Below are 56,776 nucleotides of genomic sequence, written 5' to 3' on the forward strand. Positions count from 1 at the left end.
CGGCCGATTCCGTCTTCCAGATCGCGGCGCATGAAACCCATTTCGGGCTGGAGCGGCTTTACGAGCTCTGCCTGACCGTCCGCAAACTCGTGGACCCCTACAATATCGGCCGCGTGATCGCGCGGCCGTTCGTGGGAGAGACGGCCGCCGACTTCGAGCGCACCGCCAATCGCCGCGACTATGCCGTGCCGCCGCCCGAACCAACCCTGCTCGACCGGCTGACCGCACGCGGCAGCCGCGTGATCGGCATAGGCAAGATCGGCGACATCTTCGCCCATCAGGGCGTCAGCGAAGTGCGCAAGGCGGCTGGCAACATGGCGCTGTTCGACGAAACGCTGAAGGCGATGGACGACGCCTGCGACGGCGAACTGGTCTTCGCCAACTTCATCGATTTCGACACGCTTTACGGCCACCGCCGCGACGTTGCCGGCTATGCCGCCGCACTTGAAGCCTTCGATGCCCGCCTGCCCGAAGCGCTGGCGCGGCTGCGGCAAGGCGACCTCCTGCTGCTCACCGCGGACCATGGCTGCGATCCTTCCTGGTCCGGCAGCGACCACACGCGCGAGCGCGTGCCCGCGTTCGGGCTGGCACCGGGCCTGCGGGGCGGCGATGCCGGCCTGCGCGACAGCTACGCCGACATCGGCGAGACGGTGGCGGAACATCTCGGCCTTGCGCCCGGCCGCCACGGCACATCCTTCCTCCAGACGATAGCTGACCATGCCTGAACTGCCCGAAGTGGAAACCGTCCGGCGCGGTCTGCAGCCGGTGATGGAAGGCGCGCGCATCCTGCGCGTCGAGACGCGCCGGCCCGACCTGCGCTTTCCCTTTCCGGAACATTTCGCGCAACGCCTTGCGGGGCACCGGATCGTCTCGCTCGGGCGCCGCGCCAAATATCTCACCGCTCATATAGAAGACGCGCCGGTCCTGATCTGCCATCTGGGCATGTCCGGCTCCTTCCGGGTCGAGGCGGACGATGACGCGCACGCGCCGGGAAACTTCCACCACGAGCGGCCGAAAGCGGCCGCGCATGACCACGTCGTCTTCCATCTCCAACAGGCGCAGGGCGGGGAGGCGCGCGTCATCTTCAACGATCCGCGGCGGTTCGGCTTCATGCTCTTTGCCGAAAACGGGATCGACGAGCATCCGATGCTGTCCGGCCTCGGTGTGGAGCCGACCGGCAATGCGCTCGACGGCAAGCTGCTTGCCGAACTGCTGCGCGACCGCAAGTCTCCCTTGAAGGCCGCGCTGCTCGACCAGCGGCTGATCGCCGGGCTCGGCAATATCTACGTATCAGAGGCACTCTGGCGCGCGGGGCTGTTGCCGACCCGGCCGGCCGGCACGATCGCCCGGCGCAGCAGCAAGGCGGCACAATCCAGCGAAAGGCTGGCGACCGCCATACGCTCCGTCATCGCCGACGCCATCGAAGCGGGCGGATCGTCTCTGCGCGACTATGTACAGGCAGACGGGTCGCTCGGCTATTTTCAGCATTCCTTCTCTGTCTACGACCGCGAGGGCGCGCCCTGCCGCACACCCGGCTGCACCGGCCACATCAAGCGCATCGCGCAGAGCGGCCGCTCCACCTTCTATTGCCCTGTCTGTCAGCATTAGCTATCGCGTAGGCAATACCGATGACCCAATTCCGGGAAGGAGATCTCGTCCGATGGCTTATGAAACAATCCTCGTCGAAACCCGCGGCAAGGTGGGGCTCATCACGCTCAATCGACCGAAGGCACTCAATGCGCTGAATTCGCAGGTGCTGGCCGAACTTCTGGCCGCGACCCAGGCCTTCGACGCCAATCCGCAGATCGGCGCCATGGTGCTGACCGGTTCTGACAAGGCTTTCGCTGCCGGCGCCGATATCAAGGAGATGCAGTCGAAAACCTATGTCGACATGTATCTGGAAGACTTCTTTTCGGGCTGGGAGACTTTTGCGCGCACCCGCAAGCCGATCATCGCGGCGGTGGCCGGCTATGCATTGGGCGGCGGCTGCGAACTTGCCATGATGTGCGATTTCATCATCGCCGCCGATACCGCCAGGTTCGGCCAGCCGGAGATCACGCTCGGCGTCATGCCCGGCATGGGCGGCTCGCAGCGGCTGACGCGTTTCGTGGGCAAGTCCAAGGCCATGGACATGTGCCTGACGGGACGCATGATGGATGCCGCCGAGGCGGAACGCAGCGGCCTGGTCTCCCGTGTGGTGCCGGCAACGGAACTGGTCGAAGAAGCGCTCAAATCCGCGGCCAAGATCGCCGATTTCTCGCTGCCGGCCGTCATGATGGTCAAGGAAGCCGTCGACCGCTCCTACGAAACCACGCTTGCCGAGGGGCTGCGCTTCGAGCGACGCCTGTTCCACTCGACCTTCGCGCTGGAGGACCAGAAGGAAGGCATGGCCGCGTTCTCGCAGAAGCGCACCGCCAATTTCAGAAACCGCTGACGGCGGGTTCGGCAAGACTTCCGCAGATTGGCCGGAATCGCCGTTGACGGACGCAAAAAGCTGAACTATAAGCCGCACCAACCGAGGCGGCCTCTGGCTGCCCATTTGTTTTTGCGCTCAGCAGCATACCGACCGGGCGCCATCACTGAAACGCAAAGAGAGGCATCATGGCCAATACAGCTTCGGCCAAAAAAGCAACGCGCAAGATCGCCCGCCGCACTGCGATCAACAAGAACCGTCGCTCGCGCATGCGCACCTATGTCCGCAAGGTTGAAGAGGCGCTGGCCGCCGGCGACCAGGCTGCCGCACAGGCCGCCTTCCAGGCCGCCCAGCCCGAACTGATGCGCGCCGCAACCAAGGGCGTGCTGCACAAGAACACCGCATCGCGCAAGGTTTCGCGCCTTGCCCAGCGTCTGAAGGCCCTGTCGGCCTGATAGCGTTATATTTTAATTATTTGACTTACGAAAAGCCCGGCGTTTGCGCCGGGCTTTTTTTCGTTTGCCGAAGAAGTTCACGAGCAGAACATTCTTATATACTAAAGTATTAAAAGAACATCGTTTGCCGGCATAGGCGCGATTCCTCTGCCCCGCAATCTTTGCGCGCAGCGCCGCGCACAGCCCACCACCTCAGATTATCCATATATTTCATGTGGTTACAGAACTTTATCCACAGCTTGTTCCAGCCGACGGTCGCGGCTCGACAGGGGTCATATGTCAAGGACATTTTTTAATTTTATTTCCTTCGGCGCCCGCGATTTCGAAGCTGTGATCAAAGGGATTGAATCGAAACGATTTTGTCGATTCTGCCTCGCGCGCAAAGGGCAGAGTCAAGGCTTGGAGCGGCCGGATTCATTAAAAAAGGGTTAGGTGCGGCCTTGCCCTGTCCACAGCGTTTTTTGTAGTGTCCTTTTCATCGAGGGACGGGCCGACGGCCTGACAACCTAGCAGGAAATCATAAGGATTTTTGGACGCGAAGTCACTTCGCGTGCCAGCAGGACATTGTCACGTCGAACAGGCTTGCGAGTGGGGTAAAACGAAAGCGTAAGGAGACAAGGCTCTGGCGAGAAACGCTGGAGGAGTAGCCTGTCGTGTTCTTGGCAGGCGCGCGCCGGTCGGCGCGGACTGGAGGATTATTTGGTGTCCGCTGTCGTGCGGCGACAGCGGTGTTTGAGAGTAGAAGGATCGCCTGCGAGGCGGGTGCTGATTGTGCGCCCAGTGGCGATCCGGTGCAGGTACAAAAAGACGAGGATTGCGACTATGCATAGTGGCATCGACAGGGAAGCCAAATCCAACTTTCCTTTTCCAGTGAATCCGATCGAGGGGAACGACATGACGGCTTCGAGCGAAGCTGAGAAGGCTTTTGACCGAGTGAAGGCCCAGCTCAAGGCCCGCCTCGGCAGCGAAGTTTACTCAAGCTGGTTCGGCCGCATGAAGCTGGCGGAGACGTCCAAGGGGCTGGTGAGGATGTCGGTTCCGACCGCATTCCTGCGCTCTTGGATCAACAGCCACTATCTCGACCTCATTTCCGAGTTGTGGAAGCAGGAGGACCCGGAGGTCCTGAAGATCGACATCGTCGTGCGCACGGCCACAAGGCTCGTGCCGGTCGTCGAAGACAGCGACAAGGGCCAGCAGCGCCGCAAGACCACCCGTCATGCGCACACCACGCTTTCCACCGGCACCACGGCCGGCAGCAATGCCAGCGCCGAGCGCGCCACCCCTGCCCCGCAGGGTGCTGCCACCGACTTCCGCCAGAGCGTGCTGGGCTCGCCGCTCGATGCCCGCTACACGTTCCAGTCCTTCATCGAAGGCCCGTCGAACCGGGTCGCGTTCGCTGCCGCGCGCGCCATCGCGGAATCGGCGCAGAGCGCGGTGCGCTTCAACCCGCTGTTCATCCACGCCACCGTCGGCCTTGGCAAAACGCACCTGCTGCAGGCCATCGCCGCGGAATCGCTGAAGCAGAACCCGCAATCACGCGTCGTCTACCTCACCGCGGAATATTTCATGTGGCGCTTCGCGACCGCCATCCGCGACAACAACGCGCTGACGCTGAAGGAACAGCTTCGCGACATCGACCTTCTGATCATCGACGACATGCAGTTCCTGCAGGGCAAGTCGATCCAGCATGAGTTCTGCCATCTCATCAACATGCTGCTCGACAGCGCCAAGCAGGTGGTGGTCGCGGCAGACCGCCCGCCCGCGGAGCTGGAATCGCTGGAGCCGCGCGTGCGCTCGCGCCTGCATGGCGGCGTTGCACTGGAAATCCAGTCGCCCGACTACGGCATGCGGCTCAACATGCTCCAGATGCGTCTGGCGGCGGCGAAGACCGAAGACCCGAACCTGCATATCGACGAGGAAATCCTGTCCCACGTCGCGCGCACGGTGACCGGCAGCGGCCGCGAACTGGAAGGCGCCTTCAACCAGCTCCTGTTCCGCCAGTCGTTCGAGCCGCAGCTCAATATCGAGCGCATCGACGAAATCCTCGGCCATATCTACCGCTCGGGCGAGCCCAAGCGCGTGCGCATCGAGGACATCCAGCGCATCGTGGCGCGCCACTACAATGTGTCGAAGACGGAGCTGCTCTCCAACCGGCGCACCCGCACGATCGTCAAGCCGCGTCAGATCGCCATGTATCTGGCCAAGGTGATGACGCCGCGCTCGCTGCCCGAGATCGGCCGGCGTTTCGGCGGGCGTGACCACACCACGGTGCTGCACGCCGTGCGCAAGATCGAGGATCTTTCCGGCGGCGACAACACGCTGGCGCAGGAACTCGAACTGCTGCGCCGCCTGATCACCGACCAGGCCTGACCGACCAGGACGCGATAACGGGCGCGCGACAGCAGATCGTGACCGGTTATCCCCAAAGCAGCCCGCGGAACTGCCTTTCAACGGCACCGCGGGCTTGCCTTTTGTTCCCTTTTTCTGTCAGTTTGCCCTATAAATCCAACCTTGTTGGACGCCACGCGGGGAACCGGTCCCGGAACCCCGCTTCTTCATTCAAGTGAGCTTGTCTCGTCATGCGTGTTATCCTGGAACGGTCGAACCTTCTGAAGTCCCTGAACCACGTCCACCGCGTGGTGGAGCGGCGCAACACGATACCGATCCTGTCCAACGTGCTTTTGCATGCCGACGGCGCAAGCCTGGAGATGAAAGCCACCGATCTCGACCTCGAGGTGACGGAGGCGACCGCCGCCACCGTCGAGCAGGGTGGCGCGACCACCGTCCCGGCGCATCTGCTCTACGACATCGTGCGCAAGCTGCCGGAAGGCGCGGAAGTGATGCTGAAGACCGACGAGGACGGCAACGCCATGTCGGTTATTTCCGGCCGCTCCAGCTTCCGCCTGCAGTGCCTGCCGCAGTCGGATTTCCCGGAGCTTTCGGCGGGCTCCTTCTCCCACATCTTCCGGCTGGAATCGGCGTCGCTGAAGACGCTGATCGAAAAGACCCAGTTCGCGATCTCCACCGAGGAGACACGCTATTATCTCAACGGCATCTTCCTGCACACGCTGGAAGTCGGCGGCAAGCTGAAGCTGCGCTCGGTGGCCACCGACGGCCACCGCCTCGCCCGCGCCGAAATGGACGCGCCGGCCGGCTCCGAAGGCATGCCGGGCATCATCATTCCGCGCAAGACGGTGAGCGAATTGCAGAAGCTGGTGGACGACCCGGACGTGGCCGTCACCACCGAGCTTTCCGACACCAAGATCCGCTTCACCATCGGCAGCGTGGTGCTGACATCCAAGCTGATCGACGGCACCTTCCCCGACTACCAACGGGTCATCCCGACCGGCAACGACAAACAGCTCATCATCGACCGCGAGAGTTTTGCGCGCGCCGTCGATCGCGTGTCGACCATCTCCTCCGAGCGCGGCCGCGCGGTGAAGCTGTCGATCGCCGACGGCCAGGTGACGCTTGCCGTCAACAACCCGGATTCGGGCAGTGCCATCGAAGAGATCGCGGCGGATTATTCGGCCGATCCGATGGAAATCGGCTTCAACGCCAAATATCTGCTCGATGTCGCCGCACAGCTTTCCGGTAGCGAGGCCAAGTTCATGCTGGCGGACGCCGGTTCGCCAACACTGATCCACGACACCGCCGACGAGCATGCGCTCTACGTGCTCATGCCGATGCGTGTTTAGGCTGCGCAGACGGCACTTCAATCCGGTCGATGAACGGTAGGAAGACGTGGCGTCGACCCATATCAACAGGCTTACGCTGACGAATTTCCGCAACTATGCGGCGCTGTCGCTTGAGTTGAGGCCCGGCACCGTCGTCTTCACCGGCGACAATGGCGCAGGCAAGACCAATCTGCTTGAAGCCATATCCTTCCTGACGCCAGGGCGGGGCCTGCGCCGCGCGCCCTATGCCGACGTCGCCCGCGAAGGCAGTGGCGGCAGCTTCAGCATCCATGCGGTGATCGGAGGCGAGTTCGGCGATGCCGAAATCGGCACCGGCACCTCCGGCATCGAAGGCGAAGCCGGAAGGCGCGTGCGCATCAACGGAGCCAACGCCAAATCCGCCGACGACATGCTGGAATGGCTGCGCGTGCTGTGGCTGACGCCAGCTATGGATGCGCTGTTCACTGGCCCGGCCGGCGACCGCCGCCGCTTCCTCGACCGTCTGGTGCTGGCGATCGACCCCAGCCACGGCCAGCGCGCCCTGGACTATGAAAAGGCCATGCGCGGCCGCAACCGGCTGCTCGGCGAAGACCGCTACGACCGCCAATGGTTCGAGGCAATCGAAACACAGATGGCCGAGACCGGCGTGGCAATCGCTGCCGCGCGCGCCGAAATGGTGCGGCTGCTCGCCGCCATGATTGAGAAACTGCCGGCTTCCAGCCCCTTTCCCCAGGCCGATATTTCCCTTTCCGGTACGCTGGAAAACCGGATCGGCCAGGAACCGGCGGTCGAAATCGAGGAAAGGTTTCGCCGCGCGCTGGCGGAAGGCCGCGACCGCGACCGCGCCGCCGGCCGCACGCTGGAAGGCCCGCACCGCAGCGACCTGATCGTGACCCACAGACCGAAAGCCATGCCGGCGGAACTCTGCTCCACCGGCGAGCAGAAGGCGCTTCTGGTCGGCATCATCGTCTCGCATGCGCGGCTTTGCGGCGAGATGTCGGGCACCGTGCCGATCCTGCTGCTGGACGAGATCGCTGCCCATCTCGATGCCGGGCGGCGTGCAGCCCTTTTCGCAATTCTTGAGGAACTCGGCTGCCAGGCCTTCATGACCGGAACCGAGCCGGCGCTGTTTTCCAGCTTGCGTGGGAAGGCTCAGTTCCTCACCGTAGATCATGGCTCGGTGCGCCCTACCGAAGACCACTGACAAGCACAAGCCGGGCCGATATGATTGCATCATGAATATCAGTCAGCCCGCCTCCCCTCTCTCGCCCGACGAACTCGAACGCTATGCGCGCCATATCGTGCTGCCGGAAATCGGCGGCGCCGGCCAGCAGAAACTGAAACGCGCGCGCGTGCTGGTGATCGGCGCGGGCGGGCTCGGTGCGCCGGTGCTGCAATATCTTGCCGCCGCAGGCGTCGGCACGCTCGGCATTATCGATGACGACACCGTTTCGCTTTCCAACCTGCAGCGGCAGGTCATCCACGACACCCCCTCGGTCGGCCTCTCCAAGCTCGAAAGCGCCAAGGCAGCGCTGTTGCGGATCAATCCCCACACGCGGATCGAACCGCATGGATGGCGGCTTACCGCCGAAAATGCCGAAGCACTGGTGGCGCAATACGACCTCGTGGTAGATGGCTCCGACAATTTCGCGACCCGCTACGCCGTGGCGGACGCCTGCGCGGCCGCCGGGCGGCCGCTTGTGCATGCCGCGGTCGGCCGTTTCGACGGATCGATCACCGTGCTGAAGCCGTTCGAGACCGGCGCGGACGGCACCCCGAACCCGAGCTATCGCGATCTGTTTCCCGAGCCGCCACCGGCGGGGCTCGTGCCCTCCTGCGCGGAAGCCGGCATCGTCGGCGCGCTGACGGGGGTCATCGGCACGCTGCAAGCGATGGAGGCGATCAAGCTGATTACCGGCATCGGCGAGCCGCTGGTGGGCCGCATCCTGCTCTATGACGCGCTTGCTGCCCGATTCGACACGATGCGCTACAAGAGGCGGACATGACGGCGGCCAACAAAGCCGTTTCCATCGAGCGGCTGCCCACGGGCTTCGACCGCTGGGACGAACTGCTCGCGCTGATCCTCAACGCCTTCGCCTATATGAACGGCGTCATCGACCCGCCCTCCTCCGCGCTCACGCTAACATCGGAGAATCTGGCTGAAAGGACGCGCGCGGAAACGGTCTTTCTGGCTACCGCCGGCAAAGAGTTGCTGGGCTGCGTCTTTGTCGCGGAGAAGGCGGATTATTTCTATGTCGGCAAGCTTGCGGTCGCGCCAACCGCGCAAGGAGCCGGAATCGGCAAGGGTCTGCTGGCGGCAGTGGAGCGCTTCGCGCGCGAAAGCGGCAGGTCCATTCTCGAATTGCAGACTCGCATAGAACTGACAGGCAACCAGCGGGCCTTTGGTCGTCTGGGCTTTGTGGAGACGGCGCGGACCGCCCATCCGGGCTTTGATCGACCCACCGCCGTCACCATGCGCAAGGTGCTTGCGTGAGCCTCGAACTCTCGGCCGGGGAACGCGCTGTCGCGGCTGGCAGCGACAGCAGGGCCATGGCCATGCGCATCGTGGCCGACAGCGCTCGCCTGCTCGGCGCGCCGGGCCTGATCCCGATCGCCTCGGCGCATATCGACGGCGCGCTCTATCACGGCGATTCGGGTACGCTGTTTGCAGAAAGGCTGGTGGCAGGCGGCGCCCGCGTGGCGGTGCGCGCCACGCTGAATGTCGGCGCGCTCGATCTGACCGGCTGCGCGCGCGTGCGGCTGGAAGAGCCGGCACGCAGCATGGCGCGCCGCATGATGGAGGCCTATCGCAAGCTCGGCTGCGAACAGAGCTGGACCTGCGCGCCCTACCAGGCGGGACACAGGCCCGCATTCGGCACCGATGTGGCCTGGGGCGAATCGAACGCTGTCGTCTTCTGCAATTCGGTGCTCGGCGCGCGCACCAATCGTTACGGCGATTTCCTCGACATTGCCTGCGCGATCAGCGGCCGCGCGCCCGACTATGGCCTGCACCGGCCCGAGAACCGCCGGCCGACGCTGACATTCGACGTGTCGGGCCTGCCGGCCGCCTTCCTCGCTGACGAAACGGCGTGGCCGGTGCTGGGCAGCCTTTACGGCCGCGAGGTGGGCAACGCCATCGGCATCGTCACCGGTGTTAAAAAGCATCCGGGCGAGGATGCGCTGAAAGCATTTGGCGCCGCGGCGGCATCCTCCGGCGCGGTCGGGCTGTTTCACATCGCTGGGGTAACGCCCGAGGCCGGAACCTTCGGCAAGATCGAGGCGGAAACGACCATCCACGTCACGCCTGAAATGGCAGCCGATGCGCGCAAGCGTCTTTCAACCGCACAGACCGTCGATCGGCTGGATGCCGTCGCCATCGGCAGCCCACACCTGTCGCTGGACGAGTTCGGCGCACTGGAGCGATTGCTGGCCGGTCGAAAGCTCTCGGTGCCGCTCTATGCCTGCACCGGGCGGCACATTCTGACCGAACTGGACAAGGCCGGGCGTCGCAAGGCGCTGGAAAGCTGCGGCGTGACCATCGTGGCGGATACCTGCGTGGTGGTGACGCCGATCCTGGCTGACAGGCGGGATGGCGTGCTGATGACCAATTCGGGCAAGTTCGCGCAATATGCGCCCGGCAACACCGGCTATGGCGTGCTCTACGGCTCCCTTGCCGATTGCGTGGAAAGTGCTGTCGCCGGCAGGCCGTCGTTCGCGGAGATCGACCGATGAGCGCCCGCGCCGGTGAAATTCTGGTGCCGGGCGCGGCAGGCGCGGGCAAGGCGCTGGTGCTGACGGCGCCAATTTCCTTCTGGGGCGGCGTCGATCCGAAAAGCGGACGCATCGCCGATGTGCGCCACCCGCAGCATGGCGAGATCATTGCCGGACGCGTGCTGTTCCTGCCCGGAACGATCGGCTCTTCCTCGGCGTCCGCCGTGCTGATGGAGCTCGTTCACAGCAGCAATGCGCCGGCCGCGATGGTGTTGCACGAACCGGATGCGATCCTGCTGCTCGGCCTGATCGTGGCGCGCGAAATGGGCTGGCAAACGCCCGTGGCGATGAAGCTCGACCGCCAACATTTTTCCGCTTTCGACGGTCATCGCGTGGAAGTCACCGCAGGGGGAATGATCAGAGCGGTGGCGGCCGCCTAAACCGCCACCGGAGATGTGGGTCACAGACGCCAGTGGTCGCCCTGCTCGGGCACGATGAACTTTACCTTGAGATCGTTGGCCTCCTCCAGCTCGCGCAATATCTGCACCTGCGGCTGCTCGCCCTTCTTCAGCGAATATTTGATGTGGCTGACGATGACCGGCAGACCGTCGAGCGCCTCGTTACCCGTCCTGGCCGCAAGGTCGTGCAGCGATTTCGTCAGCCAATTCGGCGTCAGATGGCCGAACAGCATCTCGTCGGGTTGCGCGTTCGTGTAGGAGGTCTCGATGATGATGCCCTTGAGGTGTCCCGCCTTGACCTTCTCCCCAACAGCCGCCCAGACGTCTGCGATGCGCGTGGTCTTTTCCACCGCGTCCGGCCCGGTGTCGCCGAAACACAGCAGCGCGTCATCGCCGCTTTCAATGAGGAAGGCGGTCGATTCCACGCCACCATGGCTCAATGGAAACGCAGTAACCTCCATGGCCGTATCGGTCAGTGGCACCTTTTGCCCGGCCTGCAGATCGCGGTATTCGTATTTCTTGAGTTGAGGCGCCTTGCCCCTGTCGCCGAAATTCGGCCAGGCCTCCCAATTGAAATAGTTACGTTCGATGCGCTCATTGACCGAGGGCAGCCCGTAGATCGGCTTCTTGCTGTCGTCCGGCGAGGCAGCGATCAGCCCGGCGATATGGTCCATATGCGCATGGCTGATCAGGTAGCCCTTGATGCCTTCGGTCAGCACATGGCCGATACGTCCATTGGCAGCTCCCTCGGGCACCTTGATGTCATCGAAAACGCCCTTCTCGTCGGCAGCCTTGAGGCCGTTCACCAGTGCGCCCGCGTCGCACGTCACCGCGCGCTCGTCTCCGGCCGGGCGGATCAGGTAAGCGCTGAGATTGCCGTCCTGGATGCCACCGCGCGCGCCGAGCGCCACGACCTCGAAACCTTCGCCCGCCACGGCACATGCCGGCCACAGCAGCGCGGTCAGCACCAGACCACCAAGAAGCTTTTTCATCCTGTTCCCCCATCCTTCGCTCGACAATGCGGGCAGCGTAGAACCACAGGCCAGGCTGCGTAAATGACATGGAAATGTCGGGGAGCAGTTTCGTGCCGGTGCCCCGGCTCGGGCTCAGAGACGCAGCGGCAGCACGCGGTCCGGCGGACGATGCCCGTCGATGAAGGTGCGGATGTTGATAATGACCTTCTCGCCCATGTCGATGCGGCCTTCCATGGTGGCCGATCCCATATGCGGCAGGATGACCACCTTGCCCTTGGAGGCGAGTTTGACCAGCTTGGGATTGACCACGGGCTCGTTCTCGAACACGTCGAGTCCGGCACCGGCGATCTTGCCCTCCTGCAGCAGCTTGACCAGCGCATCCTCGTCGATGATGTCACCGCGCGCGGTGTTGACCAGATAGGCTTGCGGCTGCATCAGCGCCAGCCGGCGCGCGGAAAGCAGGTGGAAGGTGGCCGGCGTGGACGGGCAGTTGACCGAGATGATGTCCATGCGGGCCAGCATCTGGTCGAGGCTTTCCCAATAGGTCGCCTCCAGCTCATCCTCGACCTCGCGCAGGACGCGATTGCGGTTGTGGTAGTGGATGGAGAGGCCGAAGGCCTTGGCGCGACGGGCAACCGCCGTGCCGATCCGGCCCATGCCGACAATGCCCAGACGCTTGCCCCAGATTCGCCGGCCAAGCATCCAGGTCGGCGCCCAGCCCGCCCATTTGCCGCCGCTTTCCAGGAGGCTTGCGCCCTCGGTCAGCCGGCGCGGCACCGCCAGCAGCAGCGCCATGGTCATGTCGGCGGTATCCTCGGTCAGCACGTTGGGCGTGTTGGTGACGGTGATCCCCCGCTTGGCGGCCGCCGACACGTCGATCTTGTCGACGCCATTGCCGAAATTGGCGATCAGCTTCAGGTTTTCTCCGGCCTGCTCGATCAGGGCCGCGTCGATACGGTCGGTCACGGTCGGCACCAGCACGTCCGCTTCCTTTACCGCCGCCACCAGTTCCGGCTGGCTCATCGGCCGGTCCTCGAGGTTCAGCCGCGCATCGAAAAGCTCGCGCATACGGGTCTCGACCTGATCCGGGAGCTTGCGCGTAATCACCACGAGGGGCTTCTTTTTGCCGGACATTGCTTCCTCAAATCCAGATCCCGTTGAGACCTCTTTAACCAAGACGAGCGAAACTGCAAACCAGCCTTGGCGCGACTGCCTGTGTAACAAGCGGTGGTGCCGAAGACAAAGAAAAAGGGTGCGCACCGTCCCCCACGGCAGCGCGTTGCATACAGAGGAATGAAGGTGTCTGGTTTCGTGTCGCTTCGTGCCGCGGCCGCCATCGTGGCTGGCCTTGCATTCATTTCGACGAGCGCCTCGATCACGGTCAGCGAGGCTGCCGCCGTCCAGCAGGCGACGCTGGGCCCGAGCGGCCTGCCGCTGCCGCGTTTCGTCAGCCTCAAATCGGCGAAGGTCAATTCCCGCATCGGTCCGGGACTGAACTATCCCGTCGACTGGCTCTATCTGAAGTCCGGCCTGCCGATGGAAATCATCCAGGAATATGACAACTGGCGGCGCGTGCGCGATGCCGAAGGCGCGGAAGGCTGGGTCAACCAGACACTGCTTTCGGGCAAGCGCACGGCAATCGCAGCCCCCTGGCAACGCGGCAAGGACGCCAAGATCAACCTGCTTGCCAAGCCCGAAGCCGAAGCGCGTACCGTGGCCATCCTCGATCCCGGCGTGATCGGCAGGATCAAGTCCTGCAACGGCGACTGGTGCGAAATGACCTTCGACGGCGTGACCGGCTGGATCAGGCAGACGATGGTGTGGGGCGCCTATCCGGGCGAGCAGGTCAAGGACTGATCTTCAGCCGCGGTAACGGCTTGCGGACCGTTCGAGCCAGTCAGTTCAAACCTGATAAATGGGATCGGCCGGCGCGACCGGCCGCAACCGCTTTTCAGCGCACGCGCTTGGGGCGCAGCCTCACCACGATATCGACATTGGCGATTTCGAGACCTTCCGGGGGTTCGGGCAGGTTGAGCACCTTGACCGCGCCGGGATCGATGTCGAACACCTTGTTCTCGCCTTCGATGAAGAAGTGATGGTGGTCGGACGTATTCGTATCGAAATAGGTCTTCGACCCTTCAACCGCGAGAATGCGGAGCAGCCCCGCCTCGGTGAACTGATGCAGCGAATTGTAGACCGTTGCCAGCGAAACCGGCACACCGGCGGCCACAGCCTCTTCATGCAATTCCTCAGCGGAGAGATGCCGGTCGCCCTTGGCGAACAGCAGGCTGGCCAACGCGATGCGTTGACGCGTCGGGCGCAGGCCCGCTTCACGCACACGCTTTTCGATCGCCCCGTTCACATCCATCAGACTGCGGTATCCGTTTCTTCCTCGAGAAGGTCTTGCAACGATGCAATATATGCCGAAAACCTTTATATCCACTGACATATATTCTGTCAGGAGCATGCGATCAATAGGCGCAATTGACCCAGGCAAACCGGCAGGTTAATCGCAAACGTCGGTTTCCGTGCGGAAACAGACTGTGTTACTGAACGTGGCTGCGCGATTGGCGCGCGAAGGCCAGACAGGGAAAAGAATTCATGGCGGTTTCGAAATCCAGCTACGAGTATGAGGAGCTGCTTGCCTGCGCCCGCGGCGAACTGTTCGGCCCGGGCAATGCCCAGCTTCCTTATCCGCCGATGCTGATGTTCAACCGGATCACCGAAATCAGCGAAAGCGGCGGCGAGTTCGACAAGGGTTTCGTGCGCGCCGAACTCGACATCACCCGCGATCTCTGGTTCTTCCCCTGCCATTTCATCAACGATCCGGTCATGCCCGGCTGTCTCGGCCTCGATGCGCTGTGGCAGCTTTCGGGCTTCTTCCTCGGATGGCTCGGCGAGCCCGGCAAGGGCCGCGCGCTTTCCACCGGCGAGGTGAAGTTCACCGGCATGGTCACTCCCGCCAACAAGAAGGTCGAGTACGGCGTCGATTTCAAGCGCGTGATGCGTGGACGCCTGGTGCTCGGTATCGGCGACGGCTGGCTGAAGGCCGACGGCGAAACCATCTATAAGGCCACCGACCTGCGCGTCGGCCTGTTCAAGGAAGCGGCCGCCTGATCCCGCAGGGAGCACGGCGGGCCATCAAGGAGCATTCATGAGACGTGTTGTTGTTACCGGCCTCGGCATCGTATCATCCATCGGGAACAACGCGGACGAGGTAACCGCCTCGCTGCGTGACGCGAAATCGGGCATCACGTTCTCCGATTCCTTTGCCGAACACGGCTTCCGCTCGCAGGTCTGGGGAGCGCCGACGCTCGACCCGACCGAGTTGGTCGACCGCCGCGCCATGCGCTTCCTGTCGCGCGGCGGTGCGTGGAACCATGTCGCCATGGAGCAGGCCATCGCCGACGCCGGCCTGGAGCAGGGCGACATCACCAATGAGCGCACCGGCATCGTCATGGGTTCGGGCGGTCCTTCCACCCGCACCATCGTGGAAGCGGCCGAAACCACGCTGAAGAACGGCAGCCCGAAGCGAATCGGGCCGTTTGCCGTGCCGAAGGCGATGTCGTCCACCGCCTCCGCCACGCTCGCCACCTGGTTCAAGATCCACGGCGTGAACTATTCGATCTCGTCGGCATGTTCGACCTCGGCGCATTGCATCGGCAACGCCGCCGAGCTCATCCAGTGGGGCAAGCAGGACGTGATGTTCGCGGGCGGCCACGAAGATCTCGACTGGACGATGTCGGACCTGTTCGACGCCATGGGCGCGATGTCTTCCAAGCACAACGATACGCCTTCGAGCGCCTCGCGCGCCTATGACGTGACCCGTGACGGCTTCGTCATCGCCGGCGGCGCCGGCGTGCTGGTGCTTGAGGAACTGGAGCACGCCAAGGCGCGCGGCGCCAAGATTTACTGCGAACTCGTCGGCTACGGCGCGACCTCCGACGGCTACGACATGGTGGCGCTGTCGGGCGAAGGCGCGGTGCGCTGCATGAAGCAGGCCATGGCGACCGTTTCGGGCAAGATCGACTATATCAATACCCACGGCACTTCGACGCCGGTGGGCGATTCCGGCGAGATGAAGGCGGTGCGCGAGGTGTTCGGCAACGACATTCCGCCGATCCAGTCCACGAAGTCGCTGACGGGCCATTCCCTGGGCGCGGCAGGCGTACAGGAATCGATCTATTCGATCCTGATGATGCAGGCCGGCTTTATCGGCGAAAGCGCCCATATCACCGAGCTGGACCCGGAATTCGAGGGCATGCCGATCGTGCGCAAGCGCATCGACAACGCAAAGATCGACACTGTGCTGTCGAACTCCTTCGGCTTCGGCGGCACCAATGCCACGCTGGTCTTCCAGCGCTTCAACGGCTGAGGGTATTCTTCCGATGGAAGGTTTGATGAAAGGCAAGCGCGGCCTCGTCATGGGCGTCGCGAACGACCACTCGATCGCCTGGGGCATCGCCCGCCGGCTGCACGAACACGGCGCGGAGATGGCCTTCACCTATCAGGGCGAGGCGTTCGGCCGCCGCGTGAAACCACTGGCCGATCAGGTCAACGCTTCGCTGGTGTTGCCCTGTGACGTGGAGGACAGCGCCTCTGTGGCCTCCGTGTTCGAGACGCTGGGCGACAAATGGGGCGGGCTGGACTTCATCGTCCACGCCATCGGCTTCTCCGACAAGAACGAGCTGAAGGGCCTCTACGCCAACACCACGCGCGAGAATTTCATCCGCACGATGGTGATCTCCTGCTATTCCTTCACCGAAGTCGCGCGCCATGCCGCCGGCCTGATGAAGCAAGGCGGCTCAATGCTGACGCTCACCTATGCCGGCTCCACGCGCGTCATGCCCAACTATAACGTCATGGGCGTGGCCAAGGCCGGGCTGGAAGCCAGCGTCCGCTACCTCGCCGACGACTATGGCCCCAACGGCATCCGCGTCAACGCCATTTCGGCCGGCCCGGTGCGCACGCTGGCGGGCGCGGGCATTGCCGACGCGCGCCACATGTTCTCCTACCAGCAGCGCAATTCGCCGCTGCGCCGCACCGTCACGCTCGACGAGGTCGGCGGCTCGGCGCTCTATCTCTTGTCCGACCTGTCCTCCGGCGTGACCGGCGAAATCCATTATGTGGATTCCGGCTATCACATCGTCTCCATGCCGACGCTGGACGAGCTGAAGCAGAGCGACCACGGCGAATAAGCCGGGCGGAAAATACTCAGTACGACAAACGGCCGGTCAAACCGGCCGTTTTCTTTTACGGCCTGCGCAAATTCCCGCCTGGGAAGCATCAAGCACGCCGCCGAGCGCGACCATGCCAAACGAAAACGGGCGTCACCTTGCGGTGACGCCCGTTCGATTGTCAGGATGTCGTCGCTATCAGGCGACGGTTTCCTCGTCCTCGGACTTCTTTTCCTTGACGATTTCCTTGCCGGTCTCCTGATCGACGACCTTCATCGACAGGCGAACCTTGCCGCGCTCGTCGAAGCCCATGAGCTTGACGTAGACCTTGTCGCCTTCCTTGACGACATCGGTGGTCTTGGCGACGCGCTCGCCGGAGAGCTGCGAGATGTGAACCAGACCGTCACGCGGGCCGAAGAAGTTGACGAAGGCGCCGAAGTCGGCGGTCTTGACGACCGTGCCCTCGTAGATTTCGCCGACTTCCGGCTCGGCCACGATGGTGTGGATCCACTTCTTGGCCGCCTCGATCTCCTTGGCGCTGGCCGAAGCGATCTTGACGGTGCCGTCGTCCTCGATGTTGATCTTGGCGCCGGTCTTTTCCACGATCTCGCGGATGACCTTGCCGCCCGAGCCGATCACGTCGCGGATCTTGTCGGTCGGGATATGCATGACCTCGATGCGCGGCGCGAATTCGCCGAGTTCCTTGCGGCCCTCGGTGATGGCCTTCGACATTTCACCCAGGATATGGATGCGGCCATCCTTGGCCTGGTCGAGGGCGATCTTCATGATCTCCTCGGTGATGCCGCTGATCTTGATGTCCATCTGCAGCGAGGTGATGCCACCGGCAGTGCCGGCCACCTTGAAGTCCATGTCGCCGAGATGGTCCTCGTCGCCGAGGATGTCGGAGAGAACCGCAAAGCGCTCTTCTTCCTTGATCAGGCCCATGGCGATGCCGGCAACCGGCTTGGCCAGCGGCACGCCGGCATCCATCAGCGCCAGCGAGGTGCCGCACACGGTCGCCATCGAGGACGAACCGTTGGACTCGGTGATCTCCGAGACGGCGCGCAGCGTGTAGGGGAACTGCTCCGCGCTCGGCAGCATCGGGTGGATGGCGCGCCAGGCCAGCTTGCCATGGCCGATTTCGCGGCGGCCGGGCGAGCCCATGCGGCCCGTCTCACCCACCGAATAGGGCGGGAAGTTGTAGTGGAGCAGGAAGGTTTCCTTGCGGGTGCCGGTCAGCTCGTCCACAAACTGCTCGTCCTCGCCGGTCCCGAGCGTGGCGACCACGATCGCCTGCGTCTCACCACGGGTGAACAGCGCCGAGCCGTGGGTGCGCGGCAGAAGGCCGACTTCCGCAACGATCGGGCGAACCGTCTTGAGATCGCGACCATCGATGCGCGAGCCGGTGTCGAGGATGTTCCAGCGCACGATCTTGGCCTGGAGTTCCTTGAACACGGTGGCGACCTGCTCGGAAGCCCATTTCGGAGCTTCTTCGCCCTCGGCGGCGAAGGCGGCCTTGACCTTGGCCTTGGCAGCGTCGACGGCGGCGTAGCGGGCCTGCTTGTCGGTGATCTTGTAGGCTTCGCGCAGATCGCTCTCGGCGATCGCCAGCATTTCCTTCTCGAGTTCCGAGAGGTCTTCGGCGGCGTGCTCGCGCGGCTCCTTGGCGGCAGCCTCGGCCAGCTTGATGATGGCGTCGATCACCGGCTGGAAGCCCTTGTGGCCGAACATGACGGCGCCGAGCATGACGTCTTCGTCAAGCTCCCGGGCTTCCGACTCGACCATCAGCACGGCATCGCCGGTGCCGGCCACGACGAGATCGAGCTTGGACTCGGGCATCTCGTCGATGTAGGGGTTGAGCACATATTCGCCATTGATGTAGCCGACGCGCGCACCGCCGATCGGGCCCATGAAGGGCACGCCCGAAAGCGTCAGCGCCGCCGAGGCCGCAACCATCGACACGATGTCCGGATTGTTCTCCAGATCGTGCTGCATGACGGTGATGATGACCTGCGTGTCGTTCTTGTAGCCGTCGGCGAAAAGCGGACGGATCGGGCGGTCGATGAGGCGCGAAACCAGCGTTTCGTTCTCGCTCGGACGGCCTTCACGCTTGAAATAGCCGCCCGGGATCTTGCCGGCGGCATAGGTCTTTTCCTGATAGTTGACGGTCAGCGGGAAGAAATCCTGGCCCGGCTTCGGCTCCTTGGCCGAAACGATGGTGGCCAGCACGACGGTCTCGCCATAGGTGGCAAGCACGGCGCCGTCGGCCTGACGGGCGATCTTGCCGGTTTCGAGCTTGAGCGGCCGACCCGCCCACTCGATTTCAACGGAGTGATGATTGAACATGTCCTGTCCTTCAAATACGGGAGGACGCGCGCGGGGCGCGCATCCCTCCCTGGCTTGTTCCGGACGAGCCACGGGCAAGACAACGGGAGGTCTGGACTTCAAGCGCCAGTGAAAGGCGCGCCAGGCATCCTGCAATCCTGCCCCATGACCAGTCCCATGGTCGGTCTCGGCCGGCCCTCGCCTCGCCGAAACTGATGGCGCCTGATTTGCCGGAAGAAATTCATGCATTTCCGGCATCTGGACGCTCGCGAACCCGGCGCGAAGCCGGACCCGGATGGCAGACCGGCGGACCTTCGAAGGTCCGCCGGTCAAGATATTAACGACGCAGGCCGAGCTTCTCGATCAGCGTCTGGTAACGGGCCTCATCCTTGCGCTTGAGATAGTCAAGCAGGCTGCGGCGCTGCGAAACCAGAGCCAGAAGACCACGGCGGGAATGGTTGTCCTTCTTGTGGTCCTTGAAGTGCTCGGTCAGGTTCTTGATGCGCTCCGAGAGAACGGCAACCTGAACCTCGGGCGAACCCGTATCACCCTTGGCGGTGGCGAACTCGGCAAGCAATTCCTTCTTGCGTTCGGCAGTGATCGACATCGTGTTTTTCCTTTCGATCTGGAGGAAACGAGATGCCCGCAGCCGGGATGTCGTCCAGCAGGGGCCGATGCACATTGCGCCCCGTTGGCACAATGCTGCGGGGCGTATAGTCCAAAACGCGCGAAAAGACCAGCGTTATTGCAAAATGGCTGCCAAAGCCCGCTCAAACGCTGAAAACGCGCCGCGGCTTGAACATGCCAGCCTCGATCGCGCCGATGGCCACCAGCTTGCCGCGCGCGGTGACGCAGGCCTCCTCGGCCTCCACCGGCGCATCGCGGCCGCGGATGATGACGGGATTGCCGAGCCGCACCTTCGTGGCGGCATCGTCGCTCAGCGCCACCTGCGGCAGACAATCGAGCGCCGCGCCGGTGTCGATCAGGAAATCGTCGAGAGCGTGAAAATCGAGGGCAACGCCCGCATTCCTGTCCTCGGCGGAAGGGGCGGCAGCCTCCATGTCCGGCAGCGTGACGAAATCCTCTTCTGTGAAGGGATCGACCTCGACACGGCGCAATGCCGCGATATGGCCATAGCAGCCGAGATCGCGGCCCATGTCGCGCGCCAGCGAGCGGACATAGGTGCCCTTGCCGCATTCGATTTCGAACACGGTATGTCCTTCAGGCGTGGTTTCGACGATGTCGAGCCGGCCGATCTCGATCTCACGCGCCGGAATCTCGACCTTCTCGCCTTCGCGAGCCAGGTCGTAGGCGCGCTCGCCCGCGATCTTGATTGCCGAGAACTGCGGCGGCGTTTGCATGATCACGCCCGTATATTTGGGCAGCAGCGCGCGGATTTCCGCCTCGGTCGGCCGCTTGTCGGAGGTTTCTGTGACCGGGCCTTCAAGGTCGTCGGTCGAGCGCTCCTCGCCCCAGGCGACGGTGAACCGGTAAACCTTGGCGCCATCCATCACATAGGGCACCGTCTTGGTGGCCTCGCCCAGAGCGATCGGGAGCATGCCGGAAGCGAGCGGATCGAGCGTGCCGGCATGTCCCGCCTTCTCGGCCTGGAACAGCCACTTGATCTTGGACACGGCCTCGGTCGAGCCCATGCCGACCGGTTTGTCGAGGATTACCCAGCCGGAAACCGGCCGGCCCTTCTTCTTGCCTCGGCGACCCATCTTACTGTTCCTGCTCCTTGTCGTCGTCGGCATCCAAATCCCGGCTCACTTCGGGGGATTTGAGCAGTTCATTGATCCTGGTGAAGTTGTCGAAGCTCGTATCGAGCCGGAAACGGAATTCGGGCATGTATTTCATCTGCCGCAGCGCCGGCGATACGCGGCCGCGAATGAAACGCGTGTGACGGTTGAGCGCCTCGACCACGGCATTGTCGTCGGGTGCGCCCAGCGGCGAAACGAACGCGGTGGCGATTTTCAGGTCGGGCGACATGCGCACCTCCGAGATCGAGATCACCGTCGCTTCGATCAGATCGTCGCGCACCTCGCCGCGCTGGAGCAACTCGGAAAGGGCATGACGCACCTGCTCGCCGACGCGCAACATACGCTGGGAGGGGCCGGAAGAATGGGAACGTGACATTGTCTGGTGCAATCCTGAATGATCATGGACCGCGGGATCAAACCGCGAGCACAAAACCGGCCGGCCGACGGCGGTGCGAGGCACCACCGTCCAGCAAGCCGGTCAGTTCATTATGCGCGCTTAGAGCGTGCGGGTCACCATCTCGACGCGGAAGCACTCGATGATGTCGCCCTGGCGGATGTCTTCGTAGTTCTGGAAGGCCATACCGCATTCCTGGCCACCCGGCACTTCCGAGACCTCGTCCTTGAAGCGCTTCAGCGTCTTTAGCGTGCCTTCGTGGATGACGACGTTGTCGCGGATCAGGCGTACGCCAGCACCACGCTCCACCTTGCCCTCGGTCACGCGGCAGCCGGCAACCTTGCCGACCTTGGTGATGTGGAACACCTCGAGGATCTCGGCATTGCCGATGAAGGTCTCGCGACGCTCCGGCGACAGCAGGCCCGACATGGCGTCCTTGATGTCATCCACAAGGCTGTAGATGATGCTGTAGTAGCGGATGTCGATGCCCGCAGCTTCGGCTGCCTGGCGCGCCTGCGGATTGGCGCGAACGTTGAAGCCGATGACGACGGCACCGGACGTCTCGGCCAGCGAGATGTCGCTTTCCGTGATACCGCCGGCGCCGGCATGCACGATGCGCGCGCGAACCTCGTCGGTGCCGAGCTTGTCGAGCGCGGCCACGATGGCCTCCACCGAGCCCTGCACGTCGCCCTTGATGACCAGCGGAAATTCCTTCAGGCCGCTGGACTGGAGCTGCGACATCATATGTTCGAGCGAACCGCGCTGACCGGCATGCTTGGCGGCAGCCTTGTCGCGCGCCTTGCGCTGGCGGTATTCGGTGATCTCGCGCGCCCTGGCCTCGTCGTGGACCACAGCGAAGCGGTCGCCCGCCTGCGGCGTGCCCTGAAGGCCAAGGATTTCCACCGGCGTGGAAGGCAGAGCTTCCTTGATATGGTCGCCGCGATCGGTCACCAGCGCACGCACGCGGCCCCATTCGTTGCCGGCCACGACGATGTCGCCGACCAGCAGCGTACCGGTCTGCACCAGTGCAGTGGCGACAGGACCACGGCCCTTGTCGAGCTTGGCCTCGATGATCGCGCCTTCGGCCGTGCGGTTCGGGTTGGCCTGAAGGTCGAGCACCTCCGCTTGCAGAAGCACCGCTTCGAGCAGCTTGTCGAGATTGGTTCCCTTGGTGGCGGAAACCTCGACCTCGAGCACGTCGCCGCCCATCGACTCCACGAAGACTTCGTGCTGCAGAAGCTGCGTGCGCACCTTCTGCGGATCGGCGCTCGGCTTGTCGATCTTGTTGATCGCAACGATGATCGGCACGCCCGCAGCCTTGGCATGGCTGATCGACTCGATCGTCTGCGGCATGACCGAGTCGTCGGCCGCCACCACCAGGATGGCGATATCAGTCACCTGTGCGCCGCGCGCACGCATCGCAGTAAAGGCGGCGTGGCCGGGCGTGTCGATGAAGGTGATTTTCTGGCCGTTCTTCTCGACCTGATAGGCGCCGATATGCTGGGTGATGCCACCGGCCTCGCCCGACACGACATTGGCGTTGCGGATGGCGTCCAGCAGCGAGGTCTTGCCGTGATCGACGTGGCCCATGATGGTGACCACCGGCGGACGCGGCAGCATGTCTTCCGGACGGTCGGCGATGTCGAACAGGCCTTCCTCGATGTCGGATTCGGCAACGCGGCGCACGGTGTGGCCGAATTCGGCCGCGACCAGTTCGGCCGTGTCGGCGTCGATAACGTCGCCCGGCTTGAGGATCTGGCCCTGCTTCATGAAGAACTTCACCACGTCCACGGCGCGCTCGGCCATACGACCGGCAAGCTCCTGAACGGTGATGGTTTCGGGCAGCACGACCTCACGCGAAATCTTCTCGCGCGGCTCCTGATGCATGGCCCGCTTGAACTTCTCCTGGCGGCGACGCATGGCCGACAGCGAACGTGCACGCGCATCACCGTCCTCGGACAGCGCGCTGTTGAGCGTCAGCTTGCCGCGACGGCGATCTTCCTCGCCGCGCGTCTTGGCCGGGCGCGCGACCTCGGGGGTCACAGGGCGCTTGACCGGGATGCCGCTGCGCGGCGACGGCGTGCTCTTGCTCTTGGCCTTCGGCTCCTCGACATCGGCCTCTTCCGCGACCGCGGCCTGCGGGGCGCGGCGGCGGGCATCTTCCTCGGCCCGATGACGAGCTTCGGCCTCGGCCTTCAGGCGCGCTTCTTCCTCTGCCTGACGGCGTGCCGATTCCTCGCGCTCGCGACGGCGACGCTCATCCTCTTCCTGACGGCGCTTGGATTCCTCGGCCGCACGGGCGCGGTCCTCGGCTTCGCGGGCGACGGCGTCCTCCAGCGCACGGCGACGCGCTTCCATCTCGCTCGACGACAGCTCGTTCAGTACCATGCCGGGACGTTCGGAAGGCGGAGCCGGCCGCGGCGCGGGGCGCGGGGCTTCGCGCCGGGCGACCGGAGCAGCAGGCGCGGCCTGTGTCTGAGGCTGAGGCTTGGGTGCTGCCGGCGCGGGGGCGGGCGTGGGCGCAGGAGCGGGCGCGGCGGCGACAGGCTCATGCTTCTCGCCGGGTATGGTGAACTTGCGCTTCTTTGTCTCGACGACGACCGACTTGGTGCGTCCGTGCGAGAAGTTCTGACGCACAGTACCCTGCTCCAGGCCGGGCCGCTTCAACGTCAAAGTCTTCTTCGTGTTGACGCTCAAAGTGTTGTCGTCTCCCGATTTCGTATCGCTCATTCCAAATCCTCTGCGGCCTCATCTTCGTCAGCAATCGCCGCAAACATTGCCCGATCTTCCGAGGATCCGCCCCGGTAACGGTCAAGCGCAACCATGCGCTTCTGCACCGCACGTCCCGCGTCCTGCGCGAGAACGGCTGCATGTATCACATTTGTGCCCCCCAATGCCAAACTCAAATCGGCTTCCGAAAAAAGTTTATAGGCATGGATGGCAGGTCCGCCCGCATAGGCAGTGGCCTTGCGTGCCTGGGTTATCTTGCGCAGACCGTCTTCCGACGCTTCCTCGGCATGCAGGACGAGAAGCGCCTGCCCGCTGCGGACTGCACTGTCGACCTTGGCCGCGCCCAGCGCGACCGCGCCGGCCTTTCGCGCCAACCCCAATGCGCCCAATGCCGTCCTGGCCAGAAGGCCATCCACCATCGCGCCGAGATCCGGCACAACCGTGACATCCTTCCTGAAGGCACGCGCAAAGAGACTCTTACCGGCCGCCTTGTCTACATGTAGGCGATCGGCAGTGACCCAGCAACCACGTCCGGGCAGCTTTCTTTTGAGATCCGGAACGACAGCACCGTCCGGCCCGACGACGAAACGAATCAGATCATCCGGTTCGGCGGTCTTGCGCGTAACGATGCATGTGCGATCGTTCATCTCGTCGGGCGACATATCCTGTTTGATGCGTGGTCACCTCACGCATCCTGGGCTTCGGCGTCGCCTTCTTCGGCGGCAGCCTCTTCCTCGGTGATCCAGCCGGCCTTGAGGCGGGCGGCCACGACCATCTGCTCGGCATCGGCGCGGGTGACGCCGAAGCTTGCCAGAACGCCCGGATAGAACTTGGTCTCGCCGTCCTTGCGCTCCTTCCAGCCGACGAGATCGTCGGCGGCGTAGCCGGCGAAATCCTCGACCGTCTTCACACCATCCTCACCCAGCGCCACAAGCATGGCGGTGGTGATACCCGGCAGTTCGCGCAGTTCGTCGGCAACGCCGAGTTCGAGGCGCTTGGCGTCGTGCTCGGCCTCGATGCGGTCGAGATACTCGCGGGCGCGGGTCTGGATCTCTTCGGCGGTATCCTCGTCGAAGCCGTCGATCGACGAAATCTCGTCGGCATCGACATAGGCCACTTCCTCGACGCTGGTGAAGCCTTCCGAGGCCAGCACCTGGCCGACCATCTCGTCGACATTGAGCGCGTCCATGAACAGGGTCGAACGCTCGGTGAATTCCTTCTGGCGGCGCTCGCTCTCTTCCTGCTCGGTCAGGATATCGATGTCCCAGCCGGTGAGTTGCGAGGCCAGGCGCACATTCTGACCGCGGCGGCCGATGGCCAGCGACAGCTGATCGTCCGGCACCACCACCTCGATGCGCTCGGCATCCTCGTCAAGCACCACCTTGGCGACTTCGGCCGGCTGCAGCGCATTGACGATGAAGGAGGCAGCCGAAGGCGACCACGGAATGATGTCGATCTTCTCGCCCTGCAATTCGCCGACCACGGCCTGCACACGCGAACCGCGCATACCGACGCAGGCGCCCACCGGATCGATGGAGCTGTCGCGGCTGACCACGGCGATCTTGGCGCGCGAGCCCGGATCGCGGGCCACCGACTTGATCTCGATGATGCCGTCGTAGATTTCCGGCACTTCCATGGTGAACAGCTTGGCCATGAACTGCGGATGCGTGCGCGACAGGAAAATCTGCGGGCCGCGCTGTTCGCGGCGCACGTCGTAGACATAGGCACGGACGCGGTCGCCATACTTGTAGTTCTCGCGCGGGATCAGTTCGTCGCGGCGGATGATCGCCTCGCCACGGCCGAGATCGACGATGACATTGCCATATTCCACGCGCTTGACCGTGCCGTTGACGATCTCGCCGATGCGATCCTTGTATTCGTCATACTGCCGGTCGCGCTCGGCCTCGCGCACCTTCTGCACGATGACCTGCTTGGCCGACTGGGCGGCGATGCGGCCGAAATCCATCGGCGGAAGCTGCTCGGCGATGAAGTCGCCGAACTGCGCATCGGGGTTGCGCTCGCGCGCTTCCTGCAGGGAGATCTGCGTCGCGTAATCCTCGACGTTCTCGACCACTTCCATCAGCCGCTGCAGCTTCATCTCGCCCGTCTGCGGGTTGATGTCGGCACGGATGTTGGTTTCCTGGCCGTAGCGGGAGCGCGCCGCCTTCTGGATGGCATCGGCCATGGCGGCGATGACGATCTGCTTGTCGATCGACTTTTCACGCGCGACCGCATCGGCGATCTGCAGCAGTTCAAGTCTGTTCGCACTGACTACCATAATGGTCTCCCTGAACATTGCCGGAGGGCCGGCCGTTCAATCACTCTTCTGTTTCGTTTTCGTCTTCGGCGCTGTCGTCGTCGGGTTCGCCACGACGCTTCTTGGCTTCCTTGCGCGCCTTGTTGTCCTTGCTCAGCGCATCGCGGATCAGGTCGTCGGTCAGGATCAGCCGCGCATCGGCGATCGTCTCGAACGGTATCCGCACCCGCGGCTCCTCGCCATAGGCCGGCTGATCGCGCTCGATCACGACGCCGTCCTCGTCCGATTCGCCGATCCGGCCGCGAAAGCGCTTGCGGTCGGCAACGAGGATCGAGGTCTCCAGCTTGACCAGATGGCCGGCCCATGTCGTGAAATCGGACTTGCGCACCAGCGGACGGTCGATGCCGGGCGACGAAACCTCCAGATGATAGGCTTTATCGATCGGATCGTCGACATCGAGAACGGGCGAGACAGCGCGGCTGACCTCTTCGCAATCCTCGACGGTCATGGTGCCGTCCTCGCGCTCGACCATGATCTGCAGCGTCAGGCCGTTCTGGCCGGACAGGCGCACACGCACGAGCCGGAAATCCATGGCGCGCAGCACCGGCGCGATCATGGCCGCCACGCGCGCATCCACACCGCTTTCGCGGATGATGCGATCATCACCTTCGATATTGGCAGTTTCTTCTGTCATTCCCGACCCAGGCTGGGGCCGGTAACAAAAAAGAGCGGGACCGGATGGACCCACTCTTCGTCATACCGACCAAGAATTTGGAATTTACTTAGCTCAACGACCCGCCATTTTCAAGTCAATACGGTTCGGCCGGCGGTAGAAATGCACCATGAGCGCGCGGCATGGCTGCCCTGCGCGAGCCGCTCTGGCATTTGCGGCCCGCATGCACTATCTATGCTGCAGTGCAACATCCAAAGGAAATCATCATGTCTACCCGCCAGCACCACTCCAGGCTGGGCGAACTCTTCATGCTTCTCGGCAATGCGATCGCTGCCGCCTCGGCGGTTTCACACGGTCGCCAGCCCTATGCCGGCAATCTCCATCGCCTCGGCATCGATCCGGAAGAATTCCGCAGGATCAACCGCTTCTAACAACCAGCCACCGCCGCGCGCGGATCAATCCTCGTCGGCGGCCAATTGCGCCAGCACCTTGCCCTTGCCCCGCGCCCGCAAAATGAGCGGCACGATAACGGCGGCAGCGGCAAGCAACAGCAGCACGATCGCGATCGGCGAGTGCACCAGCACCGTCGGATCGCCCTGGCTGATGGCCAGCGCGCGCCGCAACTGCTGCTCGGCGAGCGGCCCGAGGATCAACCCCACCACCACCGGCGCGATCGGATAGCCGAAGCGCCGCAGCAGGTAGCCGAGCAGGCCGAACGCCAGCAGCATGCCGAGTTCGAAGCTCGACGGATTGGCGCCGACGGTGCCAAGCGTGGCGAACACCAGAATGCCGGCATAAAGCCATGGCTTGGGGATCGACAGCAGCCGCACCCACAGGCCGATCAGCGGCAGATTGAGCACCAGCAGCATCAGGTTGGCCACCAGCAGGCTGGCGATCAATCCCCAGACGAGTTGCGGATTGTTGGCGAAAAGCAGCGGTCCCGGCTGCAACCCGAACTGCTGGAAGCCGGCCAGCATGATCGCCGCCGTCGCGGTCGTCGGCAGGCCAAGCGTCAATAGCGGCACCAGCGTTCCCGCCGCCGAGGCGTTGTTGGCGGCTTCCGGCCCCGCGACGCCCTCGATGGCGCCATTGCCGAATTCTTCCGGCTTGCGGGCAAGCTGTTTTTCCACCGAGTAGGACAGGAAGGTGCCGATCTCGGCGCCGCCGGCCGGCATGGCGCCAATCGGAAAACCGATCGCCGTGCCGCGCAGCCAGGGTTTCCACGAGCGCGACCAATCCTCCCGGCTCATCCAGACCGATCCCTTCACCGGCTCGATCTTCTCGTCGGCGGACCTTTTCGATGCCGCAACCGACAGCGTTTCGCCGACCGCGAACATCGCCACCGCCAGCGTCGTCACCTCGATACCGTCGAGCAGGTCGGGAATGCCGAAGGCAAGCCGCGCCTGACCGGTCTGCAGGTCGATGCCGACGAGACCGAGCGTCAACCCGATGAACAGCGCCGTCAGCCCGCGCAGGGTCGAATCGCCGAAAGCGGCCGAGACGGTCATGAAGGCCAGCACCATCAGCGCGAAATATTCGGCCGGGCCGAAGGACAGCGCAAAGCGCACGATGGTCGGCGCAATCAGCGCAAGTCCCATCGTGGCGATCAGCCCCGCGACGAAGGACCCGATGGCCGAGGTCGCCAGCGCCGGACCGCCACGCCCCTTGCGGGCCATCTTGTTGCCCTCCAGCGCGGTGACGATGGAGGCGCTTTCGCCCGGCGTGTTGAGCAGGATCGAGGTGGTCGAGCCGCCATACATGCCGCCATAATAGATGCCGGCGAACATGATGAGCGAGCCGGCCGGATCGAGCTTGTAGGTGACAGGCAGAAGCAGCGCCACCGTCAGCGCCGGGCCGATGCCGGGCAGCACCCCCACCGCCGTGCCGAGCGTGACGCCGATCAGCGCATAGAGAAGGTTTTGCAGTTCGAAGGCGACCAGAAAACCCTGGCCGAGAAGGAGGAATGTGTCCATGGCCTTGGCTTCAGAGCAGGTTTTCCAGCGGGCCTGCCGGCAGCGAAAGCTGCAGTCCCCTGGAGAAGATGAACCAGATGGCGAGCGAGATCACGATGCCGATGGGCACTGTCTTCCACAACGGCCCGCGACCAAAGCCACGGGCCGTCAGCGCGAACAGAAGCCCGGTGGCGATCGAGAAACCGGCAACCTTCAACAACAGCATCTGAGCCGCCAGCCCGCCGACGATCCAGAGGATCGGCGGGATATTGTCCGCCTCGCGCTCGGGAAAATCGCCGCGCCATGCTTCCACGGCAGTCCATATCGCCAGCACGAACAGCACCGCCGCAATGGCATAGGGAAAGGCGGTCGGCCCGACGCGGGAATAGGAAGCAACCCCGCCCATCGTGGCCGTGTTCCAGGCGATCACGACGGAAATGATCGCCAGTCCGGCTGCAATGGCCAGAGCGCCCATGTCCGGGCGACGCTCCTGCCCCGGCCGGTCGGCTTCGGATGGGCGGGTATCACTCATTTGACGAGACCGATCTCTTTCAGGATCGCGGTGGTGGAATCGATGTCCTGCTTGAGCTGCGCGGCGAACGCATCACCGGCCAGATAGGTGTCGGCCCAGCCCTTGTCGGCCAGGATCTTCTTCCAGGCATCGGACTGCGCCATCTTCTCGACATCGGCTCCGACCGCAGCCTTCTGCTCGTCGCTGAGGCCCGGCGCGGCGGCGACCATGCGCCAGTTCTGGATCGCAACGTCCACGCCGCTCTCCTTGAAGGTCGGCGCATCGATGCCCTCCAGCCGCTCGTCGCTCGAAATGCCGATCAGGCGGAGTTGCCCGGCCTTGATCTGCGACTCGAACTCGCCATAGCCCGAAATGCCGGCCGTGACCTGCCCGCCGAGGATTGCTGCCAGCGCCTCGCCGCCACCGGAAAATGCGATGTAGTTCACCTTGGTCGGATCGACGCCCACGGCCTTGGCGATCAGGCCCGCCGTGATGTGGTCGGTGCCGCCGGCAGAGCCACCACCCCAGGAAACCGAGCCCGGATCGGCCTTCAGCTTCTCGACGAGGCCGGCCATATCCTTGATGTCGGAATTGGCCGGCACCACCAGCGCCTCATATTCGCCGGTGAGACGGGCAATCGGCGTGACCTGATCGAGCGTGACCGGCGAGTTGTTGGTGAGCAGCGCGCCGACCATGACGAAACCGCTGATCATCAACTGTGAAGGGTCGCCCTTGGCGGTGTTGACGAATTGCGCGATGCCGATGGCGCCGCCGGCGCCCGGCACGTTGGTGACCTGCACGCTGTTGGAGATCTTCTCGTCCTGCAGCACCGTCTGCATGGCGCGCGCGGTCTGGTCCCAGCCGCCGCCCGGGGCGGCTGGCGCCATGATCTTGTAATCGGTGGCAGAGGCCTGTGCGGCCGACATCGCGACGACACCCGCCAGGGCGAACAACAATTTGCGCATGAACTTCCTCCCTCTGGGCGACCCGTGGCGTTCCCACGCCGACGTCCGCATTCGATCAACTTTCCTCTGCCCTGCGCAGAGCGAAACCGGCCAATCGAAAACAGATAAGCGTTCGCTGCGACATCTTGTCAACAGCGCCACTCATGGAATTGTGGATGAGGAATTCGCCTCCGGGATCGACCCGCGGGCAGATCTAGGCCGTCACCTTGCGGAAGGTCAGATAAGCCGGACGACGCCCCTCGCGGACCGCCTTGGCCTCGTAGCGCGTGCGGATCCAGCCATCATAGGGCGTGTGCCAGTCGGCCGCGCTTTCGGCCTGCCACTCAAAAGCCGGATGCGCGCCGCAGTGCAGCAGCGTCCAGTTGACATAGGTATCGATGTCGGAGGCGAAGCGAAACTTCGCGTCCTCGGCCATGACGCGCGCGAAGCGGTCGAGATTGGCCCTGCCGACGAAGCGCCGCTTCCAGTGCCGTTTCTTGGGCCAGGGATCGGGATAGAGCAGATCGATACCGGAAATGGAGCCGGCCGGCAGCCAGTCCAGCACGCGCACGGCATCATCGTCATAGACCCGCAGGTTCGGCAGCGGATTTTCCGCAAGCCGCGTCAGCAGGCGCGCCATGCCGTTGACGAAGGGCTCGACACCGATGAAGCCGGTGCCGGGATGCTGCAGCGCCATATGGTAGAGGTGCTCGCCGCCGCCGAAGCCGATTTCCAGCCGCACACCGTCGACGGGCTCGGCAAACAGGGTTCGCGGATCGAGGGGGGCGGGCTCGGCAAGGTCGAGCCCGTATTTCGTCAGGCCGGCCTTCAGCGCGGCGGCCTGCTGCGGGCGGATGGTCTTGCCATGCCGCCGGCCAAAAAAGGCTTCGGTTGAACGGCTGCGCCGTGTTTCAGCGGTCATGGCAAGCATATCCGGTAGTCGTGGCGGCCCGTGGATCAGGCCGCCAGTGCGTCCTCGGCCGCAATCGCGTCCTTGATGGCCTTGACCAGATCGGTCTTCTCCCAGGAGAAGGAACCGTCGCGGCCCGGCTTGCGGCCGAAATGACCGTAGGCGGTGGTCTTGGCGTAGATCGGCTTGTTGAGATCGAGGTGGCGGCGGATGCCCGAGGGCGACAGGTCCATCACCTCGCGCAGAGCCTTCTCCAGTACACCCTCGTCCACCTTGCCCGTGCCGTGCAGATCGACATAGATCGACAGCGGCTGGGCCACGCCGATGGCGTAGGAAAGCTGGATGGTGCAGCGGTCGGCAAGCTTTGCGGCAACCACGTTCTTGGCCAGATAGCGCGCGGCATAGGCAGCCGAGCGGTCGACCTTGGTGGTGTCCTTGCCAGAGAACGCACCGCCGCCATGCGGGGCCGCGCCGCCATAGGTATCGACGATGATCTTGCGACCGGTGAGGCCGGCGTCGCCATCCGGGCCGCCGATCACGAACTTGCCGGTCGGATTGATGTACCAGTTGCAATTGGCTGCAATCCGCAAGTCGCCCAGGGCTTCGCGGATATAGGGCTCGACGACGGAACGGACCTTCCTGGAATCCCAGCTCGGATCGAGATGCTGCGTCGACAGCACGATCTGCGTGACTTCCGTGGGCTTGCCGTCGACATAGCGCACGGTGACCTGGCTCTTGGCATCGGGGCCAAGCCCGGCGACCTCGCCCTTGCCTTCGCGACGCGCGGCCGAAAGCAGTTCGAGGATCTTGTGGCTGTAATAGATCGGGGCCGGCATCAGGTCCGGGGTCTCGCGGCAGGCGTAGCCGAACATGATGCCCTGGTCGCCAGCGCCTTCGGTGTTGGCGTCGGCAGCCTTGTCAACGCCCTGCGCGATGTCGGCCGACTGGGCATGCAGCAGAACGTCGACCTTGGCATGCTTCCAGTGGAAGCCGTCCTGTTCATAGCCGATCGCGCGGATCGCGCGGCGCGCGGCGGAACGGAATTTCGACGGGTTGATGACGGGATTGCCCTTGGCGTCGAGGACCTGCTTGCCGTCCTTGCCGGTCTTCAGGAGCGTGGCCGGAACCCGGACCTCGCCTGCGATGATTACGCGGTTGGTGGTGGCCAGCGTTTCGCACGCCACGCGCACGTCCCACGCATTCATGCCAGACTTCTTGGCCTCGCGGTAAACCAGGTCCACGATCTCGTCGGAGATACGATCGCAGACCTTGTCCGGATGGCCTTCGGAAACGGATTCACTGGTGAAGAGGTAATTCTGACGTGCCACGGGTGTCCCCTCTAGAAGATAAAAGCGGCAGGATGCCGCATTCGGCAGGACACCGTTAGCGAACGCATGCAGAGCCCGTCAAGGCCGGTTGTTCCTTGGATCAAGCCCTTTCGGGAATTGGCGACCTCATGTCGATATCGCCCCGCGCGTCGCCGGCAACCAGGGTCAGTCTTCTTCTGCAGCAAGCGTCTTGACCAGTTCGATGATCTTGCGGCGCACCTTGGCGTCGGTAATCTTTACAAAGGCGCGGTTGAGTTGGAGCCCTTCGGGGCTGGTCACGAAATCCAGGCCGAAATTCGGGGATTCTTCCGCAAACCCCCTGCCAACCGTGCTTTCCTGTGAGGGAAACTCCTCGAAGAAGAAGGAAACCGGCACGCCGAGAACCGAAGAGATCGCCTGAAGGCGGCTTGCGCCGACCCGGTTCGTGCCCTTCTCGTATTTCTGGATTTGCTGGAAAGTTATTCCAAGCTGTTCGCCAAGGCTTTCCTGGCTCATTCCAAGCATGTTTCGGCGCAGCCTGATCCTGCTGCCGACATAGATGTCGGTCGGATTAGGCTTCTTCTTGTTTTCCTTTTCTATCATCCTGTCCTCGCCGCGCTCCGGCATTCTTCTAATTTCTTTTTCAACCCGGCGGCGAGAGCCCCCACTCTCACCTGATCGCTTCCTTTCAAGGCGGCGCACTATGATTCTCTAATATACCAACTGTCAATTCCAGCGCTGGCGTTGTCCCAATCCCAGTGCCGCGCCAAACACGCCAAGCAGGAACAATATGACCAAACCGCTAATGCGGGGACTGCCGAAACCGTTCTCCCCGCCCTGCGGCGAGAGCGGAATCACGGCATCCACGATGCCACGAGTATTCATCGACAAGGCGTCAACAATACGGCCTCGCTGATCGACCACCCCCGAAATCCCTGTGTTGGCGGCTCGTATCAGCGGAAGCCCGGTTTCAACGGCGCGTATCTGCGCCTGACGGAAATGCTGATAGGGGCCCGGCGTATCGCCAAACCACGCGTCGTTCGTAACGTTTAGAATAATATCGGTTGACGCAACGTCAACGGCAACCAGATCGGGAAAAATGATTTCATAGCAGATGAACGGCACCGCGCGGACATTGCCCGGCACAGCTATTGCATGGCGGCTATTGCCGGGCGTCAGGTTCATCGGCCCGGCCACGAACTGCTCAAGCCCGAAACGGGCGAACAGATCGGCAAAAGGGATATATTCCCCGAACGGGACGAGGTGGACCTTGTCGACCGCATCGACGATTTCGCCCGAACCGTCGATGGCCACGACCGAATTGTAGTAGCGCGTATCGGCCCGGGACGGGTTTCCGCCCTCTTCGCGCATCGCGCCGGCAACCAGCGTCTGCCCGTCATCCAGCACCTCGCCGAGCGCCACCAGCGCATCCGGCCGGTCGGTGAAGAAAAACGGCACCGAGGTTTCCGGCCAAAGGATCATTTGCGGCGCCGGCCGGCCGTTTTGTGCCGGCTGCGCGGAAAGGTCGAGCATCGTGCGGAAGATGCGGTCGCGAACGGCGGCGTCCCACTTCTCGCTGAGGTCGATCGAGGGCTGCACGATCCGTACCGAAAGGTTGCGTCCGTCCACCGGAATCGGCGTGGAAATGCGATAATAACCGAAGCCGACATGCGCGGCGACGAGCACCGCCGCAAGCGCCAGTCCGAGCCGCAGGTGCCGCCGGCCGGCCAAGAGCGCCGGCATGGCGAAGACGAACACCGCAAGCACATTCATACCGGTCATGCCGATCACGGAAACGCTCTGCATCAAAAGCGGCACCGGCATGGCCGCATAGCCGATGGCGTTCCATGGAAAGCCACTGAACAGGAAGGTGCGCAGCCACTCCGCCAGCCCGAAGCCGAAGGCGAGCGCGGCGATACGGCCTATGCCGTCGCTCCACATCAGGCGGGCGACGAGGCAGGCGAAGGCGTAGAAAAATGCAAGCAGAAGCGGAATGCCCACCACCGCCAGCGGCAGCGCCCAGGCAAAGCTGTCGGCTTCCACCAGAACGGCCCCGCCGATCCACCACAGGCCGGTCAGGAAATAGCCGAAGCCGAACCACCAGCCGATGGCGAAGGCCGGCAGCATGCGCCGCAACGGTCCGGCCGCAACCGGCGCCGCCGCTCCATCGAGCAACCAGACAAGAACCGGGAAGGAGATGAAACAGGCCGCGAAGAAATCGTAAGGCGCCTGAGCCAGTGTGGCGAACGCCCCCGCCAGGAAGGCGACGAGCGCGCGTCGCCAGCCCCACAGCAAAATTATCCGCCCTGCAAGGCGCTCCATGCACAGCCCCCCGTCGCGAGAATCACGCGAGAGGTTTAGCAGCAAGAGACCCGTGCTCCAAACACGGGTCAGCCCTGCTCGGCGCGAGCGGCGCGACGGCGGCGTTCGGCCTTCTGCATATGGACGATCCGCACCCGCTTGACGCGCCGCGGATCGGCATCCAGCACGTGGAACTCGAATCCCGGGATCGCCTGCACGACCTCGCCGCGGGTCGGCACGCGGCCCAGCGTGTTGAAGATCATGCCGCCGATGGTGTCGACATATTCGCCGTGCTCGCCGGGCGCGAAATCGTCACCGATCATCTTGGCGACGTCATCGATCTCGGCCTTGGCATCGACGACGAAATTGCCGTCGGGCGTCTGCGTGATCAGCGGCTCTTCGTCGTCATGCTCGTCCTCGATGTCGCCGACGACCATCTCGACGATGTCCTCCAGCGAAACAAGCCCGTCGGTGCCGCCATATTCATCGATGACCAGCGCCATCTGCGTGCGCGAGGCCTGCATGCGGGCCATCAGTTCCGAGGCCGCCATGGATGGCGGCACGAACAGCACGGTGCGGATCAGGCTGAGGTCGCCCACGGTGCGCGCGAGATCGACATGGGAGAGGTCCAGCGACGCCCCGGTGACAACCTTCTTCGAGCGCCCCTTCCTGGCACGGGCCATGCGCGTGACATGGGCCAGCACGTCGCGGATGTGAACCATGCCGCGCGGATCGTCCAGCGTTTCGGAATAGACCGGCATGCGCGAATGGCCGGACTGTTCGAAAAGCACCATGAGATCGCCGAGGCTGGTGGAAATCTCGATCGCCTCGATATCGGCGCGCGGCACCATCACGTCTTCGACGCGAACCTCGCGCAGCCGCAGGATATTGTTGAGCATCGCCCGTTCGCCGGGCGAAAAGCCTTCCGCTTCCGGCGCGCTTTCAGCCAGCGCATCGGTGAGGTCGTCACGCAGGCTCGATCCGTTACGGGGCTTGAAGAGGCTGCTCAGGCGTCCGAGCAGCGATGGACGTTCATGCGAATGCTCGTCCGAAACGCTGCTTGGCGAGCTACTGGGACTAGGTCCCTCTTCCGCATTTTCAGGCGCCTGCGGCGCACTGCCGGCATCCGATCTGGCGGCAGTTTCTTGTCTCTCGTTCATTATCTTCCAGTTGGTTTCCAAGGTCGGTTACGCGTAGGGGTCGGGGATGGCAAGTCTTGCCAGCGCCCTTCGCTCCAGCCCTTCCATCTCTTCCGCCTCCGCGTCAGTCTCGTGATCATAGCCCATGAGATGCAGGAGGCCATGAATCACCAGATGAGTAATATGATTATCGAGCGGCTTTTCTTCCAGTGCCGCCTCTCGCTCAACCGTCTCGGCGGCGAGGATTATATCGCCCATCATCGGCGGCAAGGGCGCGCCAGGCTCGGTCGGGAAAGCGGGAAAGGACAACACATTGGTCGGCTTGTCCTTGCCGCGCCACTCCGCATTCAGCACCTGGATATGGGCATCGTCAGAGAAGACGAGGCTGAGTTCGGTGCCGTTCGGGGCGCTCGCGCCGGTTTCGGCCAGCACGGCGCGGACGGAATCGTGCGCAAGCGCCTCCAGATGCGCCTCGGCGGGCCACTTCCCCGCCTCGACCATGAGGTCGATCGCCACCGGAAGCTCCGGCTGGTCGTGCTGGGCAGTGTTTTCCATCATGCGCTCGCGGCCAATCAGTTTTCGGAACCGCCAAGGCCGCGCTCGATCTTGCCGTCGCGCTCATAGGCCTTGACGATCTCGGCAACCAGCGGATGGCGCACCACGTCGCTGTCGTTGAAGCGCACCGTGACCACGCCCGGCACGCCGTCGAGAATGCGTAGCGCCTCGACCAACCCGGACCGCGTATTCGGCGGCAAGTCGATCTGGCTCGGATCGCCGGTGACGATCATGCGCGAGTTCTCGCCCAGACGGGTGAGAAACATCTTCATCTGCATGGAGGTGGTGTTTTGCGCCTCATCGAGGATCACCGCGGCATGGGCCAGCGTGCGACCGCGCATGAAGGCGAGCGGCGCGATCTCGATCACCTCGGCGGCAATCGCGCGCTCGACCTTGTCGGCCGGCATCATGTCATAGAGCGCGTCATAGAGCGGGCGCAGATAGGGGTCGACCTTTTCCTTCATGTCGCCCGGCAGGAAGCCCAGCCGCTCACCCGCCTCCACCGCCGGCCGCGACAGGACGATGCGCTCGACAAGGCCGCGTTCCAGCAGCATGGCCGCATGCGCCACCGCCAGATAGGTCTTGCCGGTGCCGGCCGGGCCGATGCCGAACACCAGTTCGGCGCGCTCCAGCGCGCGCATATAGGCGTCCTGATTGGCCGAACGGGCATAGATGGTGCGCTTGCGCGTGGAAATCTGCGCGGCCGCCACCTTGCCCTTGCGCTCCAGCGTGGGCAGGATCAACTGGTCGTCCGTGGCAATGGCCATGCGGATTGCACCATCGACATCGGATTGCCCGATCTCCGCGCCCTTCTGCAATATGCCGTAGAGCTGGTCGAGCGTGCGCCGCGCCTGCTCGGCGGCCACCGGATCACCCTTGACGGTCAGCCGGTTGCCGCGTGAGTTGATGCTGACGCCGAGCTTCTGCTCGATGCGGGCAAGGTTCTCGTCGAACTGCCCGTATAAAGCGCTGGCAAGCTTGTTGTTGTCGAAGGTCAGAACGATATGCGCCATGTCCGAGGCCCCGGAGGGCACATTTTTCGCGTCGGCGTTCAACCGTGTCTCCTCATCTGACGGTGCCGTCAGGCCCGTTCGGCGAACAGGCTGGCATGGCCCGTATTCGTGATTCGCGCACTGACAATGTCACCGATTCTGCCGGCCTTTTCATCAAGAATAACCGGCTGCAACCAGGGCGAACGGCCAACGATCTGACCAGCTTGGCGACCCGGCTTCTCGATAAGCGTTTCAATGGTAGTTCCAACGAGGCTGGCAAGGAAAGCGTTTTGCTGCTCGTTCAGAAGCGCCTGCAGGCGCTGCAGGCGTTCATCCTTCACCGCCTCGGCGACATGACCGTCCATCTCGGCGCCCGGCGTGCCGGGGCGTGGTGAATATTTGAACGAAAAGGCCTGCGCATAGTCCACCGCGCGCACCAGTTCCATCGTGTCCTCGAAATCGGCATCCGTCTCGCCCGGAAAGCCGACGATGAAATCGCCCGACATGGCGATGTCCGGCCGCGCCGCCCGGATGCGCTCGATGAGGCGCAGATAGTCGGCCGCCGTGTGCTTGCGGTTCATCGCCTTCAGGATGCGGTCGGACCCCGCCTGCACCGGCAGATGAAGATAGGGCATCAGCGAGGGCAGATCACGATGCGCGGCGATCAATTCGTCGTCCATGTCGCGCGGATGGCTGGTGGTGTAGCGCAGGCGCGACAGGCCGGGGATTTCGGCCAGACGGAACAGCAGCCGGCCAAGGCCCCATTCACTGCCGTCCGGCCCTTCACCGTGCCAGGCGTTCACATTCTGGCCAAGCAGCGTCACCTCACGCACACCGGCCGCCGCCAGTCGCTCCGCCTCGGCCACGATCTGGGCGACAGAGCGCGAAACCTCGGAGCCGCGCGTGTAGGGCACCACGCAGAAGGTGCAGAACTTGTCGCACCCTTCCTGCACGGTGAGGAATGCGGTCACGCCACGGTTGATCACATCCGCGCGCCGGGGCTGCGGAAGGTGATCGAACTTGTCTTCCAGCGCGTAATCGGTCTCGACGACCTTCTCGCCGCCGCGCGCCTTTTTCAGCGCGTCCGGCAGGCGGTGGTAGGTCTGCGGACCGATGACCAGATCGACCGCCGGTGCGCGCCGGATGATCTCGCGCCCTTCGGCCTGCGCCACGCAGCCGGCGACGCCGATCAGCATCTCGTCGCCGTTCCGCGCGCGCTCGGCCTTCAGGTCGCGGATGCGGCCAAGCTCGGAATAGACCTTTTCGGCAGCCTTTTCGCGGATGTGGCAAGTGTTGAGCAGCACCAGATCGGCCTCTTCCATGACCGATGTAGCGACATAGCCGTCCGCAGCCAGCGCATCGGACATGCGCTGGGAATCGTAGACATTCATCTGGCAGCCATAGGTTTTGACAAAAACCTTCTTGGCCGCGCCTGCCGCCTGCGGCGCTTCAGCGCCGTCCTGAGTGATCTGCTCCGGTTCCATGGGCGGGCTTCTAACGCTTTTCGGTGACAAAAAACAGACGAATCTTGGCCGCTTCAGCGGCGAGGATCGCGCAATGCCTTGTTCATCATGGTGCGCACGCGCTCTTCTACCCTGCGCGCGGTCTCCTTGCGGCTGCTGCCGGCGGAAAACTCGATCGGCTCGCCGAAGTGAACTTCGACGTCGATCGCCCCTTCGGCGAGCAGGTCCTTCAGGTGCGGCACGAGATCCTGATCGCCGATCCAGGCGGCGACCGCGCGATGCTGGCGCCCCATCGGCAGGCCCTGCAAGCGGGTGTAGCCGACCGCGACGGGCTGGATGAAAACCCTGTCCACATCGCCCTCACCTATCGCCAGCTCGGCCGCGCCAAACAGCGTGCTTTTGAACGGCAATATCAGGTTGCCGTCGCCGGTCGTGCCTTCGGCAAACAGCACCATGGCGTCGCCGGCGGCCAGCCGGCTGGCAATCTCGCTCGCCTGCGCGCCCGACTTCCTCCTGCGGTCGCGCTCGACGAAAACGCAGCGCTGCAGCCGCGTCAGCCAGCCGATCAGCGGCCAGCCGGCCATTTCCGACTTGGCGATGAAGGAGACGTTGTTGAACGACGCCAGCACCATGACGTCGGTCCACGAAATATGGTTCGACGCCACGAGCAGCGGACGCTGTGGCGCCAGCGCGCCATGCACATGCACGCGAAAGCCGAGGGCGCGCAGGATGAGACTGTGGCACCAGCGACGGATGCGCCAGGGCTCATAGAGCCCGGTTCTCATGCCCAGATAGAGCCACGGCACCAGAAGGGACAGTCCGACGACCACCCAGAGAAGCCCCAGCCCGATACGGATCCTGCTGACCATGCGTTGCTTGCCTGCCTGCAACCGATAGTGACGGCTAGCGAAGGTCGCGGCGCATGACAAGCGCACCGTTGGCGCCGCTGCCGCCGGTGCGGTAGTAGTCCGGCCGCTTGCCGACCTGAATGAAGCCGAGTCGGCGATAAAGCGCGATCGCCGGCGCATTGGTTTCGTCCACTTCGAGGAACAGCGCTTCGGCGCGCTGGGCATGCAGCTCGCGCAGCACTGCATCCATCAGCCGCCAGCCGAGACCGAGGCGCCGGTGCGAGCGCGCCACCGCGATGGTGAGGATTTCAGCCTCGCCGGCCACCAGCCGCGCCAGCACGAAACCCGCCGGCGCTTCATGGCCGCGCCCGACCGCGCGCGCCGCATAGCCGAAAACCGTGTCCTGCTCCAGAAGATCGGCGAATTCGCTGCCCGTCCACGGCCGCGCGAAACCCTCGCGATGGAGATGGAACAGGGCGTCGCCGTCCTCGACCGTCAGCGGCTCCAGCGAGAAATCCCTTTGCCGCGCTGTGACGAAGGGGATGCGCATTACCTGCTCCTCGGAAGGATGAAGCCGGCTTGAGGCTTGGCGTCGGGCTCGCGCAGATAGAGCGGCTTCGGCCGCTCGCCGGCCTGCCTGCCAACTGCCAGCCGGGCATAGGTGCCAATGTCGGCCGTGGCCGCGACAGGGCCCACCGGCCCCGCTTCGGCGCCGATGGCTTCGGCGATCATGCGCGCTGCCGTGCCGGCAAGAGCCGCATCATATTCCGTTGCGAGCAGGATTGCCTTGTCGAGCTGGATCACCGCAGGCTCGAACAGCGCCATGCCGGCATTGTCGTAGACGGCCGCCTGCAGATCGCCGCGCCCGCCATCGAGCGCGGCCAGCACGGTACGTGGTTCGTAGCGCGCGCGTGCCTCGGCCGCCAGCGCCTCCAGCGTGTTGACGCCGATGGCCGGAATGTCGAGCGCCAGCGCCAGCCCGCGCGCCGCCGAAACCGCGACCCGCACGCCGGTGAAGGACCCGGGGCCGACAGAGACGGCAACCGCATAGAGACCGGAAAAGCCGAGACCGGCCGCCTGCATGGCCGCATCGATCACGCCCATCAGGTGTTCGGCATGGCCTTTGTCGAGGTCGAGCACCTCACGGCCAAGCTCCCTGCCGGCATCGGCGTCATAAACGCTTGCAGCGCAGAGTTTCGCGGCGGTATCGATTGCAAGTATCTTCATGAGTTCATCGCTAGCCGAACCGCGCGGGCCGGGCAAGCGATCGCGGGCCCCTATAGATCGATCCTGAGCCGGGGCAGGAAGCGGCCGGCAATCGAGGCGGACGATACCTGACCTATCTCCACCGCGCCCATACGCAGGTAGAAGTCGCGCGCGCCTGGATCGGAATCGATGAACATCGCGCGTGCGCCGACGGCAACGGCTTTCTCTTTGGCCCAATCAAGCAGCAGGCGGCCAACGCCCTTGCCGAGATGGGAAGGCTCGACGAACAATTTGTCGAGTTCGCATGCGTCGCCAGCAACGGAGATTTCGGCGAAACCGACAGGCGTCCCGTCATCGACCGCGACCATCATGCGCCCATCCGCCGCCGGTTTCACCATCAGTTCGGCGCGACAGGCCTCCATGAAGGCCGCGTCATATCCATGCACGGCCTTGGAGCGCAGGCAGAGCCCGCTCAAAGGCTCCGCCTCGTCGTCCCGCGGCACCCTAAGCTTCAGCACTATGTCGATCCTTCGCCTTCAGCTCCAGCCGGCGTGCATGCAGCACCGGCTCGGTGTAGCCGTTGGGCTGCTCGCGGCCCTTGAAAACGAGGTCGCAGGCGGCCTGGAAGGCGATCGAATTGTCGAAGTCGGGCGCCATCGGCCGGTACAGCGGGTCGCCCGCATTCTGCCGGTCCACCACTGCCGCCATGCGCCGCATCGTCTCCATCACCTGCTCGTGCGAGACGACGCCATGGTGCAGCCAGTTGGCGAGGTGCTGCGAGGAGATGCGCAGCGTTGCGCGGTCCTCCATCAGCCCGACATCGTTGATGTCCGGCACCTTGGAGCAGCCGACACCCTGGTCGACCCAGCGCACGACATAGCCGAGGATGCCCTGGGCGTTGTTGTCGATCTCCTGCTGGATTTCCTCCGGGGTCCAGTTCGGCCGCGCCGCCACCGGCACCGAGAGGATGTCGTCGAGTTTCGCGCGCGGGCGGCTCTTCAGCTTTTCCTGCACCGCATGGACATCGACCCTGTGATAATGCGTGGCGTGCAGCGTGGCTGCCGTCGGCGACGGCACCCAGGCAGTGTTGGCGCCGGCCTGCGGATGCGCGATCTTCTCAACCAGCATCGCCGCCATCAGGTCGGGCATGGCCCACATGCCCTTGCCGATCTGGGCGTGGCCGGACAGACCGCATGCCAGACCGGTATCGACGTTCCACGCCTCATAGGCTGCAATCCACGGCGCCTGCTTCATGTCGCCCTTGCGGATCATCGGCCCGGCTTCCATCGCGGTGTGGATTTCGTCGCCGGTGCGGTCGAGGAAGCCGGTGTTGATGAACACCACGCGCTCGCTGGCCGCGCGGATGCACTCCTTGAGATTGACGGTGGTGCGCCGCTCCTCGTCCATGACACCCATCTTGAGCGTGTTCTTTTCCATGCCGAGCAACTTTTCGACGCGCTCGAACAGCTCCACCGCGAAGGCCACTTCCTGCGGCCCGTGCATCTTGGGCTTGACCACATAGACCGATCCGGCGCGCGAATTCTTGCGCACGCCGTTGGGGCCGACATCGTGCAGCGCGATCAGCCCGGTGATGGCGGCATCCATGATGCCCTCCGGCACCTCGTTGCCGTCGCGGTCGAGGATCGCCGGATTGGTGGTCAGATGGCCGACATTGCGCACCAGCATCAGCGAACGGGCCGGCAACACCAGCTTCCCGCCCTCTGGCGCGGTGTATTCGCGGTCGGCGTTGAGCTTGCGGGTAACGCTCCTGCCGCCCTTGTCGAAGGTTTCGGCAAGGTCGCCCTTCATCAGCCCGAGCCAGTTGCGATAGGCCAGAACCTTGTCCTCGGCGTCCACCGCCGCGACCGAATCCTCGCAATCCTGGATCGTCGTCAGCGCCGCCTCGAGCACAAGGTCGGCGATACCGGCCGCATCGGTCTTGCCGATGGTGTGGCTGCGGTCGATGACGATCTCGACATGCAGGCCGTTCTTGACCAGCAGCACCGCCGACGGCGCCGCCGCCTCGCCGCGATAGCCGACGAACTGCGCCGGATCGGCAAGGCCGGTCGTGCCCACGGCCAGCCTGCCGTCCCTGACCGACAGCGCCCCGGCTGCGGCCCAGGAGCCGTCCTTCAGCGGCGCGGACGCGTCGAGGAAATCGCGCCCCCAGGCGATGACCTTCTCGCCGCGCTTGGGGTTGTAACCCTTGCCCTTCTCCGCGCCATCGGTCTCGGGGATGGCGTCGGTGCCATAGAGCGCGTCATAGAGCGAGCCCCAGCGAGCGTTGGCGGCGTTGAGCGCATAGCGCGCATTCATCACCGGCACGACGAGCTGCGGGCCGGCAAGCACGGCGATCTCGGGATCGACATTCTCCGTGGTGATCTGGAAGTCCGGACCTTCCTCGACCAGATAGCCGATCTCGGTCAGGAAGGCGCGATAGGCGGCCAGATCCGCCGGCGCGCCGTTGGCACGGTGCCAGGCGTCGATCTTTTCCTGCAGGGCAGCGCGTTTGGCCAGCAGCTCGGCGTTTTTGGGCGCAAGGTCCTGGACGATCGCGGCAAGCCCGGTCCAGAAAGCGGCAGCCTCCACCCCAGTCCCAGGCAGCGCCTCCCCCACAACGAAATCATGAAGCTCACGGGCAACCGACAGACCCGATGCTTCCACCATATCGCTCATAGTATTTCTCCTGGCACCCTATCCCTACGGATGTTTGCGGCCTTTGACCACGTTGGGATGGCAGGGTCAATTCATCCCTAAGTTCCACACCACTCCGGAGCACGAAAACCCGGCTTGCGACACCGTACGCGGGCGCCGAAGCCGGTTTCCACGTACCGGTGTCATGTTCTATGCGGCAATTCGCGGCCTGCCCGTGGCAACTGCCAGAATATGGGCCTCGATGAACATGCGCCGCCCGTCCACCATCGAGGCGCGCACATCATGCGTCACTTCGATCTCGGCGGCGTCCGTACCGGCTTCCAGAGCGCGTTGCGCGGCAAGCTTGCGGATTTCGGTGTCGGCCACGCGGATGGCCTCCTCCTCGTCGAGGAAATCCTGGATCTCGTCGCCCGAGGCGACACGGAACACGCCTTCCTTGGGCTGGCTGACGCGCGCCTCGGCCGAAATACGCACCTGCCCGACCACGGCGCCGAGCGCGTTGGCCACGTCGGTGTCGCGCGGCACCACGCATTCATTGCCGACGAAGCCGTGCAGGCTGGCATAGTGCAGCGGCGCGGATGCACCGAGCCCGATTACCGGGCGGTCGAGCGCCACCGCAAACCGGGCGATGCCTTCATGTCCGTCGACGGCGCGCTGCACCAGCGCATGCGCGACCGCTGACGCTCCATCCAGCCCATCCTCGGCAAAGGCGGTTTCGAGGATCGCCTCCGCTGAATTGCGGGTGACGGCACGCAGCACCCGCTCGGCCAGCGCTTCGGGCGTCTCGGCGATCAACTGGCCGCGACCGTCGCGCTTGCGGGCAAACAGTTCGGCACCAAGGCGGGCAGCCCCGGCATTCCAGTTCGCCTGGCGCCCGAGCGCGTGGGCGGCATCCGACGGCGTGAAGCCGACCACATGCACCAGTCCACGCCCGACCAGCCGGTTGAGTGTCGCGAGCTGCGCCGTCGACATCAGCAAGCCGTCGAGCGCCAGCGGGACCGCGCCGATGGTTTCGTAGAGCTTCGCTTCCGAACTGCTCAGCCCCGATGCCAGCCGCTCCGGCACGCCGGTGCGCATGGCGAAGCGGCCGTCCAGACGCCCCGCATTGGGCGCGCGAAGCTGACGTTCGAGCTGACTGACCACCGCCTCCTCATGGGCGACCGCAGCCAGCGCCAGCGGCACGACGCGGCGCGGGCCAAGCATGATGCGCGGGGCCAGCCCGCTATCCTGCAACGCAACTTCCGAATCCCCGCCAAGGCCGAAGGTGCGCATGGCGACCGCCTCCACCATGGTGCGGAAACCGCCAACGGTTGCGCCTTCGGGATCGAGCCGCGGCCGCCCGTGATCGAGCACGGCCACGTCCGTGGTAGTGCCGCCGATGTCCGAAACGACCGCATTGTCGAGGCCGGTGAGATGACGGGCGCCAACGAGGCTGGCGGCCGGACCCGACAGGATCGTCTCGATCGGCCGCTGCCGGGCGAAGCCGGCCGAAACCAGCGCGCCGTCACCGCGCACGACCATCAACGGAGCCTTGATCCGCCGCGCCTCCAGAAACCCCTCCGTCGCCGCGACCAACCGGTCGATCATCGAGATCAGCCGTGCATTGAGCAGCGTGGTGAGCGCCCGGCGCGGGCCCCCGAGCTTGGCCGACAGTTCGTGGCTGGCGGTGACGGGCAGGCCGGTCCTTTCGCGGATCAGTTCGCGCGCGGCGATCTCGTGGGCCGGATTGCGCGTGGCGAAATAGGCGCAGACCGCAAAGCCCGACACCGATTTCTCCAGCTCCGGCAGCGCAGCCTCCAGCTCGGCAAGGTCCAACGGCCTGGCATTGCCATGCACGTCATGCCCGCCGCCGCAGAACACCACGGGATCGGTGCCAAGCGCGGTCTTCAGCCCGTCGCGGGCGAGATCCTCTTCGGAAAAGCCGATCATGACCAGCGCCACACGCCCGCCCTGCCCCTCGACCAGCGCATTGGTGGCAAGCGTGGTGGACATCGACACCAGCTTTATCGCGGCAGGATCGGCCTTCGCCTCGGACAGCACCGCATCGACCGCGCCCGAGATGCCGACCGCCAGATCGTGCCGCGTGGTGAGCGACTTGGCCTTGGCGGTGACGCCGGCGCTCTCCGACCACAGAACCGCATCGGTATAGGTGCCGCCTGTATCGATACCGAGAAACAGCGGACCGGAAACCTGCGGTGACGATGGCATGGGCTTTTCGGTCATGTCTGGGGCAATCCGGGACGGTTGAACTCGCCCCTGCCCTTAGCCCATAAGCCCCTGCCACGGAAGCACCGGAAGGTGAGCCAGACGCCGGGTCAACCCGGTTGCAACGCCTGTGACAAGCCAAAAGAAAGAATAGCAACCCTCACCCCGAGACGGTGGCGCAAGCTGCCGCCTCGAAGGAGAGCAATGGTGATATTTTCCGCCGGGTTCAAGCGCGGCGATTTTTCAACGCCTCAGTACGGCCAATCGCCCTTTCCAAGCGCGCGCACCGCTTCCACGATCCGGGTAAAGCTTTCACGCGCGCGGCCGACCGAATGGCGCGCGCGCAGATGGCCATGGACCAGACCCGGCTCGTCGAACCACCAGGCCTTGCCGCCGGCCGCCTGGATGCGGTCGCGGTAATCGCGGCCGTCGTCCGACAATGGATCGCATTCGGCAGTGATAACAGCCGTCGGCGGCAGATCGGAATAATCCTCATCATTGAACGGCGCGAAGGTGGCGTCCTTCGAAATGTCCCGGCCGCCCGCGCGCATGTCGCGGTAATAATCCATGTCGCGCACGCTCAGCAGCGGCGCGTCGTAATGGGTCACGTAAGAGCCCTGCCCCAACTTGCCGCCGAGACCCGGATAAATCAGCACCTGGCCGATCGCGGCACGTGCGTGGCCGCGCGTGGTGTGCGAAACCGCCGCCGCCAGATTGCCGCCGGCGGAATCGCCGCACAGCACGATGGGCTGCGCATAAGTCTTTGTCGCCCATTCGAAGGCCGCACGGCAGTCGTCATAGGCGGCGGGATGCGTGTGCTCCGGCACCAGGCGGTAGTCGACCGAGACCACCTCATAGCCGGTGCGCTCGCAGATTTCGGCGCAGACATCGTCGTGGCTGTCGAGCCCGCCAAGGATAAAACCGCCGCCGTGGAAATAGAGCACCATGGCCGCGTCGTTCGGCTCGGCATTGCGATAGATGCGGACCGGGATTTTGTGGGTCGGCGTCTCAACCGCAGAGTCCGTCGCCGTCACTCCGGCCGGATAGCCGGCATGGAACTCGCGGCACATCCGGTCATAAGTGCGGCGCTGCTCGTCCACGCTATGGTCGACCGCGTCCGGCGGATAAAAGCTGTTGGTGCGGTCGATGAAGGCCCATGTCTCCGCATCGATCAGCTTGCTGTAGTCGGTCATCGGTCGTCCTCCTGCACTGCTATGCTATTTGCCCTTCCACACCGGGTCGCGCTTTTCGGCGAAGGCGCGGAAGCCTTCCATGTTGTCGTCCGAGGCGTAGAGCTCGTCGACGGTGCGGAACTTGCGCTTGGTGATCCAGTTCATGGCGTCCTGGAACTCCATCGCCTCGGCCTTGCGGGCCACTTCCTTGATCGAGGCGAAGACCAGCGGCGGGCCGCCGGCGAGCAGGCGGGCGATCTCCCAGACTCGGTCCTCGAGCTTGTCGGCCGGCAGAACCTCGTTGACGAGGCCCCAGCGATGCGCCTCGGCCACGTCCATCCAGCGACCGGTGAGCAGCAGGTCCATGGCGACATGATAGGGAATGCGCTTGGGCAGCTTGATCGTCGCGGCATCGGCCAGCGTACCTGCCTTGATCTCCGGCAGCGCGAAAGAAGAATGCTCGGAGGCGTAGATCAGGTCGCAGGACAGCGCCAGTTCGAAGCCGCCGCCCACCGCCATGCCGTTGACGCAGGCGATGACCGGCTTGTTCATGTCGCGCAACTCCTGCAGGCCGGCAAAGCCGCCGACGCCATAGTCGCCGTCCACCGCATCGCCGTTTGCCGCGGCCTTGAGGTCCCAGCCGGCCGAGAAGAACTTGTCGCCGGCCGTCTTCACGATGCAGACGCGCAGTTCGGGGTCGTCGCGGAAGGCCTGAAAAGTCAAACCCAGCAGGCGCGACGTGGCGAGGTCGATGGCATTGGCTTTCGGCCGGTCGAGCGTCACTTCGAGGATTGTGCCTTCGCGGCGGGTCTTTACGACATCGGACATTTTTGGAACCTCCCTGGCGGCTCAGCCTTCGACTGAAACCACAGCCTTCTTCTCGTGGGAAACGGACGCCGCCGCTTCGCCTTCGTTTGTCACCAGCAGCGCATCGGCGATCCAGGCGCCCTTGCCCTCGCCGCAGACGATGAGCGGGTTCACGTCGAGCTCCTCGATCGTGTGCGCGTTTTCCTGCACGAAGCGCGAAATGGCAAGGATCGCATCCACGGCAGCCGACACATCGGCCCTGGCGCGGCCGCGATAACCGTCGAGCAGCGGATAGAGCCTGAGATTCTTCAGCGCCGCCTCGACTTCGTCGCGCGATGCCGGCAGAAGCAGCGTCGCGCTGTCCTGGAGCAGTTCGACCAGCACGCCGCCGGTGCCCACGGTCATGACCGGGCCAAACAGTGCATCGCGCGTGACGCCGACGATCAGCTCGGCAACGCCGCCTTCCACCATGCGCTCGACATAGAGGCCGGTGCCGAGCGGCAGCAAGGCTTCGGCCGTCGCTCGCACTTCTTCGGGAGATTTGAGGTTCAGCTTCACCGCGCCGAGTTCGCTCTTGTGGGCCACGCCCAGCGCCTTGAGCGCCACCGGGAACCCAAGCTTCTCGGCGGCCGCAACAGCCTCGGCCACACTGGCCGCGCAAGCTCCTTGCGGCACGGCGAGACCGGCAGAACGCAACAGCGCCTTGGCTTCGGCCTCGTCGGGTACCACCTTACCCTCCCCCTTGTGGGGAGGGTCGGCGCGAAGCGCCGGGTTGGGAGTTGCATCACCGGCCTTACCCCCACCCCCGCATTCGGCGCGACCTCCCCACAAGGGGGAGGTAGAGGGTTGGCTCCACGCCTCGCCGATGAACGCCGCCGCTTCGGCCGCATCCATCGCCTCGACGATGCCCTGCAAGGGCACGATGCCGCGCTTGAACAGCTCCGCCGCATGCGCCTCGGCCACGTTTTCCAGCATGGAGGCGACGATGGCGCCGCGCGCCTTGCTGGTCTTCAGCGCCGCCTCGAAGGCGCGCACCGTCGGCCACCAGTCGGCATCCGAGCAGCGGTCGCCGCGCGGGAAATCGAGCACCAGCATGTTGAGGTCGAAGCCGCCCGACACCATCGCGGTGAACGTGTCGGTCATGGCCGGTTCGTTGTTCCAGATGAAGGTGTGGTAGTCGAGCGGATTGGCCACGGCCACGAAGGAGCCAAGCGTCGATTTTACCCGCGACCAATGCTCCTGCGTCAGTGCCGGGAAGCGGACCTTGCGGCCCTCGGCCGTATCGGCCATGACCGAGGCTTCGCCGCCCGAACAGCTCATCGAAGACAGCGTGTCGCCGGGAAGCGGGCCGAAGGCGTGCAAGAGCTTCAGCGTTTCGAGAAGCGAGGGGATCGAATTCACCCGCGCAATGCCGAGCCGCTTGAGGAAGGCGTCGGACGCCGCATCGGAACCGGCAAGCGAGGCGGTATGCGAAACCGTCGCCGCGCGCGCCTGTTCGGAGCGGCCGACCTTCATCGCCACGATCGGCTTGCTCAACTCGCGTGCCCGCGCCGCCAGCCGCTCGAAACCGTCGACCTTGTCAAAACCCTCGATATGCAGGCCGAGACAGGAAACGCGCTCGTCCTCGATCAGGCCGAGCGCCATTTCGGAGAGGCCCGTCTGCGCCTGGTTGCCGGCCGTCATCAGGAACGAAATTGGCAGGCCGCGCTGCTGCATGGTGATGTTGCAGGCGATGTTGGACGACTGCGTGATGATCGCCACACCACGCGTGCCGGGCTCCAGCCGCTGGCCGCCATGCTGGTCGGGCCACAAAAGCGCACCATCGGCATAATTGATCAGGCCGTAGCAGTTCGGCCCGATGACCGGCATCGAGCCCGCCGCCGCGACCAGCTCGGCCTGAAGCCGCTCGCCATCCTCGTCGTCGGCACCGGCTTCGAGGAAGCCCGAGGCAAAGCAGATCGCCCCGCCCGCGCCGCGCTCGGAAAGCTCGCGCACAATGTCGATGGTGGCGAAGCGGTTGACGCCGATGAACACGGCATCCGGCGCGCCCGGCAGGTCTGCCACCGAGGCATAGGCCTTCACGCCCTCCACCTCGTCGCGCTTGGGGTGCACCGGCCAGATGTCGCCCACAAAGCCCATTTTCAGCGACTGCTTGACGACATTGGGCGCAAACGCGCCGCCGCCGATGACCGCGATGGATTTCGGGCGCAGGAGCCGTTCGAGACGCAGCATGGCTCAGCCCCCGACGGCGCGCAGCAGCGCGCGGGAAATAATATGCCGCTGGATTTCCGACGTGCCTTCCCAGATGCGCTCGACGCGGGCGTCGCGCCAGATGCGTTCCAGTGGCAGGTCGTCCATCAGGCCCATGCCGCCGTGGATCTGGATCGCCTCGTCGGCGATGAAGGCCAGAACCTCGGTGGCCTTGAGCTTGGCCATGGCCATATCCTGATCGGTCACGGTGCCCTGGTCGTATTTCCAGGCGGCCTCACGGGTAAGCAGCTCCGCCGCCTTCAGCTCGGTCGCCATGTCGGCGAGCTTGAAGGAAACGCCCTGGAACTTGCCGATCTGCTGGCCGAACTGCTCTCGGCTAGCGGCATATTCGATGGCATGGCCAAGCGCGCGCTCGGCACGTCCGAGACAGGTCGAAGCGACCTGCAGCCGGGTCGCGCCCAGCCAGCTGTTGGCGACCTCAAAGCCCTTGTGGACCTCGCCCAGCACCTGGCTCTTTGGCAGGCGACAGTTGTCGAATTCGAGGATGGCGTTGGTGTAGCCGCGATGCGAGACATTGCGATAGCCGTCGCGCACCGTGAAGCCCGGCGTACCCTTGTCGACGAAGAACGCGGTGATCTTCTTGCGTTTGCCGCGCGGGGTATCCTCTTCGCCCGAGGCCATGAAGACAATGGCGAAGTCGGCGATGTCGGCGTGGGAGATAAAATGCTTGGTGCCGTTGAGGACAAAATCGTCGCCGTCCTGCATGGCGGTCGCCTTCATGCCGCGCAGGTCGGAGCCCGCACCCGGCTCAGTCATCGCCAGGCAATCCCACGTCTCGCCGCGAATGCAGGGATAAAGGTACTTTTCCTTCTGCTCGTCGGTGCCGGCGAGCAGGATGTTGGACGGGCGCGCCACGCAGGTCCAGTGCAGCGCATAATTGGCGCGGCCGAGTTCCTTTTCATAGAGCAGCCACGACACCGTATCGAGGCCCGCGCCACCGACTTCGGCCGGCATGTTGGCGGCATAAAGACCGGCCTCGATCGCCTTGGCCTGAATCTCCTCGATCAGTTCACGGCGCAGATGTCCGGTGCGCTCCACTTCCGCCTCATGCGGATAAAGCTCGTTTTCGACAAAGGCCCGCGTCGTGTCGACGATCAGGCGCTGTTCTTCGGTAAGCCCGAAATCCATCAGTAACCTCCCATACAGGCGACATGGCCGCCCAAATCCGTCCCCGTCCGGTCTGCTTCGTGCAACGGAGCAGGAGCGAAACACGGCGGCGCCCAACCTGGCGCCGCCGCGTCTCTCCTCAGCTCTCGACCTTGTCCTTGGCGGCGAGCGCGGACAGGCGGCTGGTGTATTCGTTGTAAAGCGCGCCAGCGCCCCAGCCTTCACCCTTGTTCTGCTTGCCCAGTGCTTCCATGATCGCGACGAGGTTGTCGTCGCGAATCTTTTCCAACTCGCGGATCGACCATTTATCGGACTGCTCGTCGGACTGGCCGGCAATCAGATCGACCAGTTCGTCGTTGAATTCCGGCACGTCCATCAGCTTCGTCCACGGCCAGCTGAGGCACGGGCCGAACTGGGCCATGAAGTGGCGCATACCCGCCTCGCCGCCGGCGATGCGGTAGACCTGGAACATACCCATCTGCGCCCAGCGCAGGCCGAAGGAGTAGCGCATGATGTCGTCGAGTTCCTCGACCGAGCAGATGCCGTCCTTGATCAGCCACAGCGCCTCGCGCCATGCGGCCTCCAGCAGGCGGTCGCCGACGAAGGCCTCGATCTCCTTGCGGATCACCACCGGCTTCATGCCGATCGAGGCGTAGAGCGCACGCGCCTTTTCGATGACGGCCGGCGTCGTCTTCTCGCCGCCGACGATCTCGACCAGCGGCAGCAAGTAGACCGGATTGAACGGATGGGCGACGACCAGGCGCTCCGGATGCTTCAGCGCCGGCTGCATATCGGTCGGCTTGATGCCGGAGGTGGACGAGCCGATCAGCGCGTCGGCCGGGGCATGGACGTCGATCTCGGCCAACACCTTGTGCTTGATGTCGAGCCGCTCCGGCACGCTTTCCTGGATGAAGTCGGCGCCCGTCACCGCCTCGGCGAGGGTCTTGGCGAAGGTCAGCTTGCCTTCCCGGGGCAGGCCGCCGGGCAGCATCTGCTTGTAGGCGCGCCGCGCGCCTTCCATCACCTCGTCGACCTTGCGCGAGGCCTCCGGATCGGGATCGTAGATGGAAACGTCGATGCCGTTCAGCAACAGACGCGCGACCCAGCCCGCGCCGATAACACCGCCGCCGATAGCGGCTGCTTTCTTGATACTGCTCATGCGGATGCTCCCGCTCTTTGGCTAGCTGTTTGGGGATTGACGAGCGCGACGCGCTCGCCGACGCGGATGACGGCGGGATCGTAGGCCTGGCGGGAGAACACTTTTTCCACCATGGGCCGGAAGAAATCGAGCGGCAGGGTCTCGTACCCGGGATCGAAGCTCGACTGGTCCCACCGCTCGCAGAACTGGTCGCAGTCGTCGTAGTAGGGATGCCCGGCGAACTTATCGCGCGCATGGCGATTGCCGCCAACGTGATGCGCATAATAGAGCCGCTGGAAATCCCCGTGCTTCTCGACCACCCAGTGGCACTGTTCGCGAACGAACGGCCGCAGGATCGCGGCCGCATATTCGTCGTGGTTGTAGGGTGCGTAGATGTCGCCGATATCGTGCAGGAGGGCGCAGACGACCCAGTCGTCGTCGGCGCCGTCGCGCCAGGCACGGGTGGCCGCCTGCACCGAGTGGCCAAGCCGCGTGACCTTGTAGCCCGACAGGCTCTCGTCAAGCTTTACCAGGGCGTCGAGAAGACGCCCCCCGGTCTTGGTGGCAAACTCGATCTCGTGCTCGGTGAGGAAGGCATAGTCCTCGCGGTCGCCATCCTTCATCGCCGTGAACTTGACCGTTTCCATGGCGTCCTCTCCCTTTTCCGCCTGGAACTATTGCCGGCTTAGACCGCCACCGGCGCGCGCTTGGTGAGGTTCAGCTTCTGGCGCACCTCTTCCGGCCCGATCACACGGGCACCCATGTTCTCGACGATGGTGACCGCACGCTCGACGAGCTGCGCATTGGTGGCCAGCACGCCCTTGTCGAGCCACAGATTGTCCTCGAGGCCTACACGAACGTTGCCGCCGGCCAGGACCGCAGCGGCCGCATAGGCCATCTGGTTGCGGCCAAGCGAGAAGGCCGAGAAGGTCCATTCCTGCGGCACATTGTTGACCATGGCCATGAAGGTGTTCAGGTCGTCCGGCGCGCCCCACGGCACGCCCATGCAGAGCTGCACCAGGGCATCCGGCTTGAGAACGCCTTCCTTCACGAGTTCCTTGGCAAACCAGAGATGACCGGTGTCGAAAGCTTCGATCTCCGGCTTGACGCCCATTTCGGTCATCATCGAGCCCATGGCGCGCAGCATGCCGGGGGTGTTGGTCATCACATAGTCGGCTTCGTTGAAGTTCATCGTGCCGCAGTCCAGCGTGCAGATTTCCGGCAGGCACTGGCGCACATGCTCCACGCGCTCGGCGGCACCGGCCATGTCGGTGCCCTGCTCCTTCAGCGGCAGCGGCGCCTCGGTGGACCCGAACACCATGTCGCCGCCCATCCCGGCGGTGAGGTTCAGCACCACGTCGACATTGGCGTCGCGGATGCGCTCGGTCACTTCGCGATAGAGGTGGACGTCGCGGCGCGGCTTGCCCGTCTCGGGGTCGCGCACATGGCAGTGCACGACGGCCGCGCCCGCCTTCGCCGCCTCGATGGCCGAATCGGCGATCTGCTTGGGCGAGCGGGGCACGTGCGGGCTGCGGTCCTGCGTTCCCCCCGAGCCGGTCACGGCACAGGTGATGAAGACCTCGCGGTTCATGGAAAGCGGCATAAATTCCTCCAATCGACCGGCGCGCGCACTTCTCATCCGGCTCCAGTGCCCGGACATCGCGCCGTTTCTCGCAAGGGATCATGGCGGACTTGCCTGAAACTGCTTTGCACTTTACGAACCTGAATTGATGAAAAGCGAAAAGCCTTCAATCTTTCTTCCCGACCGTTCGCCGCTCAGGGTGACGATGCTGGTTTTCTCCGGCTGCTCCATCATGTGCGTGGCCTCCGCCGTCGATCCGCTGCGCGCGGCCAACCGCGTATCTGGCGAAACGCTGTTCGACTGGAAGCTGGTTTCGATGGACGGCGCGCCACCGGTGACGACCTCGGGCCTGCCCGTGGCGGTCGGCGGAAAGTTCGATCCGGGCGAAAAAACCGACGTACTGGCCATCATCGGCGGCTTCGGCACAAGAATGCAGGGAACGTCCGCCCTGCTGGCCGGCCTGCGGCGCGTGGCGCGCTCGGCGCGCGCGGTGGGCGGCATCGAGGCCGGCACCTGGCTCGTCGCCCGCGCGGGGCTGCTGGAAGGCCGCAGCGCCACCACCCACTGGGAGGACTTGGAGGATTTCACCGCCGCCTTCCCGGGCGTGGATGTGCGGCCGGACCGCTACATCATCGACGGGCCGGTCTTCACCTCCGGCGGCGCCTCACCCACCTTCGACCTGATGCTGCACCTCATCCGTTCGCGGCTCGGCATGGCGGTGGCGCTCGATGTCGCCAGCGTCTTCATCTACGATCAGGCGCGCGCGGCGACCGACGCGCAGCCGCTCGTCTCGCTCGGCAGGCTCGATGGCTACGACCCGCGACTGGCACAGGCAATCCGCCTCATGGAAGCGCATATCGACCAGCCGCTGACGATCTCGGCCATCGCCCGGCGCACCGGCCTGACGACACGCGCGCTGGAAAAAATCTTCGGCAAGTCGATCGGCGAGACGCCCGGCGCCTACTATCTGCGCCTGCGCCTCAGCGCGGCGCGGCGGCTGGTGGTGGACACGGCCGTGCCCATGGCCGACATTGCCGCGCGCACCGGCTTTTCCAGCGCCGCTGGCTTTTCGCGTGCGTTTGCCAAGACATTCGGCATGTCGCCGACGCAGCTGAGACGACGCTGACTACCGGTGAGCCAGAATCCAGTCCGCAGCCGCCGCTATGTCCTCGACCACCCCGGTCGGTTGCGGTTCGAAACGCGTCTCGTCGCCATCGCGATATTTGCCCGTGCGCACCAGCAACGCCACGGAAAACCCGGCCCGCATGGCCCCGGCAACATCGCTTTCGGCATCGTCGCCGACCATCACCGCCGCGCCGGGCGGACAATCCATGCTGGCTAGCGCGGAAAGGAAGAATTCTCGCGCCGGCTTGCCGAGCACGGTCGCCTTGCGCCCACAGGCGAATTCGAGTGCCCGCACAAACGGCCCGGCATCAAGGCTGAGCTTGCCATCGGCATCCTTGAACACGCGGTTGTCGGCCAGCGCCAGAAACGCCGCGCCGTCGCTTAGCAGGCGGAAGGCTGCGTTGAGGCTCGCATAGTCGAAGGCATCGGCTGCATCGCCGATTACGACCGCAATACCGCTGCCTGATGGCAGATCGCGAAAATCGGGTTCGAGTTCCGGATGGATCAAAAGATGCGCCGAGCAATCATGCGTCTTCAGCCAGTCGCGCGCGGCCTGCACGGGCGTAAAAAGCTCGTCGGCGCCGACCTTTATGCCAAGCCTGCCAAGGCGCACGAGAATTTCGCTTTTTGCTGACCGCGTGGTGTTGCTGACGAAGCGCAGCGGCAGCCCGGCATCGCGCAAGCGCCGGACGGAGGCGGCAGCCTGCTGGATAGGGCTGCCGCCGTCATAGAGCACCCCGGACAGGTCCAGAAGCACGCCGTTGATCATGGCCGAAGGATGCCGCGCAGGCGTGGCCACGTCAAATGGCGACAGCGGCTGCGAGCTTTTCCGCCGCCGCTTGAGCGTCAGACGTAACGGTTAACGACGTTTTCGAGATATTCCTGCCGGCCCGACTTCGGCTGCGGCTCGATCCCGTCTTTCACCACGCGCGCGGCGATGTCCTCCAGCGAACGCTGTCCCGACAGCATCGCCTGCGCCTCGGCCGAGTTCCAGCCGGCATAGCGCGCCTCAAGCGGGGCCGAAAGCGCCTTGTCCTCGATCATCCTGGCCGCAGCCTTCAGCCCGCGCGCGCAGCAATCCATGCCGCCGATATGGGCGACCAACAGGTCTTCGGGATCGAGCGACTGGCGGCGCAGCTTGGCGTCGAAATTGGTGCCGCCGGTCCTGAAGCCGCCATGGGCGAGGATCTGGTAATAGGCCAGCGCCATTTCCGGCACGTTGTTGGGGAACTGGTCGGTGTCCCAGCCCGACTGGTAGTCGTTGCGGTTCATGTCGATGGAACCGAAGATGCCCAGCGCATTGGCAAGCGCCAACTCGTGCTCGAAGGAATGGCCGGCGAGGATCGCATGGCCCTGCTCGATATTGACCTTCACCTCGTTCTCGAGACCATAGCGCTTGAGGAAGCCGTAAACGGTGGCGACGTCGAAATCATACTGGTGCTTTGTCGGCTCCTGCGGCTTCGGCTCGATCAGGATCGTGCCGGTGAAACCAATCTTGTGCTTGTAGTCGACCACCAGCGACAGGAAGCGGCCCATCTGGTCGAGCTCGCGGCCCATGTCGGTGTTGAGCAGCGTCTCATAG

General features: G+C 64.3%; 54 protein-coding genes (2 of these 54 only partly in view). 17 read left to right on the forward strand and 37 right to left on the reverse strand.

The annotated features are described in order from the left end of the window. From C7441_RS15585 to C7441_RS15640, 11 genes are all read left to right on the forward strand, one after another. Positions 1 to 725, forward strand: the 3' portion of a protein-coding gene (locus C7441_RS15585; RefSeq protein ID WP_109613680.1) for a phosphopentomutase. 514 nt of this gene lie to the left of the window's left edge; only the last 725 of its 1,239 coding nucleotides appear in the window; its start codon lies off the left edge, out of view; it ends in the stop codon at positions 723 to 725. After that, positions 718 to 1,608, forward strand: coding sequence for a bifunctional DNA-formamidopyrimidine glycosylase/DNA-(apurinic or apyrimidinic site) lyase (gene mutM / locus C7441_RS15590; protein WP_109613681.1), 891 nt, complete (start codon positions 718 to 720; stop codon positions 1,606 to 1,608). The genes C7441_RS15585 and mutM overlap by 8 nt, the downstream gene beginning before the upstream one ends. A gap of 52 nt (positions 1,609 to 1,660) precedes the next feature. Continuing rightward, complete coding sequence (locus C7441_RS15595) at positions 1,661 to 2,434, forward strand: enoyl-CoA hydratase (RefSeq protein WP_109613682.1); 774 nt, start codon at positions 1,661 to 1,663, stop codon at positions 2,432 to 2,434. A gap of 167 nt (positions 2,435 to 2,601) precedes the next feature. After that, a complete protein-coding gene (gene rpsT / locus C7441_RS15600; RefSeq protein WP_019172624.1) occupies positions 2,602 to 2,868 on the forward strand; it encodes a 30S ribosomal protein S20 in 267 nt (88 codons plus the stop codon). Positions 2,869 to 3,690: 822 nt separating this feature from the next. Further along, a complete protein-coding gene (gene dnaA / locus C7441_RS15610) occupies positions 3,691 to 5,238 on the forward strand; it encodes a chromosomal replication initiator protein DnaA (protein WP_109613684.1) in 1,548 nt (515 codons plus the stop codon). Positions 5,239 to 5,447: 209 nt separating this feature from the next. Next, a complete protein-coding gene (gene dnaN, locus C7441_RS15615; RefSeq protein ID WP_109613685.1) occupies positions 5,448 to 6,566 on the forward strand; it encodes a DNA polymerase III subunit beta in 1,119 nt (372 codons plus the stop codon). 46 nt (positions 6,567 to 6,612) lie between these two features. Then, complete coding sequence (recF, locus tag C7441_RS15620) at positions 6,613 to 7,749, forward strand: DNA replication/repair protein RecF (RefSeq protein WP_109613686.1); 1,137 nt, start codon at positions 6,613 to 6,615, stop codon at positions 7,747 to 7,749. Positions 7,750 to 7,780: 31 nt separating this feature from the next. After that, a complete protein-coding gene (locus C7441_RS15625; protein WP_109613687.1) occupies positions 7,781 to 8,551 on the forward strand; it encodes a molybdopterin-synthase adenylyltransferase MoeB in 771 nt (256 codons plus the stop codon). After that, positions 8,548 to 9,039, forward strand: a complete 492-nt coding sequence (locus C7441_RS15630; protein ID WP_109613688.1) for a GNAT family N-acetyltransferase — start codon at positions 8,548 to 8,550, stop codon at positions 9,037 to 9,039. Before C7441_RS15625 ends, C7441_RS15630 begins: the two co-directional genes overlap by 4 nt. Continuing rightward, positions 9,036 to 10,277 carry an aconitase X gene (locus tag C7441_RS15635; protein WP_109613689.1) on the forward strand — a complete coding sequence of 414 codons (1,242 nt, stop codon included), beginning with the start codon at positions 9,036 to 9,038 and terminating at the stop codon, positions 10,275 to 10,277. Before C7441_RS15630 ends, C7441_RS15635 begins: the two co-directional genes overlap by 4 nt. Further along, entirely contained in the window at positions 10,274 to 10,696 is a 423-nt protein-coding gene (locus C7441_RS15640) for an aconitase X swivel domain-containing protein (protein ID WP_109613690.1), read from the forward strand. Before C7441_RS15635 ends, C7441_RS15640 begins: the two co-directional genes overlap by 4 nt. Before the next feature lie 20 nt (positions 10,697 to 10,716). Here the strand turns inward: C7441_RS15640 and C7441_RS15645 are convergent, their stop codons facing one another. Together C7441_RS15645 and C7441_RS15650 are read right to left on the reverse strand one after the other, a co-directional pair. Beyond that, positions 10,717 to 11,706, reverse strand: a complete 990-nt coding sequence (locus C7441_RS15645) for an MBL fold metallo-hydrolase (protein WP_244916171.1) — start codon at positions 11,704 to 11,706, stop codon at positions 10,717 to 10,719. Between the two features lie 114 nt (positions 11,707 to 11,820). Next, positions 11,821 to 12,822 carry a 2-hydroxyacid dehydrogenase gene (locus C7441_RS15650; protein ID WP_109613691.1) on the reverse strand — a complete coding sequence of 334 codons (1,002 nt, stop codon included), beginning with the start codon at positions 12,820 to 12,822 and terminating at the stop codon, positions 11,821 to 11,823. Between the two features lie 159 nt (positions 12,823 to 12,981). Here C7441_RS15650 and C7441_RS15655 point away from each other — a divergent pair, with 159 nt between their 5' ends. Next, on the forward strand, positions 12,982 to 13,545 hold the full coding sequence (locus C7441_RS15655) for an SH3 domain-containing protein (RefSeq protein WP_019172613.1): 564 nt from the start codon (positions 12,982 to 12,984) through the stop codon (positions 13,543 to 13,545). Positions 13,546 to 13,639: 94 nt separating this feature from the next. On the opposite strand, the gene irrA is transcribed toward C7441_RS15655, so the two are convergent. Continuing rightward, positions 13,640 to 14,056 (reverse strand): iron response transcriptional regulator IrrA, encoded by a 417-nt coding sequence (gene irrA, locus C7441_RS15660; RefSeq protein WP_019172612.1) that lies wholly within the window; start codon positions 14,054 to 14,056, stop codon positions 13,640 to 13,642. Between the two features lie 233 nt (positions 14,057 to 14,289). On the opposite strand from irrA, the gene fabA reads away from it, so the two are divergent. From fabA to fabI, 3 genes are read left to right on the forward strand one after another with little or no spacing between them, the layout of a single operon-like run. Beyond that, a complete protein-coding gene (fabA, locus tag C7441_RS15665; protein WP_019172611.1) occupies positions 14,290 to 14,805 on the forward strand; it encodes a 3-hydroxyacyl-[acyl-carrier-protein] dehydratase FabA in 516 nt (171 codons plus the stop codon). A 37-nt stretch (positions 14,806 to 14,842) separates the two neighbouring features. Then, positions 14,843 to 16,063 (forward strand): beta-ketoacyl-ACP synthase I, encoded by a 1,221-nt coding sequence (gene fabB / locus C7441_RS15670; protein WP_109613692.1) that lies wholly within the window; start codon positions 14,843 to 14,845, stop codon positions 16,061 to 16,063. Positions 16,064 to 16,076: 13 nt separating this feature from the next. Continuing rightward, complete coding sequence (gene fabI / locus C7441_RS15675) at positions 16,077 to 16,886, forward strand: enoyl-ACP reductase FabI (protein ID WP_109613693.1); 810 nt, start codon at positions 16,077 to 16,079, stop codon at positions 16,884 to 16,886. 177 nt (positions 16,887 to 17,063) lie between these two features. Here the strand turns inward: fabI and pnp are convergent, their stop codons facing one another. The 8 genes from pnp to rimP form a co-directional block, all read right to left on the reverse strand. After that, positions 17,064 to 19,211: a polyribonucleotide nucleotidyltransferase gene (gene pnp / locus C7441_RS15680; protein WP_109613694.1), complete on the reverse strand. Its 2,148-nt coding sequence runs from the start codon at positions 19,209 to 19,211 to the stop codon at positions 17,064 to 17,066. Between the two features lie 316 nt (positions 19,212 to 19,527). After that, positions 19,528 to 19,872 carry a 30S ribosomal protein S15 gene (gene rpsO, locus C7441_RS15685; RefSeq protein WP_280110090.1) on the reverse strand — a complete coding sequence of 115 codons (345 nt, stop codon included), beginning with the start codon at positions 19,870 to 19,872 and terminating at the stop codon, positions 19,528 to 19,530. 88 nt (positions 19,873 to 19,960) lie between these two features. Further along, a complete protein-coding gene (truB, locus tag C7441_RS15690; protein ID WP_109613695.1) occupies positions 19,961 to 20,911 on the reverse strand; it encodes a tRNA pseudouridine(55) synthase TruB in 951 nt (316 codons plus the stop codon). A 1-nt stretch (position 20,912) separates the two neighbouring features. After that, positions 20,913 to 21,326, reverse strand: a complete 414-nt coding sequence (rbfA, locus tag C7441_RS15695; RefSeq protein ID WP_026060480.1) for a 30S ribosome-binding factor RbfA — start codon at positions 21,324 to 21,326, stop codon at positions 20,913 to 20,915. A gap of 120 nt (positions 21,327 to 21,446) precedes the next feature. After that, positions 21,447 to 24,074, reverse strand: coding sequence for a translation initiation factor IF-2 (infB, locus tag C7441_RS15700; RefSeq protein ID WP_109613696.1), 2,628 nt, complete (start codon positions 24,072 to 24,074; stop codon positions 21,447 to 21,449). Further along, positions 24,071 to 24,736, reverse strand: coding sequence for an RNA-binding protein (locus tag C7441_RS15705; protein WP_210205665.1), 666 nt, complete (start codon positions 24,734 to 24,736; stop codon positions 24,071 to 24,073). Before C7441_RS15705 ends, infB begins: the two co-directional genes overlap by 4 nt. A 23-nt stretch (positions 24,737 to 24,759) precedes the next feature. After that, positions 24,760 to 26,352: a transcription termination factor NusA gene (gene nusA, locus C7441_RS15710; protein WP_026060334.1), complete on the reverse strand. Its 1,593-nt coding sequence runs from the start codon at positions 26,350 to 26,352 to the stop codon at positions 24,760 to 24,762. Positions 26,353 to 26,392: 40 nt separating this feature from the next. Further along, positions 26,393 to 27,025 carry a ribosome maturation factor RimP gene (gene rimP / locus C7441_RS15715; RefSeq protein WP_109613697.1) on the reverse strand — a complete coding sequence of 211 codons (633 nt, stop codon included), beginning with the start codon at positions 27,023 to 27,025 and terminating at the stop codon, positions 26,393 to 26,395. A 245-nt stretch (positions 27,026 to 27,270) separates the two neighbouring features. On the opposite strand from rimP, the gene C7441_RS24095 reads away from it, so the two are divergent. Beyond that, on the forward strand, positions 27,271 to 27,435 hold the full coding sequence (locus C7441_RS24095; RefSeq protein WP_170125152.1) for a hypothetical protein: 165 nt from the start codon (positions 27,271 to 27,273) through the stop codon (positions 27,433 to 27,435). A 24-nt stretch (positions 27,436 to 27,459) separates the two neighbouring features. Here C7441_RS24095 and C7441_RS15725 read toward each other — a convergent pair whose 3' ends face one another. From C7441_RS15725 to bcoG, 24 genes are all read right to left on the reverse strand, one after another. After that, positions 27,460 to 28,977 (reverse strand): tripartite tricarboxylate transporter permease, encoded by a 1,518-nt coding sequence (locus C7441_RS15725; protein ID WP_109613699.1) that lies wholly within the window; start codon positions 28,975 to 28,977, stop codon positions 27,460 to 27,462. Positions 28,978 to 28,987: 10 nt separating this feature from the next. Continuing rightward, the gene (locus C7441_RS15730; protein WP_026060335.1) at positions 28,988 to 29,488 is read right to left on the reverse strand and encodes a tripartite tricarboxylate transporter TctB family protein; all 501 of its coding nucleotides are present in this window, start codon (positions 29,486 to 29,488) and stop codon (positions 28,988 to 28,990) included. After that, a complete protein-coding gene (locus C7441_RS15735; protein ID WP_019171860.1) occupies positions 29,485 to 30,432 on the reverse strand; it encodes a Bug family tripartite tricarboxylate transporter substrate binding protein in 948 nt (315 codons plus the stop codon). Before C7441_RS15735 ends, C7441_RS15730 begins: the two co-directional genes overlap by 4 nt. Before the next feature lie 193 nt (positions 30,433 to 30,625). Then, positions 30,626 to 31,333: a tRNA (guanine(46)-N(7))-methyltransferase TrmB gene (gene trmB / locus C7441_RS15740; RefSeq protein ID WP_109613700.1), complete on the reverse strand. Its 708-nt coding sequence runs from the start codon at positions 31,331 to 31,333 to the stop codon at positions 30,626 to 30,628. Positions 31,334 to 31,368: 35 nt separating this feature from the next. Further along, positions 31,369 to 32,649 (reverse strand): methionine adenosyltransferase, encoded by a 1,281-nt coding sequence (metK, locus tag C7441_RS15745; protein WP_019171862.1) that lies wholly within the window; start codon positions 32,647 to 32,649, stop codon positions 31,369 to 31,371. 165 nt (positions 32,650 to 32,814) lie between these two features. Then, on the reverse strand, positions 32,815 to 33,231 hold the full coding sequence (locus C7441_RS15750) for a helix-turn-helix domain-containing protein (protein WP_026060337.1): 417 nt from the start codon (positions 33,229 to 33,231) through the stop codon (positions 32,815 to 32,817). A 123-nt stretch (positions 33,232 to 33,354) separates the two neighbouring features. Beyond that, a complete protein-coding gene (gene lnt, locus C7441_RS15755; RefSeq protein ID WP_109613701.1) occupies positions 33,355 to 34,950 on the reverse strand; it encodes an apolipoprotein N-acyltransferase in 1,596 nt (531 codons plus the stop codon). A 68-nt stretch (positions 34,951 to 35,018) separates the two neighbouring features. Beyond that, positions 35,019 to 36,089, reverse strand: coding sequence for a hemolysin family protein (locus C7441_RS15760; RefSeq protein ID WP_109613763.1), 1,071 nt, complete (start codon positions 36,087 to 36,089; stop codon positions 35,019 to 35,021). 27 nt (positions 36,090 to 36,116) lie between these two features. Next, the gene (gene ybeY, locus C7441_RS15765) at positions 36,117 to 36,623 is read right to left on the reverse strand and encodes an rRNA maturation RNase YbeY (protein ID WP_170125153.1); all 507 of its coding nucleotides are present in this window, start codon (positions 36,621 to 36,623) and stop codon (positions 36,117 to 36,119) included. A 17-nt stretch (positions 36,624 to 36,640) separates the two neighbouring features. Continuing rightward, positions 36,641 to 37,636 (reverse strand): PhoH family protein, encoded by a 996-nt coding sequence (locus C7441_RS15770; RefSeq protein ID WP_109613703.1) that lies wholly within the window; start codon positions 37,634 to 37,636, stop codon positions 36,641 to 36,643. 68 nt (positions 37,637 to 37,704) lie between these two features. Beyond that, a complete protein-coding gene (gene miaB, locus C7441_RS15775; RefSeq protein WP_109613704.1) occupies positions 37,705 to 39,099 on the reverse strand; it encodes a tRNA (N6-isopentenyl adenosine(37)-C2)-methylthiotransferase MiaB in 1,395 nt (464 codons plus the stop codon). A gap of 53 nt (positions 39,100 to 39,152) precedes the next feature. Next, positions 39,153 to 39,947: a lyso-ornithine lipid O-acyltransferase gene (gene olsA / locus C7441_RS15780; protein WP_170125154.1), complete on the reverse strand. Its 795-nt coding sequence runs from the start codon at positions 39,945 to 39,947 to the stop codon at positions 39,153 to 39,155. A gap of 34 nt (positions 39,948 to 39,981) precedes the next feature. After that, a complete protein-coding gene (locus tag C7441_RS15785; RefSeq protein WP_109613705.1) occupies positions 39,982 to 40,476 on the reverse strand; it encodes a GNAT family N-acetyltransferase in 495 nt (164 codons plus the stop codon). Next, the gene (gene tsaB / locus C7441_RS15790) at positions 40,476 to 41,153 is read right to left on the reverse strand and encodes a tRNA (adenosine(37)-N6)-threonylcarbamoyltransferase complex dimerization subunit type 1 TsaB (protein ID WP_109613706.1); all 678 of its coding nucleotides are present in this window, start codon (positions 41,151 to 41,153) and stop codon (positions 40,476 to 40,478) included. The genes C7441_RS15785 and tsaB overlap by 1 nt, the downstream gene beginning before the upstream one ends. A 50-nt stretch (positions 41,154 to 41,203) precedes the next feature. Next, positions 41,204 to 41,650 (reverse strand): GNAT family N-acetyltransferase, encoded by a 447-nt coding sequence (locus C7441_RS15795; protein WP_244916172.1) that lies wholly within the window; start codon positions 41,648 to 41,650, stop codon positions 41,204 to 41,206. After that, entirely contained in the window at positions 41,637 to 43,808 is a 2,172-nt protein-coding gene (locus C7441_RS15800; RefSeq protein ID WP_109613707.1) for a malate synthase G, read from the reverse strand. Before C7441_RS15800 ends, C7441_RS15795 begins: the two co-directional genes overlap by 14 nt. Before the next feature lie 168 nt (positions 43,809 to 43,976). Further along, on the reverse strand, positions 43,977 to 46,010 hold the full coding sequence (locus C7441_RS15805) for a hydantoinase/oxoprolinase family protein (protein ID WP_210205666.1): 2,034 nt from the start codon (positions 46,008 to 46,010) through the stop codon (positions 43,977 to 43,979). A gap of 233 nt (positions 46,011 to 46,243) precedes the next feature. Further along, positions 46,244 to 47,185, reverse strand: coding sequence for an alpha/beta hydrolase (locus C7441_RS15810; protein ID WP_109613708.1), 942 nt, complete (start codon positions 47,183 to 47,185; stop codon positions 46,244 to 46,246). A 24-nt stretch (positions 47,186 to 47,209) separates the two neighbouring features. Next, positions 47,210 to 47,992 (reverse strand): carnitinyl-CoA dehydratase, encoded by a 783-nt coding sequence (locus C7441_RS15815; protein WP_109613709.1) that lies wholly within the window; start codon positions 47,990 to 47,992, stop codon positions 47,210 to 47,212. 21 nt (positions 47,993 to 48,013) lie between these two features. After that, positions 48,014 to 50,203 carry an acetate--CoA ligase family protein gene (locus C7441_RS15820; RefSeq protein WP_109613710.1) on the reverse strand — a complete coding sequence of 730 codons (2,190 nt, stop codon included), beginning with the start codon at positions 50,201 to 50,203 and terminating at the stop codon, positions 48,014 to 48,016. 3 nt (positions 50,204 to 50,206) lie between these two features. Next, on the reverse strand, positions 50,207 to 51,370 hold the full coding sequence (locus C7441_RS15825; RefSeq protein WP_109613711.1) for an acyl-CoA dehydrogenase family protein: 1,164 nt from the start codon (positions 51,368 to 51,370) through the stop codon (positions 50,207 to 50,209). Positions 51,371 to 51,488: 118 nt separating this feature from the next. After that, a complete protein-coding gene (locus C7441_RS15830; protein ID WP_109613712.1) occupies positions 51,489 to 52,508 on the reverse strand; it encodes a carnitine 3-dehydrogenase in 1,020 nt (339 codons plus the stop codon). Then, positions 52,505 to 53,134, reverse strand: a complete 630-nt coding sequence (locus C7441_RS15835) for an HD domain-containing protein (protein ID WP_109613713.1) — start codon at positions 53,132 to 53,134, stop codon at positions 52,505 to 52,507. The genes C7441_RS15830 and C7441_RS15835 overlap by 4 nt, the downstream gene beginning before the upstream one ends. A gap of 38 nt (positions 53,135 to 53,172) precedes the next feature. Continuing rightward, positions 53,173 to 54,090: a 3-dehydrocarnitine:acetyl-CoA trimethylamine transferase BcoG gene (gene bcoG, locus C7441_RS15840; protein WP_109613714.1), complete on the reverse strand. Its 918-nt coding sequence runs from the start codon at positions 54,088 to 54,090 to the stop codon at positions 53,173 to 53,175. A gap of 124 nt (positions 54,091 to 54,214) precedes the next feature. Between bcoG and C7441_RS15845 the strand changes: the two genes are divergently transcribed. Further along, positions 54,215 to 55,195 carry a GlxA family transcriptional regulator gene (locus C7441_RS15845; protein WP_109613715.1) on the forward strand — a complete coding sequence of 327 codons (981 nt, stop codon included), beginning with the start codon at positions 54,215 to 54,217 and terminating at the stop codon, positions 55,193 to 55,195. Here C7441_RS15845 and C7441_RS15850 read toward each other — a convergent pair whose 3' ends face one another. Both C7441_RS15850 and xylA read right to left on the reverse strand, forming a co-directional pair. Then, complete coding sequence (locus C7441_RS15850; protein WP_342353280.1) at positions 55,196 to 55,993, reverse strand: TIGR01458 family HAD-type hydrolase; 798 nt, start codon at positions 55,991 to 55,993, stop codon at positions 55,196 to 55,198. 47 nt (positions 55,994 to 56,040) lie between these two features. Continuing rightward, on the reverse strand, positions 56,041 to 56,776 hold the 3' portion of the coding sequence (gene xylA / locus C7441_RS15855) for a xylose isomerase (protein WP_109613717.1). The gene runs 575 nt beyond the window's last position; 736 of the gene's 1,311 nt are visible here — the last part of the coding sequence; its start codon lies off the right edge, out of view; it ends in the stop codon at positions 56,041 to 56,043.

Source organism: Pseudaminobacter salicylatoxidans (genome assembly GCF_003148475.1).
GTDB classification, from domain to species: domain Bacteria; phylum Pseudomonadota; class Alphaproteobacteria; order Rhizobiales; family Rhizobiaceae; genus Pseudaminobacter; species Pseudaminobacter salicylatoxidans.

Bases quoted from the DNA above. Each gene is read 5' to 3' on its own strand.
- mutM (WP_109613681.1), top strand. From the start codon at position 718: ATGCCTGAACTGCCCGAAGTGGAAACCGTCCGGCGCGGTCTGCAGCCG.
- C7441_RS15595 (WP_109613682.1), top strand. From the start codon at position 1,661: ATGGCTTATGAAACAATCCTCGTCGAAACCCGCGGCAAGGTGGGGCTC.
- rpsT (WP_019172624.1), top strand. From the start codon at position 2,602: ATGGCCAATACAGCTTCGGCCAAAAAAGCAACGCGCAAGATCGCCCGC.
- dnaA (WP_109613684.1), top strand. From the start codon at position 3,691: ATGCATAGTGGCATCGACAGGGAAGCCAAATCCAACTTTCCTTTTCCA.
- dnaN (WP_109613685.1), top strand. From the start codon at position 5,448: ATGCGTGTTATCCTGGAACGGTCGAACCTTCTGAAGTCCCTGAACCAC.
- C7441_RS15625 (WP_109613687.1), top strand. From the start codon at position 7,781: ATGAATATCAGTCAGCCCGCCTCCCCTCTCTCGCCCGACGAACTCGAA.
- C7441_RS15630 (WP_109613688.1), top strand. From the start codon at position 8,548: ATGACGGCGGCCAACAAAGCCGTTTCCATCGAGCGGCTGCCCACGGGC.
- C7441_RS15640 (WP_109613690.1), top strand. From the start codon at position 10,274: ATGAGCGCCCGCGCCGGTGAAATTCTGGTGCCGGGCGCGGCAGGCGCG.
- C7441_RS15645 (WP_244916171.1), bottom strand. From the start codon at position 11,706: ATGAAAAAGCTTCTTGGTGGTCTGGTGCTGACCGCGCTGCTGTGGCCG.
- C7441_RS15650 (WP_109613691.1), bottom strand. From the start codon at position 12,822: ATGTCCGGCAAAAAGAAGCCCCTCGTGGTGATTACGCGCAAGCTCCCG.
- C7441_RS15655 (WP_019172613.1), top strand. From the start codon at position 12,982: ATGAAGGTGTCTGGTTTCGTGTCGCTTCGTGCCGCGGCCGCCATCGTG.
- irrA (WP_019172612.1), bottom strand. From the start codon at position 14,056: ATGGATGTGAACGGGGCGATCGAAAAGCGTGTGCGTGAAGCGGGCCTG.
- fabA (WP_019172611.1), top strand. From the start codon at position 14,290: ATGGCGGTTTCGAAATCCAGCTACGAGTATGAGGAGCTGCTTGCCTGC.
- fabB (WP_109613692.1), top strand. From the start codon at position 14,843: ATGAGACGTGTTGTTGTTACCGGCCTCGGCATCGTATCATCCATCGGG.
- fabI (WP_109613693.1), top strand. From the start codon at position 16,077: ATGGAAGGTTTGATGAAAGGCAAGCGCGGCCTCGTCATGGGCGTCGCG.
- pnp (WP_109613694.1), bottom strand. From the start codon at position 19,211: ATGTTCAATCATCACTCCGTTGAAATCGAGTGGGCGGGTCGGCCGCTC.
- rpsO (WP_280110090.1), bottom strand. From the start codon at position 19,872: ATGTGCATCGGCCCCTGCTGGACGACATCCCGGCTGCGGGCATCTCGT.
- truB (WP_109613695.1), bottom strand. From the start codon at position 20,911: ATGGGTCGCCGAGGCAAGAAGAAGGGCCGGCCGGTTTCCGGCTGGGTA.
- rbfA (WP_026060480.1), bottom strand. From the start codon at position 21,326: ATGTCACGTTCCCATTCTTCCGGCCCCTCCCAGCGTATGTTGCGCGTC.
- infB (WP_109613696.1), bottom strand. From the start codon at position 24,074: ATGAGCGATACGAAATCGGGAGACGACAACACTTTGAGCGTCAACACG.
- C7441_RS15705 (WP_210205665.1), bottom strand. From the start codon at position 24,736: ATGTCGCCCGACGAGATGAACGATCGCACATGCATCGTTACGCGCAAG.
- nusA (WP_026060334.1), bottom strand. From the start codon at position 26,352: ATGGTAGTCAGTGCGAACAGACTTGAACTGCTGCAGATCGCCGATGCG.
- rimP (WP_109613697.1), bottom strand. From the start codon at position 27,025: ATGACAGAAGAAACTGCCAATATCGAAGGTGATGATCGCATCATCCGC.
- C7441_RS24095 (WP_170125152.1), top strand. From the start codon at position 27,271: ATGTCTACCCGCCAGCACCACTCCAGGCTGGGCGAACTCTTCATGCTT.
- C7441_RS15725 (WP_109613699.1), bottom strand. From the start codon at position 28,977: ATGGACACATTCCTCCTTCTCGGCCAGGGTTTTCTGGTCGCCTTCGAA.
- C7441_RS15730 (WP_026060335.1), bottom strand. From the start codon at position 29,488: ATGAGTGATACCCGCCCATCCGAAGCCGACCGGCCGGGGCAGGAGCGT.
- C7441_RS15735 (WP_019171860.1), bottom strand. From the start codon at position 30,432: ATGCGCAAATTGTTGTTCGCCCTGGCGGGTGTCGTCGCGATGTCGGCC.
- trmB (WP_109613700.1), bottom strand. From the start codon at position 31,333: ATGACCGCTGAAACACGGCGCAGCCGTTCAACCGAAGCCTTTTTTGGC.
- C7441_RS15750 (WP_026060337.1), bottom strand. From the start codon at position 33,231: ATGATAGAAAAGGAAAACAAGAAGAAGCCTAATCCGACCGACATCTAT.
- lnt (WP_109613701.1), bottom strand. From the start codon at position 34,950: ATGGAGCGCCTTGCAGGGCGGATAATTTTGCTGTGGGGCTGGCGACGC.
- C7441_RS15760 (WP_109613763.1), bottom strand. From the start codon at position 36,089: ATGAACGAGAGACAAGAAACTGCCGCCAGATCGGATGCCGGCAGTGCG.
- ybeY (WP_170125153.1), bottom strand. From the start codon at position 36,623: ATGGAAAACACTGCCCAGCACGACCAGCCGGAGCTTCCGGTGGCGATC.
- C7441_RS15770 (WP_109613703.1), bottom strand. From the start codon at position 37,636: ATGGCGCATATCGTTCTGACCTTCGACAACAACAAGCTTGCCAGCGCT.
- miaB (WP_109613704.1), bottom strand. From the start codon at position 39,099: ATGGAACCGGAGCAGATCACTCAGGACGGCGCTGAAGCGCCGCAGGCG.
- olsA (WP_170125154.1), bottom strand. From the start codon at position 39,947: ATGGTCAGCAGGATCCGTATCGGGCTGGGGCTTCTCTGGGTGGTCGTC.
- C7441_RS15785 (WP_109613705.1), bottom strand. From the start codon at position 40,476: ATGCGCATCCCCTTCGTCACAGCGCGGCAAAGGGATTTCTCGCTGGAG.
- tsaB (WP_109613706.1), bottom strand. From the start codon at position 41,153: ATGAAGATACTTGCAATCGATACCGCCGCGAAACTCTGCGCTGCAAGC.
- C7441_RS15800 (WP_109613707.1), bottom strand. From the start codon at position 43,808: ATGAGCGATATGGTGGAAGCATCGGGTCTGTCGGTTGCCCGTGAGCTT.
- C7441_RS15805 (WP_210205666.1), bottom strand. From the start codon at position 46,010: ATGACCGAAAAGCCCATGCCATCGTCACCGCAGGTTTCCGGTCCGCTG.
- C7441_RS15810 (WP_109613708.1), bottom strand. From the start codon at position 47,185: ATGACCGACTACAGCAAGCTGATCGATGCGGAGACATGGGCCTTCATC.
- C7441_RS15815 (WP_109613709.1), bottom strand. From the start codon at position 47,992: ATGTCCGATGTCGTAAAGACCCGCCGCGAAGGCACAATCCTCGAAGTG.
- C7441_RS15820 (WP_109613710.1), bottom strand. From the start codon at position 50,203: ATGCTGCGTCTCGAACGGCTCCTGCGCCCGAAATCCATCGCGGTCATC.
- C7441_RS15825 (WP_109613711.1), bottom strand. From the start codon at position 51,370: ATGGATTTCGGGCTTACCGAAGAACAGCGCCTGATCGTCGACACGACG.
- C7441_RS15830 (WP_109613712.1), bottom strand. From the start codon at position 52,508: ATGAGCAGTATCAAGAAAGCAGCCGCTATCGGCGGCGGTGTTATCGGC.
- C7441_RS15835 (WP_109613713.1), bottom strand. From the start codon at position 53,134: ATGGAAACGGTCAAGTTCACGGCGATGAAGGATGGCGACCGCGAGGAC.
- bcoG (WP_109613714.1), bottom strand. From the start codon at position 54,090: ATGCCGCTTTCCATGAACCGCGAGGTCTTCATCACCTGTGCCGTGACC.